The sequence below is a fragment of the Moraxella sp. CTOTU47579 genome, from assembly GCF_032004885.1.
Classification (GTDB): Bacteria; Pseudomonadota; Gammaproteobacteria; order Pseudomonadales; family Moraxellaceae; genus Faucicola; species Faucicola tetraodonis.
This window is the reverse complement of the sequence record NZ_DALZOJ010000014.1, coordinates 1-43862: the sequence shown is the minus strand read 5'-3', so window position 1 is coordinate 43862 and position 43862 is coordinate 1. Positions and strand designations below refer to the sequence as shown.

Genomic DNA, 43862 nt, shown 5'->3' with positions numbered 1-43862 from the left:
GAGGGACTCGAACCCCCAACATTCGGTTTTGGAGACCGACGCTCTACCAATTGAACTAATCGCCTATGTTGAGTTTGAGTATTATAGCGAGTTTTTTTTTGAATGCAACACTTTCTACAGTTTTTTGCGATTTTAATCTTAACCTAGTATCGCTAAGATTTTGCGGCGTAAATGTGCAGCATCCGGCATGGCTTCCCCATCGATTCGTAATATCGAAATGCCTGCGCTCAACAGCGCTTTGTCTTTTTTTTCATCTTGCTGCTGACGGCGGCGAGTGTTGTGCGTCCAGTCGTCTAATTCAATTGCCAATAGTACGGTTTGCTTGTCTTGATCGACCAGCACATAGTCAACACTCATACGACAAATACGATTAAACCAAAAGCCTTGCTCAGTATCGTCATCGTCATTTGGCATAATAATACGCGATAGCTGTACTTGCCCAAAAATAATCAGCTCAGGTACCGCCTGCTGCAAGCGATTAAAAAATATTACTTCAGTCGGCGTCATGATTGGCATCGGCTCAAACGGCCATACTGCTAATTCATCTCCCCGAACGGGCTTAATAACCTCTTCATGGCTACTGCCACTACTGCGAAATGCAAACACTAACAGGATAAACAACACAAACGCTAACACTAAAAAAATTGTCACAATAACCACACACTTTTATCAACAGGATAACTACCTCAAGGCAACATTATTCCTCTATTGGGTGATTTTCACAAGCGCGTAAATAAATAATACGACACAAAATGTCGCATTATTTGGATAGTTTTGCATTGTTTGAATAATTTGGCTTTAAAACGTCAAATAGACTTACCAGTAAAGCACCCAGCCGCTATTGACATCCACACGGCTATCGTTATTAAGCTTGTCTTTGAGCGCCAAGGCAGCAACTTTGCCTTTTTCTGGACCTACGACGATACGTACCCCTTTACTCGTTTGGGTGGTTTTGACTTTATAGCCTGCCGCTTGTAATTTTTGGGTGATTTCATTGGCTTTTTTCTCGTCGGTTGCCAATGCAACTTGTACCCCAAACGTACCTTTAACATCCGTTTGTTTCACCGTCTGACGCGCCTGCCTTAAATTATCTTGTGCCGCTTGGAATGCTTGTTTTTTCTGGGCTTGTTGCTGAGCTTCTAATTTTTTCTGGGCGATTTCTTGTTGACGTTTTTGCTCTTTTAACTGCTCTTTTAACTGCGCTTCTTGCTTTTTGCGAGCGATTTCTTGCTGTTTTTGCTGCTCTTTTTGCGCGGCTTCTTGTTTTTTACGGGCGACTTCTTGCTGCTGCTGCAGTAGCGCCTGTTGCTTTTTTTGTTCAGCTTCTTGTTTTTTGCGGGCAATGTCATTTTGACGTTGTTGCTCTCGCGCTTGGGCTTGCTGGGTGATACGGTTGACTTGTGCCGCAGTCGGGATGGTGATAGTTTGCCCGACACGTAAGCTGCTGGTGGTGTTGAGATTATTGACGCTTGCCAATACGTCGACTGGCACATTGTAGCGACGTGATAACCCTATCAACCCATCGCCTGCCTTGACTTGATAGGTGCCAGGATTGCTAGGGGTGGCTTTTGCCGCGGGCTGCGGCTGTGCGACGGCGGGTGCTGTCACTGTGGGCGTTGGCGTAGCTGCTTGTACTTTAGTTTGCGCAGCGCTTTGGCTCTGTGCAGTATTTTGTGCGCTATTGGGTACTGCAGCTTGCGTTTGTGGTGGCGCGGCGACCGTGTCAACGGGTCGGGGCTTTACCACAGGTTGGGTAATCGCGGTCACTGAGCTGGCAACCACCGAATTGGTATTGGCGGCATTTTTGTTGGCATACAGTTGATTTTCAGCACGGCTACGCGCTAAAGCTTTGGCTTCAATCCGCTGTTGCTCGGTCATGTATTGCTGGGCTTGTTGTTCTTGCGCAGCGACTCGTTGCTCCCGTTCTTTTTGTTTTTGTGCCAGCAAATTTTTTTCGGTTGCGACATCCGCAGTGAGTGGCTCGTTGCTGATTGCCGATTGTTTATCTGTCGTGGGTTTAGCGATAACTTGTTGGCTATTGGCTGCAGGTTTGGCAGGCGCGTTTAAGACTTGGTGCATAGTGGCATATAACAACACGCTACCGCCTAACAATACCGTTGTACCCAATAATGCTTGCTTAGAAAATTTCATGCCAATTACCCTAGTTTATGTGTCTTGATAAATGATTTTTTCAACCTATAAAAATCAATGAATTTTGACTAATCATAGCAAAATTCGCGTGAGCAGTTTTTACCATTGTTGAGATATTAACTGAAAATTTTGAAAAGTAAAATCATTTGACGCACAAATTCGTTATTCACTCAGTGATTGGCTGGTCAGTACACCGCTGATGGTATAAAAAGAACCACACACCAAAATCAGGTCATTATCTTGGCTTCGGTCAATCACCGATTGGGTCGCTAAACTCAAATCCTCAAAAACACATACAGAATTAAAATAGCGCGGTAACAGCTCAGTTAAGCGCTCTTGGCTACTCGCTCTAGGGTGAGATATAACGCCGCTGTGAACACTGTCAATCGGCATCACCGTCTGGGAGAATTGCTGTAGCTGCGTGAGCACGGGCTCGATGTCTTTATCAGCGAGCATGGATATCACCAAATGCAATTTGGCGGTTGGATGCTGGCGTTGGTAAGCATGTACATACGGCGTGAACTGCTTGAGCAAAAACTGCATCCCATGGTCATTGTGGGCAACATCAAATACCCATTGGCGAGCTGACATGCGTCTGCTGTCAAAACGCCCTGCCAATTTTACCTTCGGTAACGCAGCTTGAATGTGGTCTTGGGTTATGGTCAATGGGCTGGCTAGGAGGGCGGTGATAGCCGTTGCGGTATTGTGCAAAGACAAATTGGGGATAGGCAACGATAAAGTCACCGCGCTATTGCTATATTGCCATGTCGCTCCACCCTTAGTATGGCGGTAGCCGTAATCTTTGCCATACTGTAGCAAATGGGCATGGTGCTGTGCAATCAAGGGCGCGATGGTTGATGGCATATCAGTTTCGCCGTACACTAATGTCAGGTTATCACGCAAAATACCGGCTTTTTCTACGGCTATTTTTTCACGGGTGTCGCCGAGCCATTCGACATGGTCGATACCCACATTGGTAATGACCGCAAGGTTTGGATCGATGACATTGACGACATCGAGGCGACCGCCTAACCCCACTTCCAATACCCAGACATCACAGTGGTTTTGGGCAAAAATCAAAAAAGCGGCAAGCGTCGTCATTTCAAAAAATGACAGCGTCAAGCCACAATCAAACCTCGCCTGCTCGATTTTGGTAAACGCATCAATCAAAGTTTGGTCATCGACCATTTTTCCATTGATTCTGACACGCTCGTTAAACACCAGTAAATGCGGCGATTGATACAAAGCGGTTTTATAGCCTGCTTGTTGACAAATCTCGGCAATAGTGGCGGTGGTTGAACCTTTGCCATTGGTGCCTGCCACGGTAAACACAAAGGCATCGGTTTGCTTTATACCCAATGCTTGAAATACGGGTATCACCCGCTCAAGCCCCATATCAATCGCAGACACATGGATGCCTTGCATGTAGTTTAGCCACTCGGTTAACGAGCTTGAAACGCTAGGCGGCAATGGGGATGATGAGAGTGCGGGTGGTAAGCTTGACTGTTGCATGGATAAAACCGTGATAATAATGAATTAGTGAGCCTGACGAAAATAGGTCATTTTTTTGAGTAAGCGATGAATCGTTTCTTTCATTTGCAGACGATGGACGACTTGATCGACCACACCATGCTCTACCAAAAACTCAGCGCGCTGGAAAGGCTCACCCAGCACTTCGCGAACGGTTTGTTCAATCACCCGTTTGCCCGCAAAACCAATCATGGCTTTGGGCTCCGCCAAATGGATATCGCCTAACATCGCAAGTGACGCCGTTACACCGCCATACACAGGATTGGTCAGTACCACAATATAAGGAATATTGGCGTGTTTGAGTTTTTCAATCGCTGCGGCAGTACGCGCCATCTGCATGAGTGATAACAAGCCCTCTTGCATACGGGCGCCACCCGATGCGGCAAAACACACCAGCGGGATTTGTTCTTTGAGCGCCGTCTCGGCAGCGAGCACGAATCGATCGCCTACCACAGAGCCCATTGAGCCACCCATAAAAGCAAAATCAAACGCACAGGCAACTACGGGTAGCCGCTGGAGTTTGCCTTTCATGACGATAAGTGCTTCGGTTTCGCCCGTCTTGGCTTGCGCTTCGCTCATCCGTGTTGGGTAAGGTTTGCTATCGACAAAGTCTAAGGGATTGCCTGCTTGGTACTGCTGACCCAGCTCGTCATCCACTTGGTCAAAAAACCAGTTCAGACGCGTGCGGGCGGTCATGCTAAGATGTTCGTCACACGATGGGCATACGTAATTATTAAAAATCAGCACTGTATTGGTGATGATTGAATTACAGTTGGGACATTGAGTCGATGGTTCGGTCTCAACCGCCGTCAGTATTTGCTTGGCACGCGGCTTGATGGTGGGTAATGGGCGTTTTAACCAAGTTTCTTCCAATGTCTGTCCCATCGGTTGAGGCTTCATATCAGTGCTCATAATAAGTCCCTATTAACAGTGCAATTTAAGAGTGCTATTGAATAGTAGTTGTTTGAGTGTACAAGTACAAACTCATTTTATAATGCGTATGCTAACTGATTTTAGCAATAAATGAAATGATTAACCTCAAGTACCTCAAACCATTCTATCACTCAAGACTATCAATCGCTTCTCTTAGCTCATCCATTTTATCTAAGATGGCTTTTTTGGCATGGGCAATTTTCTGTTCATCATTGCCCACATCCGCAAAGTTTTTCACTAGCTCACTACCGACAATCACACCATCCGCATATTGTCCGACTGCTTTTGCCGATGCACCATCACGAATACCAAAACCAACACACACAGGTAAAGCAGTTTGTGCTTTAATCGCTTGGACGTGCTCGCCCACATCTTGGGCATCCAATGCTTTTGAGCCTGTTACGCCTTTGACCGATACATAATAGATAAAACCTCCGCCATGTTTTAACACTTGCTCGCGGCGTTCTGGCAAGGTGGTTGGCGCAAGTAAAAAGATTTCGTTCATTGCGGAATTGGCGAGTTTTTGGGTAAAATCGCCCGCTTCTTGTGGCGGTAAATCGACCATCAAAACACCGTCAATCCCTGCATCTTGACAAAGGCTGATAAACTTGTCATAACCGATGATTTCAATCGGATTCAGATAGCCCATGACTAGCACTGGCGTGGTGGTGTTGGTTTTACGAAACGCTTTTACCATCTCAATCGCTTGGCGGGTACTGGTGCCACCTGCCATTGCGCGCTCGCCTGCGAGTGCGATAGTTTCACCGTCTGCCATCGGGTCGGAAAATGGCAAGCCAACTTCGATGACGTCTGCGCCGTGGTCAACGAGTTCATGCAGTAAGCTGACGGTAACACTTGGGTTTGGGTCGCCTGCCATCACATAAGGAATTAAAGCTTTTTTGTTTTGCTCTCGTAACGTGTTAAATGTGGTTTCAATTCGGGTTGTCATAAATATACTCTCAACAAATTTTATTTAGTGATGGCTAATTATTTTTGTACCAAGATATAGTTTGCATGCGGTCATCACACTGGCATATACAGCCACGCACGTCAAAACCAGTCCAGATAATTTATTGATAACATTTGCCAATTTATTACTTTTGATTTTGGAAAACATTACGGCATATATACTTAAAATCCCATAGTCAAGCAGCATCCAAATCCCAACCAGTAACGCTATACTTAAGACTTTATCATTGCTAATCGCAAAAAATAGCGGAAAAAATGCGATAAAAAACAAAATATCTTTGGGGTTTGAAATGCCAACAATAAACCCATCTTTAAAATGGTGTTTACTCTCCTGCCTTGGCAAGGCAGCCACTTGTTCTAAATTAACGCGGTCTTTTAAAATATTGATAGCAAAATATAGCACATACAAAGAACCAAACAACGTCAGCCACAGTAGCGCTTGTTCGCTGATGGCAAATATGCCTTGAATCACCGCAAACGATGCGCCAATCAAAATGAGTGATGCGCTATTGGTACCAGCAATGGTGGCAATACCTGCTTTGATACCATGTTTGACGCTGGTGTTAGCGACCATCACCGTGACAGGTCCAGGCGTTCCTAAAAATAAAATGATGGCTGAAACATAGGCAATAACTATCGTAAAATTAATCTGCATCAATCAAATCTCAATCCCATCATGTTTCATGACCGTGTGCAAATCCTTATCCCCACGCCCCGACAGATTGACAATAATCGACTGATCTTTTGACATGGTTTTGGCAAGTTTCAACGCATACGCAATGGCGTGCGAGCTTTCTAGTGCAGGAATAATCCCTTCTTTTTGGGTACATTCACGAAAGCCAACCATCGCTTCTTCATCGGTACAAGGTACATACTGCACACGGTCGATATCTTTTAAGAAACTATGCTCAGGACCCACACCAGGATAATCCAGCCCTGCTGAAATCGAATGGGTACCCAAAATCTGCCCATCATCATCCGCCATCAAATACGTACGGTTGCCGTGTAATACGCCCACTCGACCGACGGTAAGTGGTGCAGCATGGTTGCCTGTCTCGACCCCATCGCCGCCGGCTTCGATACCATACATTTTAACGTCTTTATCATTTAAAAAGTCATAAAACAGTCCGATGGCATTACTACCACCACCGACACAAGCGACCAGCGCATCGGGCAGTTTGCCTGTTTTTTGGTAGTGTTGTAGTTTGGCTTCTTTGCCGATAATGGCTTGAAAATCACGTACCAGCATGGGGTATGGGTGCGGACCTGCGACAGTGCCAATGACATAATAAGTGCTATCGACATTGGTGACCCAGTCACGCATGGCTTCGTTCATGGCGTCTTTGAGCGTGCGAGTACCCGAGGTGACAGGTACGACTGTCGCCCCAAGCAAGCGCATACGATACACGTTCATGGCTTGGCGTTCGACATCATCTGCGCCCATATACACCACGCACTCTAAGCCCAGACGCGCCGCGATGGTGGCAGTTGCTACGCCATGTTGCCCTGCGCCTGTCTCGGCAATGATGCGTTTTTTGCCGACCATTTTGGCAAGCAAGGCTTGACCGATGGTGTTGTTGACTTTGTGAGCGCCTGTGTGGTTTAAGTCTTCACGTTTAAGATAAATTTGCGCGCCGCCAATGTCGTCACTTAGGCGCTTGGCATGATAAAGTGGCGTTGGTCTGCCAACGTAATTGACCAAGTCGTCTTGAAAGGCTTTCCAAAATTCGGGGTCAGCTTTGGCAGTGTTATAGATATGCTCAAGTTGTTCCAGTGCTGCCATCAGGGTTTCAGAGACAAAGCGTCCCCCATGAATGCCAAAATGTCCGCTGGCATCTGGGTATTGATTGAAGTCTTTTACTTCAGTTGGGTTTTGAATGTTCATTATTTTCTCTCTAATTTTATAAATCTTTAACGACTTTTAAGCCTGCAAAGGTCTGTGCGGTAGGCATGACTTCAATACGGTTGATATTGACGTGTTTGGGCTGTTCAATCAGCCATGCCACCATATTGGCGATATCCTGTGGGGTGACATATTGCACGCTGTCATAAACTTGGGCGGCTTTGGCGTCATCGCCGTGAAAACGAATATTGCTAAACTCCGTGCCACCGCATAGTCCTGGCTCGATATTACTGACACGGATATTTTTACCGACCAAATCGGCACGCAAGTTTAGGCTAAACTGGGTCACAAAAGCTTTGGTCGCGCCATACACATTACCACCAAAATACGGATAACTGCCTGCAGTTGAGCTTAAATTAATAATGTAGCCGTCATTGTTGGCGACCATGAGAGGTAAAATTTCATGGGTTAAATGAATCAAGCCTAGAATATTAGTATTGACCATTTGTTGCCAATCGGCAAAGTCTGTTTTATCCGCGGGTTCAAGTCCCAGTGCCAATCCTGCGTTATTGACCAGTACGTCGATGTTGGTAAGCAAATCATTTGGCAAAGTTTGTAGCGCGGTTTTGGTGGCAGGCAAGTCCGATACGTCAAAGTTTAGCGGGATAAAGTTGTCGCCCAATTGTGTCTGTAGTTCGTCCAGTTTTTCTTGGCGTCTACCAGTGCCGATGACGGTATGACCTTTTGAGATGAGTAATTCGGCAATCGCTTTGCCAAATCCTGCGGTTACGCCTGTGACCAAGATATTCATAGTAATTCGTCCATCATAAATTCTTACGTTCTATTATACTAGTACGTTAGTATATACCAATTTATTTGAAAAGCAATCTTTATCCTTACAGGATTTATTTGCGAGTTTGTTCAATAAATTTTTGCATTTTCGCCAAACTTTTAACGCCTTTTGCTGACTCAATCCCGCCACTGACATCCACGCCATAGACATTGGTTTTGGCAATCGCCTCGCCGACATTATCTGCAGTGAGTCCCCCCGCCAAAATAATCGGTAAAGGTGAGTTTTTAGGGATTTTATCCCAATCAAAACTATCGCCCGTTCCGCCAAATTTATCGGGATGATAGGCGTCAAGTAGCACGCTACACGCGCCAAAGTCTTTAAGTTCTTGGATTTGGGTGACAATCGTCTCCGTGGTGTCATCATGGCTGATACGTAATGCCTTTATCCAGCGTTTATTGATTCTATCCGCCATCAGCTTGCATTCTTGCGGCGATTCATCACCATGAAACTGCACGATATCAAACGGCACGTGATGCGATAGATAAACCAATTCTTGCTCGGGCATATTGACCACCAATGCCACCACCGTGGTAAACGCAGGCACCGCTTTAGCAAGCTCACAGGCTTGCTCGGCGGTCACTGCTCGCGGGCTTGGCTCATAAAATACCAAACCCACCGCATCCACGCCAAGATTGACCGCATTTGTAATATCTTCAAGTTGGGTAAAGCCACAAAATTTGACCGCTGTATTTTTCATTGAGTTGTGTTTGTCTTGAAAATGATAAAAGCTAGTATAACGAAAAAAGGCACCCAAACGGATGCCTTTTCTCAGTCTTTTATTAGGCTATAACGAATGTCACATTCGCTTAAATTAAAGCCGCCTAGATTAAGCCTCTTTTTTTTCTGATTGTTCTGACTTTTCCGCCTTGTCTGCATGGTCAGCTTTCTTGGCGTCTACAAGTTCTTCTATTTTTTCCTGAGCAGTCTCTTTAAGCGTGGCTGCTTTTTCTTGAACTGTTTCTTTTAAGGTTTCAGCTGTTTGCATGACACTGTCAATCACGGTGCTTTTGTCATCAGCGCTAGCTTTCGCATGGTCTTTGGATCGCGCTTTAGCGTGCTTTTTGCTATCTGCTGCTGATTTGGCGGTGTTGATGCCAAGCTTGCTATAACAAGGACAATGACCTGTCGCACCCGATACTAAGGGTATTAAGCCAAGCATTTTCATCTTTTTGCTTTTCGCTGATTTTAGTAAAGCTAGACCTGCCACAACACGCACGACTCGTTCTTTGTTTCCCACGTTGGTTTTCATTTATTATTTTCCTTATTTTATGATAATTGATTTAAGGGAATTTTAAGGTAGTGAACGCCATTGTCTTCTGGTTTTGGCAATTCACCTGCATTGATGTTAACTTGTACCGATGGCAAAATCAAACGTGGCATTGCAAGTGTTTTGTCACGTTGGTTACGCATTCGTACAAATTCTGCTTTAGGTGTGCCTTGTTTGACATGAATGTTGCGTAATTTTTGCTCACCGACATAAACCGTTGCGATATGCTCACGCCCGCCCTTGGGTGGGTAATCATGGCAAAGATACAGCAGGGTATCATCGGGCAAGGCTAATAAACGCTGAATCGAATCATACAAATCCTCGGCACTACCATGAGGAAAGTCACAGCGTGCAGAGCCGACATCAGGGGCAAAAATAGTATCACCGACGAATACCGCGATTTTTTCAGTGCCTGCGCTTTTATCCGTCACTTTATATGCCATATCGGCTGGGGTATGACCCGGTACATGCATGGCTATAATGCTCAAATCACCCAGTGTTAGCTCGCTGCCTTCCTCAGTCAAAATATCAAATTGACTGGCATCGGTGGCTAGGTCGTCAAAGTTAAAAATGGTTTTAAAGGTTTTTTGCACCTTATCGATATATTTACCCATCACTATTTTACCGCCTAATTGCGCTTTGATATAAGGCGCCGACGATAAATGATCGGCATGGGCGTGGGTTTCGATGATATAGTCCAAGGTCAACCCTTGTGATTTGACAAACCCAATAACGTTATTGGCATTGTCATAGCTAATTTTGCCGGCTGCAGGGTCAAAATCCAATACTGGGTCGATGATGGCACAGTGTTTGCTAGCTTCATCAACTAGAACGTGGGTAAAAGTTTCAGTGTCGTTGTCTAAAAAAGAATGAATGTTCATAAGTTTTCCTGTTATCTAAAAACGCTTTTGGCATATCTTTATGGCAATTTCAACTGAAAAAACACTTTATACTTTTGTATAATAGCCGCATTGCAAGGCGTTGCTCAATTCATTATATTATTTTATAATATGTTTTTCAATATATTGTATTGGCACAAACGTTTATTTATTTTAAAATTATGTGATAAGTTTGATGGTAGCAGCACTTAGTATCAGGCATTGCGTATCAGCCATCAAAACACCTTGGGGGAAAAGTCATGTCTGAAATTGCCGAACCGCAGCCCGATGCGCCTGTATCGATGGATGCAACCATGCTCCATCAAATGCACGCTGCTGCAGGAAAAGCCAGCCATTTGTTAAAGTCGTTATCTCATCCTGACCGCTTGATGCTGCTGTGTCAATTAACACAAGGTGAGCATTGTGTGAGCCAGCTTGAAGAGAAAGTGGGACTGGGTCAACCAAGTCTGTCGCAGCAATTGGGGATTTTGCGTAAAGATGGTTTGGTCAACACCCGCCGCGAGGGCAAACAAATCTATTATTCAGTCGCCAGTGAGGATGCCTTAGCAATCCTCAATGTACTGTATGATCGCTTTTGTCAGACAAAATAATTAAGTCTAAAGCTATAACCAGCCTGCCAATTTATCGGACGCTAATTTATTGGAATAACCACTGTATCGGGATAACCACCTTGCCATTACATGCAGCCAACTTGCGATGTTTACCCCACTGGGTAACGCACTATAACAAGGCAAATCTCAGTCAAGATTTGTTGGCGGGTATTATCGTGGGTATTTTGGTGATTCCGCAAAGTTTGGGTTATGCCATGCTGTCAGGGTTGCCCCCTGTATATGGCTTATACTCAGCGATTGTGCCGGTACTGGTGTATGCGTGGATTGGCGCAAGCTCGGTCAATGCCGTCGGTCCTGTGGCGATTACGGCGATTATGACCGCACAAGCGCTGCAGCCCTATAACGAGTTGCCGCCCATGCATTACGCTATTATGGCGTCGTTTTTGGCGCTGATAACAGGGGCACTATTGTGGCTAGCAAGCGTGTTTCGGCTCGGCTGGATTACCCAGTTTATTAGCCGTGGCGTGACGGCAGGGTTTATTAGTGGCGCGGCAATTTTGATTTTGGTCGGGCAAATCAAATATGTGACGGGTATCGCGATCAGTGGCAATTCACTGCTAGAGAATGTTGAAACTTTTCTGTTTCATCGCCGTGAGTTGCACGTGCCCACCTTGATGGTTGGCATTGCGGCATTCACCGTACTAATTATCAACCGCTATTATCTTAAAACTTGGCTCAAGCCTTTATTATCTGCCAAAGTCATTGAGGTCATCACGCGTATGTTACCCCTTGGGGTACTGGCAATCGGCATTATCGCCAGTCAAGTTGGCAACTTTGCCGCTATCGGTATTCGCACGGTGGCGGATGTACCCAGTGGTTTGCCGCATTTTGTGCTGCCGTTTTATCAGATTTCGCCCGTTGAACTCATCAATTTATTACCTGCAGCAGGATTGATGGCGCTGATTGCGTTTGTCTCTAGCAACTCGGTTGCCAGCTCATTTGCCCGACAACGCCATGAAGCTTACGATGCCAATTTGGAACTCAAAGGGTTGGGTTTTGCCAATATCGCAGGGGCGTTTTTTCAGTCGTTTACCATTGTCGGTGGCTTCTCACGCACCGCGGTAAATGTCGATGCGGGCGCGCAAAGTCCCCTTGCCAGTATGTTATCGGTACTGGTGATGGCATTGGCGCTGCTGTTTTTTAGCCAGACTTTAGAGCCACTCCCCTATGCTATATTGGGCGCTACGATCATGTCAGTGATTATCAGCCTGATTGATGTACAAACGCTCAAGCAAGCGCTGCGCTATGACAAACTCGATGCGCTAGCATTTGGCGTGGCACTCACCGGTGTGTTATTGTTTGGGCTAAATATTGGCTTGGTGCTGGGGCTGTTTGCCTCATTTGCAGGCTTGATTTGGCAAACCAGCCACCCGCATATGGCGATTGTGGGTCAAATTGGTGATACCGGGCATTTTCGTAATGTTGCACGCCATCCAGTGACCCAGTTTGATGATTTGTTGATCATTCGTATTGATGAAAGCCTGTTTTATGGTAATGCCCAGTCCGTACTACAGTTTATTGAGCAAGCGATTGCCAGTCATTCACAGGCTAAAAATCTGGTACTGATGTTGTCGGCAGTCAATCATATCGATTTGACGGCACAAGATATGCTCATCAATTTGAACCAAAATTTGGCGGCTCAAGCTATCGCCCTACATTTTTCGGAAGTCAAAGGGCCTGTGATGGATGTGATTGAAAAAACCGATGTGATTCAAAAATTAACCGGCAAGGTATTTTTAAGTACGCAACAAGCCGTTAAACAATTAACCCAATAAATATACTTGTCGTAGTCAGTAAAAACATGAATAATCAACGCTAACTTTATAAGGAAACACAACATGCCAAAAAATACTGTTTTTTATGGTCAAATTGAGCCACAGCAAGTTGACAAAATCGGCGCGCAGGGCTTTAAAACCATTATCAATAACCGCCCCGATGGCGAAGAACCCAACCAACCGCTGCAAACAGATATCGCTACTAAAGCACAGCAAGCAGGGCTCGCCTATCATTATCTACCGGTCGTTGGTGGTCAATTAACCCGTGAGCAAGTTGAGCAGTTTGCCGAGATTTTTAATCAAGCAGAAAAACCCGTGTTTATGTTCTGCCGTTCGGGCAACCGCTCAAACGTGTTATTCCAGTCTGCCAAACAGCTTGATTTGCTAGATGACTAATCCTTTTTAGTGAAAGCCATGACAGCAAAAATTACTCTGTGGATAGACGCTGACGCAATTCCCAATATTGCCAAGCAAATCATCATCAAAGCCGCGGAGCGCACGCAGACGACCACGATTTTTGTCGCCAATCGCGGCATTGCTTTGCCGCGTTTGCCAGTTTTGCAAATGACAGTGGTCGAAGGCGGTTTTGATAAAGCGGATGACTATATCGCAGCGCACTGTGTGGCGGGTGATGTGGTCATCACCAGCGATATCCCACTTGCCAATGACTGCATTGAAAAAGGCGCCAAGGTAGTCACGTCTCGCGGTTTTGTGTATGACAAAGACAACATCAAGCAAAAGCTTAATATGCGCGATTTTATGGATACCATGCGTAGTACAGGCGTACTTGAGCCTAGTCAACAAGGTGGACAAGCGCCCTATAGCAACAAAGACAAACAAGCCTTTGCCAATATTTTGAATGCTTGGATTCGCTAGTTGATTATGCTAAACCCTATTAGTGCTATTAAGTTATTGTATCAACTGGAAAATCACTCCGAACCGCTGGGTGTCAGTCAGGCGATGATTGAACAAAATGAGCAGGCCTTGGGCGTTCAATTACCTGCAGGTTTGTATCATTATTTATTGGCTTTAGGCAATATTGCTAGTCTCAATAGTGGCTTTAATCACCTTGGCTTATTGCCGTTAGAACGCTTGGGCGACCATCTCGTCATTGGCAAAACCTGCGATGATGATGCCGTTTGGGGCATTCATATAGATGCCCTAAGCCCAAAAAAGCAGCATAACCCGATGGTGCAAATGAGCCGCAATTTTGATGCGATTGAACAAAGCGAAATTCATTGGTTTGATGAATTACCGTTAGCGGAGTTCTTACTGGCACAAGCGATTATTAATGGCGTCAATGGGGGATTAAAACACCATGCCCAAATTTATGATTTTGATGGGATCACAATCCCACAGAATTTGGCACAAAAACTACAAAGTTTAGCCAGCGAAATCACCGAACTGCGGCAGCCGCATGAGCGCTATTTTCAAGCAGAGGATTTCGGTGTGGTGATGTTATTGAGTATAGATGAGTCTATTCCCAATGCCTTTATGATTGCTTCGCAAGATGAACACAAATTCAATGACTACATCCATCAATTAGCAATTGGATTTGAACATTGACCTAAAAATAGCCTTATGACGACTTAGCAAACCATTTTTGTCCAAACATAAAAAATGATACGCCCACCAGCATCAATACAATCCCCAAAAATTTACTCCAATGTAGGGTTTTCACAGGCATACCAAATAAACCCAAACTATCCACCACCATGCCCATGACCAGCTGACCTAAAATAAACAAAAACACCGTATTGGTAACACCGATTTTTGGCGCTAAAAAAATCGACGCAAAGACAAAAAACGCGCCCAGCGCACCGCCAAGCCATTTCCACCAGTCACTGATTTGCATGTCTGATAGACCCGATTGCACCGCTTGCCAATCGACAAATAGCAAAGACACCAATAATAATAGTGCGCCAACCGTAAACGATACGAATGCGGCCATTAGCGGTTGACCACCAAACATTGCGCCCAATCTAGTATTAATCGCTGCTTGAATCGGGATGCCCAAGCCTGCCACCAGCCCCAAAAATAAATGCCAAAGTTTCATATCAATTCCTATTTTTTGAGTTCACTGCTGTTAGGCGTGAGGGGTGGGTAAAGCGATGACATCGCGGATATGGGTTTTGCCCGTTTTAATCATCAGCAGTCGATCGATGCCAAGCGCAATGCCACTACAAGCTGGCAGGGCATCACAAGCTGCCAGCAGGTTCTCATCAATTGGCATCACAGGTAGCCCGCGTTTTTTACGCGCCACATTATCTTCATCAAAGCGCAGACGCAGCGCCTGTCCGTCAGCCAGCTCATCATACGCGTTGGCGATTTCAAGACCATTGATATACAGCTCAAAGCGTCTCGCCACCCGATTGCCATCTTTGTCTGTGACTGTCTTGGCGAGGGCGGCAGTGGCGACAGGATAATCGTAGATGAGTGTCGGTAGCGCTTTTCCCAAATTAGGTTCCACCAAATGACTAAATAATAAATCTAACCAGCCTTGGTGATCCTCCCCCAAATCAATGTTAAGATCATTATCTTTGGCGATGGCTTTGAGGGTATCGCAACTGGCATTGAAGGGATGAATTTTGACAAAATCCATAAAGGCATCCACATAGCGATAATGGTCAAAAATCACCGGATAGCCGAGTACCGCGGACACCAAATCATTGGTTTCTTTTGCCAGTTCATCCAAACTAAAATTGGGACGGTACCATTCGAGCATGGTAAATTCAATGTTGTGGCGGCTGCCAATTTCGTTGTCGCGAAACACGGGGCAAATTTGGTACATCGGTACTTGCCAAGCTGCCAATAGACGCTTCATGGCAAATTCGGGTGAGGTGTGCAGATAATAGGTTGTTGGATGGTCGGCCACAGTGACATTGCTAGAGACGGATTGCAAAAATATATCGGTATTGCCCGCCTGTGACATCACTGGGGTTTGCACTTCTAGCACCTGTCGCTCGGCAAAAAATTGGCGAATGGTGGCGTACATCGCAGCACGGGCTTGGGCGGTTTGTAGGGTGCAAGTAGGTTGATAAGTGGTTGACATAGCAGTTTGGATAGGTGGATTTGCGACAATATTAGCAGACCCAAAAAAAATAGCTAGTATTTTCCCATACTTGCTATTTTTGCTTTATCTCACGGTGAATATTTTTATCAAATTTTAAACACGTATGATTGCCATTCACGGCGCAGCGGGTAATTTTTACGCAGGTTATCAAAGTCTTTGCCTTCAATATCACCGTTTGCATTTGCCACACTACGTAAACGCTTGTCATCGGCTTTGATATCATACATCACAGGAATTTTATTGAGCAGTTGGTGGCGCTCGTGGTCTTTGAGTGGGTTATGCACTTTTTGAAACAGCGGCACTTCAGCTGGCATCAAGGTATGAAAATCAACGGTTGGGGCAACCTGTAAATATTTGCATAAGGCATTGTAGACAAACTGTGTGCCCCTAAGTTTGCCTTCTAGGGTATAACCTGCGATATGCGGGGTGACGATACTACAGGCTTTGAGCAGCTCTGCATCGATATTGGGCTCGTGTTCAAACACATCGAGCACACACACATTCGGGCTTGCAACAATATCATCACGACCGAGCACTTCACCGCGCGAGGTATTGATGATAATGGCAGTGTCGGATACGGTTTGCCAGCGTGCTTGGGTCATCAGATAGTCGTGATGGGTGGGATATGAGCTGTTGTGCGCATGCGTCAGCGGTACGTGAAAGCTAATCACATTGCTTTCTTGCAGCACAGTTTCAAGTTTGGCGTTGTTCACCACCGACGGTGGTTTGAGTGGGTCATAGCCCAGCACATTCCAGCCATAGGAAATCGCATATTGCGCTAGCGTATTACCGATATTGCCCACCCCAATAATGCCAAGGTTGATGGGTTTGAATAAATAATCAGGGCGCAAATTGGCAATCGCTGCCACCACATATTGTGCAACCGAATGCTTACTACAGCCAGCGGCATGGGCAAAAATGATACCGCGCTTGGCGAGGTACTCCACATCGACATGGTCGATGCCGATGGTGGCACTACCGACAAATTTGACGCTTTTATTGTTGTCTAATAACAGCTTGTTGACAGGCGTGACGGAACGTACCAGCAAAATATCAGGCTGATACTCATCTATCACAGCCGCGTCAATCTCACGCCCTGCCATCGCAATCAATTCGATGGGTCGCCCTAAAGTGTGTTCATTAAAAAAATCGCTTAAATGAGCAATATTGCCATCAGCAATAATTTTCATATTGTATCCCTATCTTTCTTTTTGTTGTCATAATCCAACTTACAGACCGTTAGCATAACAAATTTTTATGACCTTTTGATGTGTATGCTGACTTTTTTCAAATAAAAATTGGGCAAATTTATCGCATTATTTTGACCAGTATCACCAAGATGATCAAAACAAGCATCCCACCGAGAGCAATCACCAGGAGTTTTTTATCTTTTGCTGTATCTTTGGTGGATAATTGGGTTTGTAAGCGCAGCTTGTCATTCATGAGTTGCTGCGTCAATTCATTGGATAGTGAGGCTGGTGGCGGCGCTTTTGGTGTCTGGGCTACCTGTGATGTTGACTCTATCGATGGCTGTAAAGTTGGCTTCACATCAGCAAGTTTTTGCCCAGTCGTTTGTTGAATAGTGGCTTGTTGAATAGTCGCTTGTTGCATACTGCCCTGTTGCTTAGCAGTAGCTGACATGGGGTTTTCTAGCTTGTCTGACAACACGATAGCTGAACTTTGTTGTCGGCTAGGTGCTCGATTGGATGCTCGATTGGGTTTAAATTTTGGCCATAGCCGCTTTTGGGTTGCGGCATCGGTGCTATCCTGTGCGTATTTTTGCTGCCAGTGGATATAGGGAAGTAAATCATAATCTTGCCCAAATTGCTCATAAGCCAAGCTTAGCCAGTAATGATAATAGGCTTTATCCCATAATTGGCTAGGCAATACCATAATTTCGCCCTGCTCGGCTTTATTTTGGTAAGCAGTAGTATGAATGATAATGGGCACTATGCTGTTTGATAACATGCCATTGGGCAAATGACGCCGCCAAATCCAACTGGTAGTTATCCGATAGTTTGTCGCTGCGATACTGGCTGGATAAGCCAAATTAAACACCCTAGATGTGTCGTCTTGGTAATGTAATTGATAAAACGCCACGTCCGGTGCAGCATTTGTCGGCTGATTGACTGTGCCAATCGCATCCATTAATTGACTTGCCTTGGCTTGCAAGTCTTCTACCCTTGCTTGCCCGCTTGGATCAAACAAAATGTCGGCACAACTAATCCGATGGTTGGTAAAAGGCGTGTCGCGTTCTTCTTCTGACATAGGCTGGGTTAACGCCACATCAGATTTTATCACAACACCCCACACCACTTTGCCATAGCGATATAAATTCTCAGTCGCTTCTACTTGCCGATACAGTTCATCTTTAATCAATTTATCACTGACGTATACCTGCAAATAGCTTTGTTCGTGGTGGCTGGCTTGCAAAATATGTTTGGCCAAATCAAACCTGAGCCAATCAATGCTGCTATAGTCAAAATCTGCAATATTCACATTGGTTTGATTATCAAGTACCGGCAATAGCGCAAAATCAAAATGCGTCACTAGCTGCGCGTTTTGTTGCTGGATACGCTGGTCTTTGGGCGGTAATACCCAGCTATCAAGTTGATTGACATAGGCATCTTGCCACAGCGTTTTAACCGCGGTATTTTGTGTTGAAGGTGTGCTTAGCAGTGCTTGGTAAAAGTGCGTGGTTAACGCGGTTATCTGTTCCGAGGTAAGCGCTGTTTGTGCGCCGTTTTGATGACTGACTAACGGATAAATTTTTAGACTGTGCCAATCATTCGCGGACTGATACGGCAACACAAGCTGCAACTGTAAGCGAGGGTTTTCATACACCCATATCTCAATCACGATCCCTTCAGTGCGCCCCATCGGCAAATTGGTATAGCTATCAAAACAGCCAACGATTATGGTGGCTAATTGTGGATTTTGATGCAGCGTTTGGTAGAGGCTATCAATCAGCGTGTCTGTATCTGTTTCTATGTTTGTGTTTTTGTCTATGTCTGTATCTAAATCCGTATCACTAAGTGATAACAGCGCAATATTTGATGGATTAAATGCGGTTAATTCACCCCCTGTATTGTCGCTGCTATGGGCTTGATACACACAAGGTAAAATCGGCTCACCTTGTGATAGCCTTGATAGCACAGACGCCACCAACGCACCCGCCGCCTGCATGGCTGACGTCCAAGGCGCTGGCAAGTCAGCGGTAGCGCTCACAGCGTCTTGATAAGGATAAACCGCTAGGTGACCTGCATTTTGCCGCTGCACAATATCCGCAAACTCAGCAGCGGTGGTCGGAAAATTGCTAGCAAGTCCAAATAAGCGATTGGTCACTACCAGCATCGGCGTGCGATAGCAGTCCTCAAACAGCAGCACAAAACTATGCTCAATGCATTCAGCAAACGCCTCGCCCAAGCTGTCATACATCTGCGCAAAAGATACCCAGCGCACGGGCGCATTTGCCAAGCGACTGCTGGTCACGCCAATATAAAACCCCAGCAAATAGCAAAATGCTTGACGTGAGGCATCTTGCAAAAAGTCCAGATAATCCGCTTGCGTAAACCCAAACGCCTGCTGGATAGCCGATAATGCCTCATCAATTTGCACCAAACTATCACGGCTATAATCAAAATTCACTGCTGCCAAATAGGTAGAAAATGCGATAGCGTCGTCTTGTAGTTTGCCTGTTTTCACTTTTGCCAAGTAGCCCTGACACACTGCCTCAGGCGATTGCAATAAGTTGACTTGCGATTGCTGATAGAGGGTCTGCGTCATCTGGGCAATAAACTGTGGCAACACATCTTTACCCTGCAGCAAATCTGGTAATAGCTTAAGCGGTTGGCAATAGACTTTGTGCCCGATACGCGCCGTGAGTGACGCGTAAAAATTGGCAGGTAACTGTGACTGGGCGGGGTACTTATTTTGCCGTGCCAGTTGTGCTGACATCCTGTCATAGTCATACCAAGCAATCGCTTGCCCGGTGGTTTTGGCTAAATAGTCTGCAATATAAGCGGCGAGCGCTACTATAAGTGCTTGCCCGCTTTGGTGTGCCAATAATTGTGGCAATTGAATGTGGCGTTTTGCCATTGCTGCAAAAAACCGACTGAGTTGTTGTAGGCTGTTGGCTGAATAATCAAAGTCAATCTTTTGCAAGTTTTCCCAAAACAGTATCTCAAACGGCGGTGTCTGCTTGGTCTGCAAATAATATAATAAGGTGTTGACTTGTTGGGCGGTGGTCGGCTTCATCGGGGATTTTTGGCAACAATTTTTTATCATTTTGGGGTAAATTGTTGGCTTTGGCAAGTGCTAGCCGTGGGTGCTGCCGCAATAAAAAAACCAAGCCCATGTTAGGTCAATAGGCTTTTGTCATCTACTGACTTTTAAATACTGACTTTTAAACTTTTTTGAGGTTTATTTTAAAAAATCAGGGTCTTTATAAGCCGGGTTTGGATAATCATAAAAACCCTTCCCCACTTCAAACCCTGTGCGACCTTTATCGATCAGTTCGGTTTGCAGTTTTTGGATAAACCGCTCGGCAGTTTTTGAGCCTGTTTTGGCTTTTTGCTGGCTGATATTAACAATGGTATTAACCCCTACGATATCCATCATGGCAAACGGTCCCATCGGTGCGCCTGTGCCAATCATCCAGGTTTTATCGACGGTCTGGGGATCGGCAATGTCATTGGCATACAAGTGCATACCGGCATTTAAAAAAGGCACTAATAGGGTATTTAAGATATAGCCAGGCTGTTCTTTATTGAGGGGTAACACCACCATGCCGATGGCTTTGGCATAAGCAACAATGCTGTCAAATACTGCCGGGTCAGTATGCGCTGAGCCCATGACTTCTGCGGTGTTGTTCACCCAGATACGGTTGGCAAAGTGTAACGCCAAAAATTTATCAGGACGACCTGTGGCTTCGACCATTTGGCTAGGAATCAACGTTGAGCTGTTACTGGCAAAAATCGTGTCACTTGGGGCTACACTTGCCAGGGCCTTATAAAATTCATTTTTGATATCAAGGATTTCTGGTAAGGCTTCAATCACCAAATCAGCCTGTGCCACCGCTTCGCCTAAGTCAGTCACATAGCGAATCGCATCGGTGATTACTTGGGCTTGTGCTGGGCTTTTGTCATAGAATTTGGCATAGATGGGCATGAGTTTTACGATGCGCCCTTTCACCTTTTCGGGTTCTTTATCAAAGATTGTGACGTTAAAGCCAAAAAAGGCATTTTGCATGGCGATTTGAGAACCCAGTACGCCGCCGCCCGCTACCGTCACCTGCTTGATGGATGACGTATTTGCTGTTGTCATGATTTATTCCTTTAAATCGCTATGATAGTTTGCAAGTTATTGTAGCGGATTTTGGCTGGTATGCCTACCTCACCAATATAGACTGACAAGGCAACACCATATTGCCCGCCAAAAAAAGTTACTCGCCAAAAAAAATTAGCCGCCAAAAAAAAAGCCAAACTATGACGTTTGGCTTTTTTTGAAAAATAATTAAAAAATTATTGCAACATGAGGTATTCAAACGCACTGAGTGCCGCTTTACTACCTTCGCCCATCGCAATATTAATTTGCTTAAATGGCACGGTAGTGACATCACCACAGGCAAAAATTCCGGGTTTGTTGGTTTGGCATTTCTCATTGATTTCAATTTCACCAAATTTGGTCACCTGTACCAAATCTTTGACCACTTCCGAGTTTGGCACCAGTCCGATTTGCACAAAGATAGCAGATAATGGCAATTCTTTGTTTTCACCGGTGGTACGGTCTTGATAAATCAGCGAACTGACTTTACCATCAGTTGCTTTAACCTCTTGGCTCGCTACACTTGTCATGATATCGATATTATCGCGCTCTTTGGCTTTATTAATCAATACTTGGTCTGCTTTGAGCGTGTCAGCAAATTCTAACACCGTCACGTGTTTGACAATGCCTGCTAGGTCAATTGCCGCTTCAATCCCTGAGTTACCGCCGCCCACAACTGCCACGTCCTTACCTTTAAAGAACGGACCATCACAGTGCGGACAGTATGCGACGCCGCTACCGATATTTTCATCTTCACCTTTGATGTTAAGCTTACGCCATTTTGCCCCCGTCGCTACGATAATCGCACGAGTGCTAAAACTTTCACCGGTATTGAGCGTAATTTGGTAGGTTAGCTTATCCTCGCCTTGCTCATTTATTTGTGCAGAATTTTCGGTGATGGATGTCACGCTTACCATTTCTTTGACCGTGATACTATAAGCGGTAATATGTTTGACAAAATTGGCAGATAATTCATTACCATTGGTCAATGGGATTGAAATCAAGTTTTCGATATCTTGGGTATCTTTCACTTGCCCACCGATACGATCAGCCACCATGGTCACTTTTAAGCCTTTACGTGCCACATAAATGGCTGCCGCCACACCCGCAGGTCCGCCACCGATGATGGTCACATCTTGCTGCTCAAGCTGTTCGGCTGCTGCGGCACCACTCATCAAATCTGGATATTGCTGTTGCAGTTTCTCAATGAGTTTGGCAGTGTCAATTTTACCATTGGCAAAAGGTTTGCCATTTAAATATACCGCAGGTACGCCTTGGATATTGCGCTCGTTAATCATGTCTTGGAACACACCACCATCAATCATTTCATTGCTGATGTTGTCATTGAGTAACGCAAATTGGTTTAGCGCTTGCACCACGTCTGGACAGTTGTGGCAAGACAACGAGACGAAAGTTTCAAATTTTAGCGGTTGTTTAATCGCCTTAATGATATTTTGAATACCTGGGTCAAGTTTGAGCTCACTGCCACCTGATTGTAAAATAGCCAAAATCAATGAGGTAAACTCGTGACCACCTGGAATACCACTAAAAATGATACCCGTATCTTTGTCTTGGCTACGGATTTTAAAACTCATCGGTGATAGATTGGCATCGAATTGTTGACTCAAACTAATCTTATCAGTAGTGCCTGCAATTTGGGTCAAAAAATCCACCAGTTCAGCGCGCTGTTCATGTTCACCCTCACCCAACACAAACTCAATCGGGCGAGTCATACGTTCGCTATAACTTTTTACTGCATCTAATAAACCTTGATCTAACATAGTATTTTCCTTCTAGTCATTGGGTAAGTCATTGTGTTAACCTTATTATTGTGATTTTTGTGGGCTTTGACAATCTAAGAAAGCTGATAGCTATGTTTTAAAAAACAAAACGTTTATTATTTTATATAACAAAATATTAATACATAAATTACTTAAGTGCATTGATAGTGTGGCTTTTTCCCCTCACCAATTGTTACCGATTAGCGTATAGTCAACCCTACAATTTTTCGTTACAATGCTAATAAGACAAATGCAATAAACAAACTCAATCAAATTTGTCTTATGTATTGACCCCTTTGCATTATTTTTCACATACAACCAAAAAAAGGAAAGGACTATGTTTCCAGAACATCGCGAACTTATTAGCAAACTAAAAACTTCTGATAAACACTTTGAAAAATTATTTGATAAACACAACGAATTAGATGCTCAAATCATTAACCTAGAAAAAGATCCTGTTGCAGCAGGCAGCCGTGACGACGAAATTGAAGCATTAAAAAAACAAAAACTGCAATTAAAAGATGAAATCTACAAAATCTTAGAAGACAATAAAAATAAATAAGTTCTAAGCTAAATTCGATTTTTTGATTAAAGCCCTGTTCGTTGTGACAGGGCTTTTGCTATTGATAGCGAGTGTAAGGCTTAAATCAACTAATCAACCCTACTTTAAGAAAATTGGACTGTAAAAAAATTGGTTTAAGCGTGGCTGACGGCATTATTTTTTTGTGAATACATTAACCAAGAAGCATAATAGCATCGTCACCATAATCACCGGCAAGGTATTCCCGATATCGAGTGGATGGGCAAGCCAATAACGGTACAAGCAAAAACCAATCGCCCAGACAATCAAATTTTTGACATTAAAACGCTGTTTAATATCGGTATTTTTTAAAATAAAAAAGTCCACAATTTGAATGGCTGCCATTGGCGCAAACACCGAGCCTAAAAAGTATAAAAATTCAGTGATATCATCCATGGGAAACAACATCGCTGCGATAGTACAGATGAGGGTAACGCCAATTGCCAAGCCTTTTTCTGGAAGTTTTTGCCACAGCGAGACACCCGACACACCTGCCGAGTACGCATCCAAAAACGTGGTTGTCACTGTCGCGAGCACAATCAACAATAACCCTGCCACGCCCAATCCAAGCTGTAACAGCATTTGGGCAAAATCCGACGTTTGGGTATACAAGGCCATGCCCAGTCCAATCGCATACATCCACGCACTCATCACCCCATAACTCACGGTGCTCACGAGTGTCGCTTGCAAAGGTTTTTGCGCATGGCGAGTATAATCACTCACCAGTGGCAACCATGATAATGGCATAATGACCGCGAGCTCCACCGCTGCCCCAAAGCTCATCGCTGCTGCCATGTCTTTTGTCGCTGTCGTATGTCCCGTGCTCAATTCAAATATTTTATACGACAAAATAAGCGTTAACATAAACAACCCAGCTACGGCCAACGCATTGATTTTGCCAAAGAAGCGGTTGCCCATCCATAGCCACAGCACAATCAGCGCACCAATCACGCCACACCAGGCCGCTTGTCCGATACCCCAAATCCCATTGACCGCCAATGCCCCATCATAAATCATGATGGCTGTCCAACCGACCAATTGCACAAGATTTAGCAAAGCAAAAAGCATCCCCCCTTGAAAACCAAAACTACCCTTCACTGTTTCCATGGCACTTTTGCGTTGGGTTGCCCCAATATAGCCGACTAAAAAAAATAGCACGCCGCCTATCATATGCCCAATGACGATGGCTAACAAGCCACGCTCCCACCCCAATGGCGCAAGGTAGGTGCCCGTCAAAATCTCAGCGATTGACACAGCTGCCCCTGCCCACAGCAAGGCATAATGGCTACTTGTGGTCTGACTGCCAGTTTGGTGAGTGGTTTGTGCGCTATCCATGGTTATTTTCTCAAGCTTCAAAGAAGCTGATTTTATCATTGTTAACAACAGTAGTTGAATAAAAAAACCCCAAATCTTTCAATTTGAGGTTTTTAATTTTATCTAATTGTCAGTCAATGAAACATTAGACCATCAAGATTAGATTTTACCTACTAAATCTAGGCTTGGTTTTAAGGTTTCTTTACCTTTTTCCCATGCCGCTGGACATACTTCACCGTCGTTGTCACGCACGTATTGAGCGGCTTGGATTTTACGGATTAAGTCTTTGGCAGAACGACCGATACCTAAGTCATGAATTTCTGCCACTTTGATTTTACCGTCTGGGTCTACCAAGAAAGTACCACGAAGGGCAGCGTTGTCTTCTTCAATCATCACGTTGAAGCCGCGAGTGATTTTACCAGTACCATCGCCAAGCATTGGGTATTTTACTTTAGCGATTGCAGGTGACGCATCTGCCCATGCTTTGTGTACAAAATGGGTGTCTGTCGATACCGCATAAACTTCCGCGCCTAATGCTTTGATTTCTTCGTAATGGTCTGCCATGTCTTCAAGTTCAGTTGGGCAAACAAAAGTAAAGTCATGTGGGTAGAAGAAAAACACTGCCCATTTGCCTTTAACGTCATCTGATGATATTTCTTTGAATTCACCATTCACATATGCTTGAGTTTTGAATTCTGGAATGGTTTGGTTGATAATTGCAGCCATGGATTTTTCCTTATATAAGCTATTGTTGTGATTAAAATTTAGCAACATCACCACTTGGCAAAACCAAATCAGTGAGTGCTATATTGATAACACAAATTTGATGTCATTGGCAACCTAGCTTTTTAGGCTTCTAGCTTGTTAGGCTATAGTCGGTTGCTGTTTTTTACCCATCAAACGTTGTTATCGATGGGTTTATCTTAGTACAATTTAAGATTGAGTCTAGTTTAAAGTTTTTAATTTATTGATTAATTTTTTAAATTAACCTTGATAGTTTTGCCTTATAGTTTCAATCTTTAGGCTATCTTGTAATTATTTTGAAAGACTCGATAATGAATTCAATACCAAAACCAAATTAATGATAGATTAAAAAATATTCCACTCGTAAAAGCACACAAAAATGGTAAACTAAATTTGAAATGATTCGGTTCATTGAAGTTTTTAGCATGCATCTTTTGCGTGTTGTTTGCTAGGGTAGCCGTCAGTTTTTTTACCTTTTTATCTTTTTATTTATCTTTAACTAAAACGCGTTAGCGAAAATTTTACGCTATTTTAAAGGTTAAAATTCAAACCATGATTACATTACGACAATTAGAATTTGCATTGGCAGTTGCCAAATACAAGCATTTTAAACGGGCAGCAGAAGAGTGTAATATCTCACAATCTGCGTTAAGCTTAGGGATTGCAGAGCTGGAAAAGCAGCTTGATACCCAAATTTTTGAGCGTAACAACAAACAAGTGCTAATCACCCCGATTGGGGAGGAAATTCTTGAGCGAGCCACGCGGATATTTGCCGAAGTCAATGATTTGGTGACCCGCGCCCAGACGCACCAAACCCCGCTCGCCTATCCGATGACGATTGGTATTATCCCAACCATTGCGCCGTTTTTGCTGCCCAAGGTATTGCCGCTACTGCGCCAACAATTCCCACAGTTTCAGCTCAATGTGGTAGAAGAACAAACTGAGCGACTGCTTGAAAAAGTCCGTTATGGCGCGATTGATACCGCCATTATTGCGCTGCCTTACAATACTGACGGCATGCTATCATTTGAGTTTTGGTCAGAGACGTTTTTGGCGGTATTTGCTAAAGACAGTAAACATGCCAACTTACCCAGCATCAATGCTGATGAGTTAGCCAACAGTAACTTGATGCTGCTAGGCGAAGGACATTGTTTGACCGATCATGCGCTATCGGTGTGTCACCTCGATAAAAGCCGCGTCAAACACGCCTTTAGTGAAGCGAGCCTGCATACGTTAATTCAAATGGCTATCAGCGGTATGGGCACCACGCTAGTCCCGCAAATGGCAGCTGGGCAAGTGCGCCAGCAAACTGCCAATGTGTCGTTAGTGCCGCTCAATGAAGCCGGTCCGCATCGCCGCTTGGCGTTTGTCACCCGTCTCAACTATGCGCGGGTCGATGATGTTAATCTATTGGGTCGCTTGTTTGCCCAAGGATTACACGATAGCGAATTGGCGTCTGCCTCGCTAGCCACCGCAGATTCTGAGTCCATGACTTCAGCGAAGCCCGCCACAGAGGCATAATTTTTTATGCTCACTTTATTACATACATCAGATTGGCATTTGGGTCGTAGGCTTTATGGTAAGCCACGCTACGATGAATTTAAGCAGTTTTTAGACTGGCAGTTACAGACGCTGCGTGAGCAAAAAGTCGATGTGCTACTGATTGCAGGGGATATTTTTGATACCACCGCCCCCAGTAACCAAGCGCAAAATTTATATTATGATTTTTTAAGTCAAGTTTGCCATACCGATTGCCGCCATGTGATTATCGTAGCGGGCAACCATGATTCAGCCAGTTTTTTGGAGGCGCCCAAACAGCTACTCAAAGCCTTTAACATCCATATCATCGGTAGTATGACAGATACGCCGACTGATGAAGTGATTACGTTATCAGATAAATCAGGGCAACCTGAGCTCATTGTCATGGCAGTTCCCTACTTGCGTGACCGTGATGTACGAACCGTCGGGCATGGCGAACGATTGGATGATAAAGAACGCAAACTTGCCCAAGGCATCAAAGCCCATTATGCACAGATTGCCGATATTGCGATTGCGCAACAAGCGCAGCTCAAAGCCAAATATAAGCGTAGCATTCCGATTGTGGCAACGGGGCATTTATTTACTGTGGGCGGGCAAACGATGGAAGGCGATGGGGTGCGTGATTTGTATGTCGGCTCACTCGGTAGTATCGGTGCAGAGATTTTTCACCCACAGATTGACTATGTGGCGCTTGGGCATTTACATATTCCGCAAGTGGTTGGCGGACAACCACACATCCGTTACGCTGGCTCACCCATTGCCATGGGTTTTGGTGAAAGTCGCCAGCAAAAACAAGTGCATTTGCTGCGATTTGATGCCAAGCCTGACTTACTGTCTCAGCCATTACAGACTTTAACCATTCAAAAAAAACCGCTTGTCTCTGCGCCAACCCCTGTCAAAAAACGCAAAAGTGTGAGCCATGCGTCGATGGATTTATTTGCGGATGAAGAATTGCCTGAATCATCCATGCTTGGCGCGATAAATGCAGAAACTGGGATTAACGCAGAGGTTGATGCTCAAGCGAGCCATAAAGCAGGATATGATACACCCAGTTATCATCTAAGTGGGCAACTTAGTGGACAGCCTTACAATATAGCCAAGCTTAGCGATACTACCCTCCTGCAATCACTGCCTGTTCCTGTGTTCCAACCCATCCAAACGCTCAAAGGTGATTGGCAAACCATCAAAACTAGCTTACACAGCCTAAAAAATTCCCAACAATCAGTTTGGCTTGAAGTGGTGTATGATGGGCAAGAAGTCGTGGGTGATTTATCAGAAAAAATTGCAGAACTGGTTAAAGACTCTAGGCTTGAAGTACTACGCATCAAAAATCAGCAAAAACGCGATCAGGTGATGCAAAGCCAGCGCATGGATGAGTCACTTGAAGAGTTAAACCCAACACAAGTGTTTGAACGCTGTCTAATTGCCCATCAAGTGCTAGAAGAGCAAAAACCCATGTTATGGTCAAGATATACTGAAGTGCTTGAAAGTTTGCAAGGGGGGCAGCAATGAGAATCTTAAAGCTTCGCTTTCAAAACCTTAATTCATTGCAAGGCGAATGGGAAATTGACTTTCGCCATGCCGCGTATGCCGATGAAGGTATTTTTGCCATCACAGGCTCGACAGGTGCGGGCAAAAGCACCATTTTAGATGCCATTTGTCTTGCCTTATATGGTGCGACGCCACGCTTGGGCGAGATTACCCAAAGCAAAAATGACCTCATGTCACGCCATACCGGCGAATGTTTGAGTGAAGTGATTTTTGCCACCAAAAATGGCATTTATCGCTGTACTTGGCTACAAAAGCGCGCCAGAAAAAACCCCGAAGGCAATTTGCAATCGCCGACGCATGAAATCGCCCCTTTTACCGATGACGCTACAAATTTACCACCGCTTGAAACCCAAACCAGAAAAACTAGAAAACTGGTCGCTGAATTCACCGGCATGGATTTTGACCGTTTTACCCGTGCCATGCTACTAGCGCAAGGCAGTTTTGCCGCTTTTTTGCAAGCCAATAGCGATGAGCGCTCCAATCTGCTCGAAGAAATCACCGGCACTGAAATCTATGGCGATATCTCAAAAAAAGTACACGAGTTTAAAACCCAATCAGACGCTGAACTTAAGACGCTTACCGATCGCTTATCAGGCATGACGGTGTTATCTGATGAAGAAGTACACAGCCTAACCTCACAAAAAAACGCCCTGGTGGACATCGTTAATGAAACCAAAACCGCCATGACTAAAATCGAGTCTGATAAGCTATGGCGACAAAACCTTGACGCATACACGCACCAAATCCATAAGCTTAAGCATGAAGCACGCGACCTTGCCGAGCAAGAAAGCCAATTTGCCCCACAAAAAATCCAACTACAGCGCGCACTAAAAGCCCTTGAAGTGTCGGGTGATATTAAAAAACTTGATTATCAGCGCGATTTGTTGAGCACACAGCTCAGTGATCTTGCTAGTTATCAACACCGGCTACCCACCGCCGAACACCATTGCCAACTTGCTCAAAAAAACCAAGATGAGCGTCAAGCAAAAGCCCAGCAAACCGAAAACGACTGGCAACAAGCCCAACCGTTATTAAACCAAGTGCGCAAGCTTGACACTACCCTTGGGCAAAAAAATCAGTACGCCCAAGAGATTGCGCAGCAGTTGTCACAGCTTGGTGAGCAATTGGCGCATAATGCCCAAAGCATTGATAGTCAGCAGCAGCAGCTTGTTAGCCAGCAAACACAGCGTGAGCAGTTCATCCAAGCGCAGCAGCAAATCCCTGAGGCAACAACCTTGCCTCAAACATTGGCCTCCCTCACCCAACTACAGGAATCTAGCCAAGCACTCAGTGAACAAGCGCAGGCTTTAGTCAACGAACAGCAGCAGCTACAGGGTGATTTTCAGCACAATGAGCAGCAAGCCAGCGCTCTGCAATCACAGCTCACGCAATTGCAATCACAAATTTCTGAGCATCGACAAAACTTAGAGAGCCAAACCAGTCACTTACATCATCTGACACAAGGGCAGTCGGCAGCAGCATTGCGACAGCAGGTTGAAATTTATTGGCAAACCGACCAGCAGCTTGCCGCCATGCAAAGCGATGTGCAGACTTGGCAAACCAACCTACAACACTATCAACAATTTGTGCAGCAATTAGCCGATGGTCAAACTCAATTGGCTCAGATTGCTAGCCAACGACTAACTAGCGAGCAGCAGCAACAAGCCGCCGAGCAGACTGTCGAATTGTTAAACCGCAACTTGATTTTATTGGCAAAAATTCAAAATTTAACCGAGGAGCGCGATAGATTACGCCATGGCGAACCTTGCCCGCTGTGTGGCTCAACCGCACATCCTTTCGCCACCCATAAGCCCTACACGCCCGATGATACAGAGCAACAATTAGCGATTGCCAAACAACGGCTTGATGACATCAATTGCCGATTACAGCAGTTATTGCTTGAAGAGCATGCACTCACAAATAACCAGCAACAGCGCAATGAGCATTTACAGCACTTAGAGGCACACAACCAACGTTTATTAAATCAATTACAGCTTGCCAGCCAACACCTTATACATGCTCAACCTGTACAACAGGCAATTGAAGCATTACCGCCCGTTGCAGCCCCCAGCACCGATGACGATATAGACCACCAAGCCCTTCAAAGATTGGTGACGATAATTCAGGCTCAACAAACCAACAATCAGCAGTCTTTGGCAGCACTGCAAGATTCACTGACGCAAATCGAAGCCGTACAATCCGAGCAGCAGCAAACTCAGCAGCGATTAGCCTCATTGAGCGAGCAATACAATGACGTTTTGCAGCAACAAACCCTGCTACACAATCAGCAGCAACATCGCCAAGACAGAATCCGCGGTATTGATGCCCAGCAATTGGTTATCGCCGATAAGCAACATCAAGTAATACAGCGCATTGACAAGTTACTGATGCCTTTTGCAACGCGCGAACGCACTTTTAGCTTTGCTACCACACAGGATGTGAATGCCCAATTAAATCAGCATATCGATACCCTTGCGCAACTTTTACAGCACTATCAAGGATTAGAAACTAAGCTTAGCCATATCAATGACACCATCACAGGAATTGAGCAAGCGCTCACCCGATTGGTGGCAGATCAGCACCATTTAACCCAAAATCAACACCAAGCCCGTCAGCGACAGCAAGCGTTGGCGCAAGAGATTAGCGAGCTACAGGCGCAGCGATACGCCTTGTTTGGCGAACAAGCGGTAGACATCGTCTCTCACGCATTAGTCCAAGCAAAAAATCAGGCTTTGCAGGACTATCAAATCAGCCAAACCGCCTTTCATGAGCAGCTAAGTCAGCTGCAAATTTTGCAACAACAAATCGCATCTTTGACCACTAGCACTAACCATCTAAAAACTGCCCAGCAAACGCTACAAGACGACATCCAGCAGCGTTTTGCGACATTGGGTTTTGTGGATGAGGCGGATTATCGCGCTGCGGTGTTGGTCGATACCGAGCGGGAACGCTTACAACAGCTTGCCAATCAACTCCATGACAGCCAGCAGCGCAATCATAACCTACTGTCTGAAGCCAAACGCATACAGCAGCAGTTACTTGATCATCCCCAAACTGCGCTGTCAGTTGAGCAATTGCTCGATGCGCTTGGGCAATTGCAACAGCAATTTAGCGAGCAGCAAAAACAATTGGGCGCCGTTGAACAGCAGCTAGCAGCCAATGAAGCCCTTAAGCAAAACCAGCAGCAGCTATTAGATGCCATCAACCAACAGCGCAACCATACTGAAGAATGGAAGGTATTGCATCAGTTGATTGGTTCAAGGGATGGCAAACTATTCCGTAACTTTGCCCAAGGCTTGACCTTTAATATCATGGTTGCCCATGCCAATGAACAGCTCAAAAAAATGAGCGACCGTTATTTGTTGATAGCTGATAGCGAGCAGCCCTTGATGCTCAACGTGATGGACAATTACCAAGGCGGGCAAATCCGCACCAGCAAAAATCTATCAGGTGGTGAGAGTTTTATTATCAGCTTGTCGCTTGCATTGGGACTGTCAAATATGGCCAGTCACCGCATGCAAGTAGATTCGCTGTTTTTGGATGAAGGTTTTGGTACACTCGATGAAGAAGCACTCGATGTAGCGCTCGACACCCTAACCAACCTACAGCAATCGGGCAAGCTAATTGGCGTGATTTCCCATATTCAGGCGCTCAAAGATAGAATCAGCAGTCAAATCCAAGTAGTGCCGCAAACAGGGGGCATCAGTAAAATTATCGGTGCCGGTATTACCAAGATTAGTTGACTCAGGCTAGCTTTGGTTAAGCCAAATTAAGTTAAGATAAGCTAAGCTAATAAGTTAAGCGGCGCGGCAAACACACCGTAACAACCGATTCATCTTGCTGTCATGTCATTGGTTCATACTGTTTTATGTCAATCTATACCGCTCGCTTAATCAAAACCTAAGTGCTTAATGTTATTTATGTCAACTCATAAGGGCAACACGATGTTAACCAAACTTTCGCAGCTTTTAGCACAAGGGCGCTTTGTCTCCCCTGTCCCTGCCGTGGTGGTGCACCCTACTACCGATATCATCTTGCAATCTTGTATCCAAGCACATCAGCACCACATCATCACCCCGATTTTGGTCGGTCCAAAATACAAAATCGAAAAAGCCGCTACTGACGCCAATTTAGATATTTCAGGCTTTACGTTAGTGGATGCTGAGCATAGCCACGACGCGGTTGAAATCGCCGCAAAAATGGTTCGTGAACAGCAAGCCGACTTTATCATCAAAGGTTCAGTGCATACCGATGAGTTAATGGGTGTGCTGATCGATAAAACCCAAAACCTACGCACCGAGCGCCGTATGAGCCACGTGTGGTTAATGGAAAGTCCCACGTATCACAAGCTTTTGACCTTGACCGATTGTGCACTCAACGTGGTGCCAGATTTGCTGACCAAAAAAGACATTTTGCAAAATGCGATTGATTTTGCGCACGCGCTAGATATTGAGCAGCCTAAAGTAGCCATCTTGGCAGCGGTTGAAGAAGTCAAACCGCAAATGCAATCGACCATTGATGCCGCCGCGTTATGCAAAATGGCAGACCGGGGGCAAATCACCGGCGCCTTGCTTGATGGACCACTAGCATTTGACAATGCGATTAGCCAACATTCTGCGGATATCAAACATATCCACTCACCTGTCACGGGCGATGTCGATATTTTACTGGTACCTGACTTAGAAGCGGGCAATATGCTAGGTAAACAGTTAATTTATTTGGGCGAAGCCAAAGCCGCTGGTATTGTCATGGGTTCAAAAGTGCCGATTGTGTTGACCAGCCGTTCGGATGACGAACTCGACCGCCTGTATTCTATTGCCCTTGGCGCCTACGTTGCGCAAAAGCGTAAACAAGCTTGATGTTAATTCAGGTTACTTGAGATTAATTGAGATTACTAGCATGAACGATTCTGTCATGAGGCATATTGACTTAACTCACCCGATCGCGGTGACTTTCAACGTGGGTTCAGCGACTATCAAAATGGCGGCGTACGACACGGCTAAGGCAGTCGACTCATCCCCCCTTGCGTGGTCCCCCTTGTTTGATGTCAATATCAACCTAAAAACCAAAAACAAAGTCTGGCACTCCATGCCACAATCTTTGTCTGACTGGGAACCCCAAGATAGCCTGACAGACACCGCGGTAAGCCTGTTTACTCGTGTTAGACAGGCCTTTCCCGCGCGTGAGATTGTCTGTATCCACCGAGTGGTTCATGGTGGCAAACGCTATCATGTTCCTGTGGTGATCAACGAGACAGTGATGGCGCATTTGGTGGAGCTGTCACCGATTTGCCCGCTACATCAGCCTCCTGCCCTATCTGTGGTCAACGCGCTGCAAGCCATGGATAAAAAACTGGTGCACATCGCTGCCTTTGATACCGCCTTTCACTACCATCGCCCAGAGATTTGGTCTAGCTATGCGCTGCCAAAATCGCTGCGTGATCAAGGCGTGCGCTGTTATGGCTTTCATGGTTTATCGTATCAGGCGATTATGCGTAAACTTGAAACTTATCTCCCAAAGATTGCCAAAAAACGCTTAATCATCGCGCATTTGGGTAGTGGCTGTAGTATCACCGCGGTCGACAATGGCGAGTCGAAAGACAGTACCTTTGGCTTTAGTGGATTAGATGGCGTACCAATGGGTACCCGTCCGGGTCATTTGGATTCTGGGGTGATTTTATATATGGTCGAGCAAGGTTGGACGCTCGAGCAAATGAACCAATGCCTATATAAAGAGTCGGGTTTGCTTGGTTTATCTGAAATTAGCAATGACGTGCGTGATTTGCTCGCTAGCGATGACCCACGCGCCAAATTTGCATTGGCGTATTTTGCCACGCATGCCGCCAAAGAAATCGCAAGCCTGATGGTTAGTATGAAAGGCTGTGATGCGCTTATCTTTACCGCAGGTATAGGTGAACAGTCGGCAATTATCCGTCAGATGATTGTCGAACAACTCGATTTTTTAGGTTTTAGTTTGGATGCGGATAAAAATATCGATGGCCGTATTGACGTTCCGATTTTACGAATCAACTCAGACGATGACAAACAAATTTATGTCATCTTGACCGATGAACAGCTCGAATTAGCTTTATCACTTGAGCATACAATCACGATAGAAACCAATAATTAAGAGTGACAAACCTGTCAACTATTTTTAGGATGAATGGTAAGATATAACCGATTTTTATCGGTTACCGACTCTTACTGTCTAGTTGATTATATTATTACAAATATTAACATAAATGGCGATTGTTTTTTACTTTTAAGCTCCTCGCAAGGTTTAATTTAGCCATCTTTCATGATATTGTAATATCAAGCAAATAGACTATGCTTAAAGCTTATCACATTCATTTTAGTCATATTTTTGATTAGAAAATGTATCGCAACTTGGTATTCTTCAATACCCTTCTTGTTTTTTCTGGTAGCCTAATGAGGTCAATTATGAACAACGATTTTATGGATAAAATGAAAGATGGTTCACGTCAAATGTACGCACCATGGTCTCGCTTCAACCAAGCGATGTTACGAAATGCGGAAAAAATGACTGACTTTTCTTTAGAAACAATGCGCCATTACTCAGAAATGGGTCTTGAGCAACTTCGCAATGTTTCTTCTGTTGACTCTCCAGAAGCGGCTTCAAGCTTCAACCAAAAACAAACTGAGCTGCTCAACCAATTGGGTCAAAAAATGTTGTCAGATGCACAGCGTTTGACTGAGCTTGGCAATGAAATCCGTAATGAAGTCATGTCAGCGATGAATGAAATCTATAGCCAAAATGCATCCAGTATGCAAGATGCGATGCAAAGCGCTGCTAGCAACGCATCAAAAACGGCAGAAGACTTTAACCGCAAAGTGAACGAAAACATGCATAAAGCGGCAAACCAAATGTCAGAAGCGGTTAAACAAACCACCCAAAACATGAACAAAGCTGCGACTAACGTGACTGCTGCGGCAACCCGCACCACTAATGATGCAGCACAAACACAAAATAGCGAAGCGGCAAAACCTGCAGCAAAAACAACCCCTGCGGCAAAATAATTGGTTTGGTGCATCGTAGTCATTCTTAAGACTGTATCATTTATAAACCGCTATTTATGTTTTACCTGATAGATGAATAGCGGCTTATGAATCTATAAAAGTGGTGGATTAGACAGATGCCTAATCCACCATATTTTTAAGTAGACGTGCATATTCACAGCGAATTTTTATCAAGCACATTATAATAACGGGACTTATCATGGCAGACAATAAAGACACCCAATATCAAGGAACGAACGCTAACTCAGCCAATGACAACAGCCAAAGTTCAGACAACACCAATAACAACCCTTTTGGTTATAACCCATTCGCCAATTTTCCCTTTGGCAATAATGCTTTTGGTAACAATGCTTTTGGCATACCTCAAAATCCGCTGGATTTTTTGAGTAAAACCAATCCATTTGCTCACATGGCCTCTAGTATTCCACCTTACAATGCTGCGGTCGGTGAATTCTATAGCGAATTTTTTGGCAATATGACCAAACTGAGCCAACAGATTGCACAGCAATCGATGCGTGCCAACCAAGCGCCGCAGTATACCAATACTTCCATCATGATGGATTTAATGGATGGTTGGCGTAAAATGGGTCAGATGGTGACCAATCACCCAGGCACGATGGTTGAAGACCAATTGCAGTTGTTTAAAGACCAAATGCACTTGTGGCAAAACACACTGCAACAATTTGCCGGTAAGAAAATCGACCCAGTGGCAAGCCCGGAAAAAGGCGACAAACGGTTTAGTGATGAAGAATGGGAGGACAATCCTATTTTTAACTTCCTAAAACAGTATTATTTATTAACTACCCAAGCGATGATGGATGCGATTGATGGCGTTGAAGGTATTGATGAAAAAACCCGTCAACGTTTGGCTTTTTTTACCCGCCAATGGATCAATGCGGTGGCCCCAACCAACTTCTTATTGACCAACCCTGAAGTACTACGTTTGACCATCGAAAGTCGTGGTCAAAACCTGGTTCAAGGTATGAAGCAGTTGGCTGAGGACATGGGCAACAGCGCCGATACACTCAATATCCGTATGACTGACCAAAGCGCGTTCCGGGTGGGTGACAACATCGCCACCTCAAAAGGAAAAGTGGTATTTGAAAACCATATGATGCAGCTCATTCAGTACGAGCCTTCAACCGAAAAAGTAAAACAACGTCCGTTGTTGATGGTGCCACCATGGATCAACAAATTCTACATCATGGACTTACGTGAGAACAACTCGTTTGTGCGTTGGGCAGTCAATGAAGGTCATACGGTTTATGTCATCTCTTGGGCCAACCCAACGCCTGAGTACAAAAATGTTGGCATGAGCACTTACATGAAAGACGGTGTGCTTGCAGCGATGGACCAAATTGAAGCCATCACGGGTGAAAAAACCATCAATATCACAGGTTACTGTATTGGGGGTATGTTGACAGCATTGACGCTAGGCTATCTTGCCGCGACCAAGCAAGAAAGCCGCATTGCTAGTGCGACACTTTGGGCCACCATTATTGATTTCTCAGATCCAGGTGATATCGGCGTCTTTATCGATGACAAAATCGTTACTGCGATTGACAAGCAAAACGCCGACAAAGGTGTATTTGATGGGCGAATGATGGGCGTGTCATTTAGCCTACTCCGTGAGAACAGCCTATACTGGAACTACTATGTCCAAAACTACCTAAAAGGCGAGCGCCCTGTACCTTTTGACTTGTTATATTGGAACTCAGACTGTACCAACGTGACTGCTGCCCTGCACCATTTTTTACTGCGTGAGTTCTATATCAACAACTTGCTGCGTAAACCGGGTGGGGTTGAAATTGACGGCGTGAAAATTGACTTATCAAAAGTTAAAACTCCTGTGTTTATGGTGGCAACCTTGCAAGACCATATCGCAAAATGGAAAAGCTGTTACCCAGGTACGCAAGTATTTGGCGGTGAAAAAGTATTCGTGTTGGGTGAATCAGGCCATATTGCGGGTATCATGAACCCCCCAGGTAGTAAATATGGTTACTACACCAACGACAACTACACTGCAGACGCTGACCAATGGTACAAAGACGCCACCTATGTTAAAGATACCTGGTGGACAAGATGGCATGACTGGATCAAACCGTTTGAGGGCAACGAAATCAAGGCCCGTGTTGTCGGTCAAAATAGCCAAGGTAAAGAAATCCCAACCTATGGCGATGCCCCTGGAAGCTATGTCACGGTCAAAGCGACTGAAGCCTTAACCGGTCATAACTTTGCAGAAGCTTACCGTTTACAATTACCACCCGTATAATATATCGTTATCACACAACATCCCGTGATTACCTAGCCCATCACGGGATTTTTATAAAATAGCCAAATCGCCCATCAGCTACATAGATTTACTAGTCAAAAGTTGTGATATTGAGTAGAATTAACGCCATATTCTGCGCATAATAGCGATTAGAAACACTTTGAATAGAGCGCCTATGTCGATTGAACCAGCACAAAACAACCTATCACTCAGTAAGCTAGACCGCAATATTGTCTTCTTTGATCGGGCGATTCGCTCGTTTATTCCAAACAGTAATCTTAGCACCCGCCCATTGCCTGTCTCTAGCCCCGATGTGCCAAAACTGTCCGTGGAAGAAGCGCGTCATGTCGCAGGTCTCATGCGTATCAATCACACGGGCGAAGTATGCGCGCAAGGACTGTATCACGGTCAAGCATTTACCGCCAAACAAGCAACAGTCAAAAAAGCCATGCACCAATCTGCGCTAGAGGAGATTGACCATTTGGTATGGTGTGAGACGCGGTTAAATGAATTGGGTAGTCATCCTAGTATTTTTAGTCCGCTTTGGTATGGGCTATCGTTTGGCATGGGTGCGGTAGCAGGATTGATTTCTGATGAGTTTAGTTTGGGGTTTGTCGCAGAGACAGAAACCCAAGTCAGCGAGCATTTGCACAGCCATCTTGGTAAGCTACCTGCACACGATAAACGCAGTGCTGAGATTTTAAGCCAAATGGATAAAGAAGAATTACATCACCGTGATAAAGCAGTCGAATCAGGCGCCAGCCCATTGCCACTACCCATCAAAACTACGATGCGTTTTTTGGCTAACTGCATGAAAACGGTGGCGTATCATATTTAACTGAGAATCTTTAACTAAGCGTGCTTAACCGAGCGTGTTTAAATGAGCGCGACTGACAGCCTCAATCGTTGGCTGGCGTGTTTATTGCTATAACCTTGCTTAATCGCGCTGTTTTCGCGTAAAAATATAACAATAACTTTATTTTTTTTTGATAGTATTTTTACATTATTGCTTTACATTGTTGCTATGGGATAAGCTGACTGATTTTTGCAATCCATCCCACCCAATTTTTTAAGGAAATTTCAATGACTCACATGGTAAAACCCCTAACATATACCTTAGCTATTTTGATGGCAACCAATGCCACTGTAGCGATGGCTGCAACGGCAACCGCAAAAACAACAACCAAGACGACCACCACCAAAACCACCACGGCAAAACCCGCTACCCAGACAACAGCCATTAAAAAAACCACGGTGACCAAAGCCAAAACTACCAACAAATCAACCGAAAAATCGGCTGATACGGTCAGTAATAGCGTGAAGAATACTACCCCGCAAACGACACCCCCGTCAGCCACCTCAAATACAGGTTCAGTGATAGTGCCTGTTTTGACCGCCCCAACGGTTGCCAACGTTATTTATCCATCTACCAACAGTGTACAATTGGTAGGCACGGATATTTCAGCGCAAAACTTTGCCAATATCCCGCTACCGACTTTAACGCTTAGTAATATCTCAACAATAAAAACCGTTTTGATTCCACGAACCGCGGATAATAGTACACAGTTAGATGTCAGCGTGTTAGACGATTTTATTACTTATGTTACCCCAATGGCGCGTCATTACCCACCTGTTTTTTCGAGCCGTACTGAGCGCTACAATACCACTGAGCGACTCAAATCATTGACCGCATGGATTGAGACCTACGCACAAAATCCAAATGCCTCTTATGAGGTGCTACTGCGTGCAGCAAAACTCAATGCCATGGGTCGCAATCTGGATTTAGGTTCTGATTATGCCGTGCGTGCAGGCAATTATATAGCCCGTGCCGTGAGGCTCAATGACACAGCAGAAGCCAACTTCTTATATGGCGCAATGCTCGCTGAGGGTGGCGGTTTTAAAGAAGGTGCCAAATACTTAGAAAAAGCCGAAAAAATGGGCTATCTAGAAGCTACGCAAAGTTTGGCGCAAGCGGATTTATTGGATGACAAAAAAGACCGCGCCATTCAACGGTTAACGGAATTTAAAGCCAAAAACCCAGACAATCCGTATATCGATGAGCAATTACGCATCGTCAATAGCGGTAAATACTATATTTGGGATATCCCTGCAAAAGTCGTTCAATAATTTTTTGCGTTCATACCCTAGCCGTGGTTTAATATCACTGCTAAGTCACCATGCTAATTCACCATCATAGTTGAATTTTAGCATGGTGATTTTTTTCACCCTATCATTCAGTGATAGGTACATTTTTTGCGCTGCATTTTTTTTGTGCTATCTATTATTGCTCTATCCTTTTTTGCTCTATTTTAGCCGAGTAAATCACCATGCCGCTAACAAACCAATCTACTAGATTTTGTCAAACGTCTCTCATCACAGCGACGACATTGGTTACTATCATCACCCTTACTGGCTGCGCCACCACCAAAATCGGTAGCCGCGATACTGCAAGAGCCATCATCGATCAGCGCGTCAGCGTGTTATCGGGCAGCCGATTGAGTTCTGACACCAAAAGCCGTTTAGTGCAGGCAGGTTTAGATGAAGAAAAATGCTTGGTAAACATGCCTGCCTGTGTAGTGATGCTCAAGCAAGCGGATCTTAATACCGATAAAGGGATTTATGGCGCAATTAGTGAGCTGTTTTACGCCTCTGCCCAGCAGCGCCAGCAAGCCAAAACTTGTACCAATCCGCCAAAAGATTTGGCTACAGACTATGCCAAAGATTTGGTTGGCAAGACCGACGTTGTAGCGCCCAAACCCGATGAAATCTCTTGTACCACTGCCTTTCAAGACGATATGCTGCAATCGATTCGGTTTTCTTACATTTATTTGATGTACGATATCCTCAATCCAACCGTCGTCAATCAACAACCGTCACAATTATATTATCTGCCAAAAGAACGCGATACCCAAATTCAGGATTTGTATTACGCTGCCATCGATGCGTTAGGTGATCGCCTGTATCATCAAAAAATGGCAGAAAATTATCAAATCACTCGCAACAAACTGCGTGTCAGTATCAATGGACAACCGTTTACTGATAAATCGGCATCGATGAAGTTGATCTCAAGCTACCAGATTGATTTATCAAAATTTAACACCATCAGTCGCCGCGATGGCTTTGGCATCAATTATGTGGCACTGCTCAATAGGCGCATCAATACGGCGGTGATTATTGACTTGTTGCAACACTATGCCAATGATACACCGCTAGAAGAACGTATCCACCAAACAGGGCATTTGCCTATGACTGCGGTGTTGGTGCCCAAAGGCAATACCATTGATGAGTTGCAAAAAACCACCGATTTTTCGCTCAATATTTATGATCCCTATCACTTTAAAAGTGTCTCTATACTCAACAAAGATTTTGCACTATCGGCGAATTTTTCGGCAGCCTATGGCTTATGGTCACAGGACAACCGCCTAGGCAATATCAGCTATCTAAGTTTGTTCGCCTCGCCCTATCAGCAGACCCAGCCGCATTTATTTATGCTTGAGCCTTACAATCCTAATAAGCGCGTGATTATCATGATGCATGGGTTGGCATCAAGTCCTGAAACTTGGATTGGACTGACGAATGACATTTTTAATGACCCAAAACTTCGCGAAAATTTCCAAGTTTGGCAGATTTTTTATCCAACCAATATCCCGATTCTGGAAAACCGCCACCAAATTTATGACTTGATTGAACGCGCTTTTAAAACCGTCGACCCTGAGCAGCAGGACGTTGCCAGTCAACATTCGGTGCTGATTGGTCATAGTATGGGTGGGGTGATTGGGCGGTTGTTGGTATCGAATGATGACTTGACGCCCAAAGTCGAATCGCTGGTTGCCAATTACTCACAGCTGAATAATTTTTCAGCAGGCTATGCCGCATTTGTCCGTCATGCACAAAACAAAACGCTCAGTGACCGCTTTAAACTTCAAGCGCTGCCGCAAGTCGATCGCGCGATTTTTATCTCTTCACCATTTCGCGGTACCGATTATGCCGATCGCTGGTTTACTCGCAGTTTGCGCCGTATCATCTCGCTACCGGCAGGGTTTATCCGCACCGTGTATAGCAATTTAAATTCGTTATTTACTGAAGGGGTGGTTTCAAGCAATCCGCTGGCACAGCTATTTTTGGAAAATGGCGCCAGCCAGTTGAGCAGCCACTCTTACTTTAACCAATTAACGGCAGATGTCAAAATCGCGCCCAATGTTGCGGTCAATAACATCATCGCCACTGATGATAAGGATTTGTCCAATGCGCTCAATCAGTTTACCGCTAAGGCAGCCAATAGCACTACTGATGATGTATCGGCATCCATAACATCTTTGAAAAATGACAATACAACCGCGACCGTGAAACCCGCCACAGAGACCAATCTGTATAACACCACGAGTCTGGCGCAAGCCAAACAAAGTCTGGATGAGAAAAAGCAACTCTTAGAATCGGTGAAATATGGGGCAACCGACCGTGTCTCCGATGGTATTGTGCCGTACAACAGCTCGCATTTAGAAGGCGTGGAATCTGAAAAAGTGCTTACCGGTCGTCACAATGTCCATACCAGCCCGCAGGCGATTTTGGAGTTACGTCGCATCCTACATCAACAACTTACTCGCTATGGTGTCACCCAAGCGCCACCTGACAGACAGCCTTGATAGCCACTATCAGCATCAATAAAAAAGCGAATAGCCTTCACTATTCGCTTTTTTATTAAATTGTTTTTTGCTACTAATTATTGTTACTACTGACAATCCAACCGCTAAACTTTAGCAAAATACTTGGTCAACACTTCAAGACAGCGCGTCACCTTCGCAGGTTGTTGTTCATGTCTGGGTGTTACCGCATACAGCATATAACTTGGTAATTGGTAACCTGGCAATACTTCCACCAAATCGCCATTTGCCAATTCTTTTTGGATATCTAGTGACATGATACGGGCAACGCCATGCCCTTCTTTAGCAAGGGTCGTGGCAAGCATAATGTTGTTGGTTTGAATACGCGTTGGCATACGCACGCGTGATTTTTTACCTGTTTCCACATTGATCATATCAACTTGATTGGGATCTTTGATAAGACTAATGCCAATCATATTGAGTTTGGCCAAATCTTTTGGCTCGGTCAATTTTTCATTTTGACGTAAAAAATGCGGTGAAGCCACCAGCAGCTGACGTACCTCGGTCAAAGGAAACGCCGATAAACTACTGTCATTAAGGTTTGGTGACATCCGAAGGGCGATATCGATACGCTCTTCAATTAAGTCAACATACTGATTGTCCGCTTCAAAATGGATGGTTAAATCATCATGCGCCGAAATCCAAGTCGACAGCGCCGGTAAAATATGATTCACACCCAATTCTGGCGTGGTCGCAATGCGTAAGTTCCCTGCTAACTCATCGCGTAATTGATTGACACGGATACGACCTTGTTCGGCTGCCGCAACCACATCTTTGGCACTCTCATAAAAACTAGTACCTGCTTCCGTTAAGCTTAACTTACGAGTTGAGCGATGCAATAACACCACACCCATATCGTTTTCTAACGAGCGGATTTGTTGACTAACCGCACTTGTTGTTATGCCCAGTTCTTTTGCAGCACCACTAAATGAACCATGACGTACAACACTTGCAAAAACCGCCATGCCTCTTAAATTATCAAGCATATTTCACCCAATTTTATCACTTAATCAAAGTCACTTTTAAAAGCTGATGTATTATACGTTATTAGCAAGATAAATTAAACGACATCGGGATTTATTAACTAAAATTATTAATAGAAACCTTTGCACGAATAAACACACAAAAGTTCATTAAATTGGTATAATACAATA

General features: G+C 44.7%; 36 protein-coding genes. 16 read left to right on the top strand and 20 right to left on the bottom strand.

The window, feature by feature from the left end; genetic code table 11:
• Window positions 1-138: 138 nt before the first annotated feature.
• From RTP55_RS09245 to RTP55_RS09195, 11 genes are all read right to left on the bottom strand, one after another.
• Window positions 139-651, bottom strand: coding sequence for a DUF2726 domain-containing protein (locus tag RTP55_RS09245; RefSeq protein WP_309591632.1), 513 nt, complete (start codon window positions 649-651; stop codon window positions 139-141).
• A 165-nt stretch (window positions 652-816) separates the two neighbouring features.
• Window positions 817-2151: an SPOR and LysM peptidoglycan-binding domain-containing protein gene (locus RTP55_RS09240; RefSeq protein ID WP_312385715.1), complete on the bottom strand. Its 1335-nt coding sequence runs from the start codon at window positions 2149-2151 to the stop codon at window positions 817-819.
• A gap of 162 nt (window positions 2152-2313) precedes the next feature.
• The gene (folC, locus tag RTP55_RS09235) at window positions 2314-3663 is read right to left on the bottom strand and encodes a bifunctional tetrahydrofolate synthase/dihydrofolate synthase (RefSeq protein WP_312385713.1); all 1350 of its coding nucleotides are present in this window, start codon (window positions 3661-3663) and stop codon (window positions 2314-2316) included.
• Between the two features lie 24 nt (window positions 3664-3687).
• The gene (gene accD, locus RTP55_RS09230) at window positions 3688-4593 is read right to left on the bottom strand and encodes an acetyl-CoA carboxylase, carboxyltransferase subunit beta (protein ID WP_007116404.1); all 906 of its coding nucleotides are present in this window, start codon (window positions 4591-4593) and stop codon (window positions 3688-3690) included.
• 148 nt (window positions 4594-4741) lie between these two features.
• Window positions 4742-5563, bottom strand: a complete 822-nt coding sequence (trpA, locus tag RTP55_RS09225; protein WP_312385712.1) for a tryptophan synthase subunit alpha — start codon at window positions 5561-5563, stop codon at window positions 4742-4744.
• A 24-nt stretch (window positions 5564-5587) separates the two neighbouring features.
• A complete protein-coding gene (locus RTP55_RS09220; RefSeq protein WP_050323989.1) occupies window positions 5588-6238 on the bottom strand; it encodes a LysE family translocator in 651 nt (216 codons plus the stop codon).
• 3 nt (window positions 6239-6241) lie between these two features.
• Complete coding sequence (trpB, locus tag RTP55_RS09215) at window positions 6242-7468, bottom strand: tryptophan synthase subunit beta (RefSeq protein ID WP_062334071.1); 1227 nt, start codon at window positions 7466-7468, stop codon at window positions 6242-6244.
• A 16-nt stretch (window positions 7469-7484) separates the two neighbouring features.
• Window positions 7485-8237, bottom strand: a complete 753-nt coding sequence (locus tag RTP55_RS09210) for an SDR family NAD(P)-dependent oxidoreductase (RefSeq protein WP_284034318.1) — start codon at window positions 8235-8237, stop codon at window positions 7485-7487.
• Between the two features lie 94 nt (window positions 8238-8331).
• Window positions 8332-8976 (bottom strand): phosphoribosylanthranilate isomerase, encoded by a 645-nt coding sequence (locus RTP55_RS09205; RefSeq protein WP_312385708.1) that lies wholly within the window; start codon window positions 8974-8976, stop codon window positions 8332-8334.
• Window positions 8977-9105: 129 nt separating this feature from the next.
• The gene (locus RTP55_RS09200; RefSeq protein ID WP_312385706.1) at window positions 9106-9528 is read right to left on the bottom strand and encodes a YgaP family membrane protein; all 423 of its coding nucleotides are present in this window, start codon (window positions 9526-9528) and stop codon (window positions 9106-9108) included.
• Window positions 9529-9545: 17 nt separating this feature from the next.
• Window positions 9546-10427 (bottom strand): MBL fold metallo-hydrolase, encoded by an 882-nt coding sequence (locus RTP55_RS09195; protein ID WP_312385704.1) that lies wholly within the window; start codon window positions 10425-10427, stop codon window positions 9546-9548.
• A gap of 257 nt (window positions 10428-10684) precedes the next feature.
• Between RTP55_RS09195 and RTP55_RS09190 the strand changes: the two genes are divergently transcribed.
• The 5 genes from RTP55_RS09190 to RTP55_RS09170 all read left to right on the top strand — a co-directional run bounded on the left by RTP55_RS09190 (window position 10685) and on the right by RTP55_RS09170 (window position 14397).
• Complete coding sequence (locus tag RTP55_RS09190; protein ID WP_409418434.1) at window positions 10685-11035, top strand: metalloregulator ArsR/SmtB family transcription factor; 351 nt, start codon at window positions 10685-10687, stop codon at window positions 11033-11035.
• An 80-nt stretch (window positions 11036-11115) separates the two neighbouring features.
• Complete coding sequence (locus tag RTP55_RS09185) at window positions 11116-12831, top strand: SulP family inorganic anion transporter (protein WP_312385702.1); 1716 nt, start codon at window positions 11116-11118, stop codon at window positions 12829-12831.
• A gap of 63 nt (window positions 12832-12894) precedes the next feature.
• Window positions 12895-13227 carry a protein tyrosine phosphatase family protein gene (locus RTP55_RS09180; RefSeq protein ID WP_159374305.1) on the top strand — a complete coding sequence of 111 codons (333 nt, stop codon included), beginning with the start codon at window positions 12895-12897 and terminating at the stop codon, window positions 13225-13227.
• A 30-nt stretch (window positions 13228-13257) separates the two neighbouring features.
• Window positions 13258-13707 carry a YaiI/YqxD family protein gene (locus tag RTP55_RS09175; protein ID WP_312385717.1) on the top strand — a complete coding sequence of 150 codons (450 nt, stop codon included), beginning with the start codon at window positions 13258-13260 and terminating at the stop codon, window positions 13705-13707.
• A gap of 6 nt (window positions 13708-13713) precedes the next feature.
• Window positions 13714-14397, top strand: a complete 684-nt coding sequence (locus tag RTP55_RS09170; protein WP_312385700.1) for a hypothetical protein — start codon at window positions 13714-13716, stop codon at window positions 14395-14397.
• A 13-nt stretch (window positions 14398-14410) separates the two neighbouring features.
• Here RTP55_RS09170 and RTP55_RS09165 read toward each other — a convergent pair whose 3' ends face one another.
• From RTP55_RS09165 to ahpF, 6 genes are all read right to left on the bottom strand, one after another.
• The gene (locus tag RTP55_RS09165; protein WP_312385699.1) at window positions 14411-14887 is read right to left on the bottom strand and encodes a DMT family transporter; all 477 of its coding nucleotides are present in this window, start codon (window positions 14885-14887) and stop codon (window positions 14411-14413) included.
• 30 nt (window positions 14888-14917) lie between these two features.
• Window positions 14918-15883, bottom strand: coding sequence for an EF-P lysine aminoacylase EpmA (epmA, locus tag RTP55_RS09160; RefSeq protein WP_203171530.1), 966 nt, complete (start codon window positions 15881-15883; stop codon window positions 14918-14920).
• A 107-nt stretch (window positions 15884-15990) separates the two neighbouring features.
• Entirely contained in the window at window positions 15991-17094 is a 1104-nt protein-coding gene (locus tag RTP55_RS09155) for a 4-phosphoerythronate dehydrogenase (protein ID WP_312385698.1), read from the bottom strand.
• A 118-nt stretch (window positions 17095-17212) separates the two neighbouring features.
• Window positions 17213-20161, bottom strand: coding sequence for a hypothetical protein (locus RTP55_RS09150; RefSeq protein ID WP_312385697.1), 2949 nt, complete (start codon window positions 20159-20161; stop codon window positions 17213-17215).
• Window positions 20162-20326: 165 nt separating this feature from the next.
• Window positions 20327-21229 (bottom strand): 3-hydroxyacyl-CoA dehydrogenase, encoded by a 903-nt coding sequence (locus tag RTP55_RS09145; RefSeq protein ID WP_312385696.1) that lies wholly within the window; start codon window positions 21227-21229, stop codon window positions 20327-20329.
• A gap of 197 nt (window positions 21230-21426) precedes the next feature.
• A complete protein-coding gene (ahpF, locus tag RTP55_RS09140) occupies window positions 21427-23010 on the bottom strand; it encodes an alkyl hydroperoxide reductase subunit F (RefSeq protein WP_159675962.1) in 1584 nt (527 codons plus the stop codon).
• Window positions 23011-23347: 337 nt separating this feature from the next.
• On the opposite strand from ahpF, the gene RTP55_RS09135 reads away from it, so the two are divergent.
• Window positions 23348-23572, top strand: a complete 225-nt coding sequence (locus tag RTP55_RS09135) for an HP1242/YdcH family protein (protein ID WP_007116424.1) — start codon at window positions 23348-23350, stop codon at window positions 23570-23572.
• A gap of 153 nt (window positions 23573-23725) precedes the next feature.
• Here the strand turns inward: RTP55_RS09135 and cytX are convergent, their stop codons facing one another.
• Entirely contained in the window at window positions 23726-24925 is a 1200-nt protein-coding gene (gene cytX / locus RTP55_RS09130; RefSeq protein ID WP_312385694.1) for a putative hydroxymethylpyrimidine transporter CytX, read from the bottom strand.
• 138 nt (window positions 24926-25063) lie between these two features.
• Window positions 25064-25630, bottom strand: a complete 567-nt coding sequence (ahpC, locus tag RTP55_RS09125; protein ID WP_076774574.1) for an alkyl hydroperoxide reductase subunit C — start codon at window positions 25628-25630, stop codon at window positions 25064-25066.
• Between the two features lie 570 nt (window positions 25631-26200).
• On the opposite strand from ahpC, the gene RTP55_RS09120 reads away from it, so the two are divergent.
• The 10 genes from RTP55_RS09120 (at window position 26201) to RTP55_RS09075 (ending at window position 42690) form a co-directional block, all read left to right on the top strand.
• Entirely contained in the window at window positions 26201-27169 is a 969-nt protein-coding gene (locus tag RTP55_RS09120; protein WP_203171522.1) for a hydrogen peroxide-inducible genes activator, read from the top strand.
• A gap of 6 nt (window positions 27170-27175) precedes the next feature.
• Entirely contained in the window at window positions 27176-28699 is a 1524-nt protein-coding gene (locus RTP55_RS09115) for an exonuclease SbcCD subunit D C-terminal domain-containing protein (protein WP_312385692.1), read from the top strand.
• Window positions 28696-32481, top strand: coding sequence for an AAA family ATPase (locus RTP55_RS09110; RefSeq protein ID WP_312385690.1), 3786 nt, complete (start codon window positions 28696-28698; stop codon window positions 32479-32481). Before RTP55_RS09115 ends, RTP55_RS09110 begins: the two co-directional genes overlap by 4 nt.
• Window positions 32482-32682: 201 nt before the next feature.
• Window positions 32683-33597, top strand: coding sequence for a bifunctional enoyl-CoA hydratase/phosphate acetyltransferase (locus RTP55_RS09105; protein ID WP_312385689.1), 915 nt, complete (start codon window positions 32683-32685; stop codon window positions 33595-33597).
• Between the two features lie 40 nt (window positions 33598-33637).
• Window positions 33638-34867, top strand: coding sequence for an acetate/propionate family kinase (locus RTP55_RS09100; RefSeq protein ID WP_312385687.1), 1230 nt, complete (start codon window positions 33638-33640; stop codon window positions 34865-34867).
• 311 nt (window positions 34868-35178) lie between these two features.
• Window positions 35179-35775: a phasin family protein gene (locus tag RTP55_RS09095; RefSeq protein WP_007116432.1), complete on the top strand. Its 597-nt coding sequence runs from the start codon at window positions 35179-35181 to the stop codon at window positions 35773-35775.
• Between the two features lie 199 nt (window positions 35776-35974).
• On the top strand, window positions 35975-38047 hold the full coding sequence (phaC, locus tag RTP55_RS09090) for a class I poly(R)-hydroxyalkanoic acid synthase (protein ID WP_312385686.1): 2073 nt from the start codon (window positions 35975-35977) through the stop codon (window positions 38045-38047).
• 175 nt (window positions 38048-38222) lie between these two features.
• Window positions 38223-38885, top strand: coding sequence for a 2-polyprenyl-3-methyl-6-methoxy-1,4-benzoquinone monooxygenase (gene coq7 / locus RTP55_RS09085; protein WP_312385685.1), 663 nt, complete (start codon window positions 38223-38225; stop codon window positions 38883-38885).
• Window positions 38886-39130: 245 nt separating this feature from the next.
• The gene (locus RTP55_RS09080; protein WP_312385684.1) at window positions 39131-40174 is read left to right on the top strand and encodes a tetratricopeptide repeat protein; all 1044 of its coding nucleotides are present in this window, start codon (window positions 39131-39133) and stop codon (window positions 40172-40174) included.
• Window positions 40175-40374: 200 nt separating this feature from the next.
• Window positions 40375-42690: an esterase/lipase family protein gene (locus RTP55_RS09075; protein WP_312385682.1), complete on the top strand. Its 2316-nt coding sequence runs from the start codon at window positions 40375-40377 to the stop codon at window positions 42688-42690.
• Between the two features lie 104 nt (window positions 42691-42794).
• Here the strand turns inward: RTP55_RS09075 and RTP55_RS09070 are convergent, their stop codons facing one another.
• Window positions 42795-43694, bottom strand: coding sequence for a LysR family transcriptional regulator (locus RTP55_RS09070; protein ID WP_096488551.1), 900 nt, complete (start codon window positions 43692-43694; stop codon window positions 42795-42797).
• Between the last annotated feature and the right edge of the window lie 168 nt (window positions 43695-43862).

What these genes read in the sequence shown, in the direction of transcription:
- RTP55_RS09240 (WP_312385715.1), bottom strand. Translation starts at nt 2,151, where the DNA reads ATGAAATTTTCTAAGCAAGCATTATTGGGTACAACGGTATTGTTAGGC.
- folC (WP_312385713.1), bottom strand. Translation starts at nt 3,663, where the DNA reads ATGCAACAGTCAAGCTTACCACCCGCACTCTCATCATCCCCATTGCCG.
- accD (WP_007116404.1), bottom strand. Translation starts at nt 4,593, where the DNA reads ATGAGCACTGATATGAAGCCTCAACCGATGGGACAGACATTGGAAGAA.
- trpA (WP_312385712.1), bottom strand. Translation starts at nt 5,563, where the DNA reads ATGACAACCCGAATTGAAACCACATTTAACACGTTACGAGAGCAAAAC.
- RTP55_RS09220 (WP_050323989.1), bottom strand. Translation starts at nt 6,238, where the DNA reads ATGCAGATTAATTTTACGATAGTTATTGCCTATGTTTCAGCCATCATT.
- trpB (WP_062334071.1), bottom strand. Translation starts at nt 7,468, where the DNA reads ATGAACATTCAAAACCCAACTGAAGTAAAAGACTTCAATCAATACCCA.
- RTP55_RS09210 (WP_284034318.1), bottom strand. Translation starts at nt 8,237, where the DNA reads ATGAATATCTTGGTCACAGGCGTAACCGCAGGATTTGGCAAAGCGATT.
- RTP55_RS09205 (WP_312385708.1), bottom strand. Translation starts at nt 8,976, where the DNA reads ATGAAAAATACAGCGGTCAAATTTTGTGGCTTTACCCAACTTGAAGAT.
- RTP55_RS09200 (WP_312385706.1), bottom strand. Translation starts at nt 9,528, where the DNA reads ATGAAAACCAACGTGGGAAACAAAGAACGAGTCGTGCGTGTTGTGGCA.
- RTP55_RS09195 (WP_312385704.1), bottom strand. Translation starts at nt 10,427, where the DNA reads ATGAACATTCATTCTTTTTTAGACAACGACACTGAAACTTTTACCCAC.
- RTP55_RS09190 (WP_409418434.1), top strand. Translation starts at nt 10,685, where the DNA reads ATGTCTGAAATTGCCGAACCGCAGCCCGATGCGCCTGTATCGATGGAT.
- RTP55_RS09180 (WP_159374305.1), top strand. Translation starts at nt 12,895, where the DNA reads ATGCCAAAAAATACTGTTTTTTATGGTCAAATTGAGCCACAGCAAGTT.
- RTP55_RS09170 (WP_312385700.1), top strand. Translation starts at nt 13,714, where the DNA reads ATGCTAAACCCTATTAGTGCTATTAAGTTATTGTATCAACTGGAAAAT.
- RTP55_RS09165 (WP_312385699.1), bottom strand. Translation starts at nt 14,887, where the DNA reads ATGAAACTTTGGCATTTATTTTTGGGGCTGGTGGCAGGCTTGGGCATC.
- epmA (WP_203171530.1), bottom strand. Translation starts at nt 15,883, where the DNA reads ATGTCAACCACTTATCAACCTACTTGCACCCTACAAACCGCCCAAGCC.
- RTP55_RS09155 (WP_312385698.1), bottom strand. Translation starts at nt 17,094, where the DNA reads ATGAAAATTATTGCTGATGGCAATATTGCTCATTTAAGCGATTTTTTT.
- RTP55_RS09150 (WP_312385697.1), bottom strand. Translation starts at nt 20,161, where the DNA reads ATGAAGCCGACCACCGCCCAACAAGTCAACACCTTATTATATTATTTG.
- RTP55_RS09145 (WP_312385696.1), bottom strand. Translation starts at nt 21,229, where the DNA reads ATGACAACAGCAAATACGTCATCCATCAAGCAGGTGACGGTAGCGGGC.
- ahpF (WP_159675962.1), bottom strand. Translation starts at nt 23,010, where the DNA reads ATGTTAGATCAAGGTTTATTAGATGCAGTAAAAAGTTATAGCGAACGT.
- RTP55_RS09135 (WP_007116424.1), top strand. Translation starts at nt 23,348, where the DNA reads ATGTTTCCAGAACATCGCGAACTTATTAGCAAACTAAAAACTTCTGAT.
- cytX (WP_312385694.1), bottom strand. Translation starts at nt 24,925, where the DNA reads ATGGATAGCGCACAAACCACTCACCAAACTGGCAGTCAGACCACAAGT.
- ahpC (WP_076774574.1), bottom strand. Translation starts at nt 25,630, where the DNA reads ATGGCTGCAATTATCAACCAAACCATTCCAGAATTCAAAACTCAAGCA.
- RTP55_RS09120 (WP_203171522.1), top strand. Translation starts at nt 26,201, where the DNA reads ATGATTACATTACGACAATTAGAATTTGCATTGGCAGTTGCCAAATAC.
- RTP55_RS09115 (WP_312385692.1), top strand. Translation starts at nt 27,176, where the DNA reads ATGCTCACTTTATTACATACATCAGATTGGCATTTGGGTCGTAGGCTT.
- RTP55_RS09110 (WP_312385690.1), top strand. Translation starts at nt 28,696, where the DNA reads ATGAGAATCTTAAAGCTTCGCTTTCAAAACCTTAATTCATTGCAAGGC.
- RTP55_RS09105 (WP_312385689.1), top strand. Translation starts at nt 32,683, where the DNA reads ATGTTAACCAAACTTTCGCAGCTTTTAGCACAAGGGCGCTTTGTCTCC.
- RTP55_RS09100 (WP_312385687.1), top strand. Translation starts at nt 33,638, where the DNA reads ATGAACGATTCTGTCATGAGGCATATTGACTTAACTCACCCGATCGCG.
- RTP55_RS09095 (WP_007116432.1), top strand. Translation starts at nt 35,179, where the DNA reads ATGAACAACGATTTTATGGATAAAATGAAAGATGGTTCACGTCAAATG.
- phaC (WP_312385686.1), top strand. Translation starts at nt 35,975, where the DNA reads ATGGCAGACAATAAAGACACCCAATATCAAGGAACGAACGCTAACTCA.
- coq7 (WP_312385685.1), top strand. Translation starts at nt 38,223, where the DNA reads ATGTCGATTGAACCAGCACAAAACAACCTATCACTCAGTAAGCTAGAC.
- RTP55_RS09080 (WP_312385684.1), top strand. Translation starts at nt 39,131, where the DNA reads ATGACTCACATGGTAAAACCCCTAACATATACCTTAGCTATTTTGATG.
- RTP55_RS09075 (WP_312385682.1), top strand. Translation starts at nt 40,375, where the DNA reads ATGCCGCTAACAAACCAATCTACTAGATTTTGTCAAACGTCTCTCATC.
- RTP55_RS09070 (WP_096488551.1), bottom strand. Translation starts at nt 43,694, where the DNA reads ATGCTTGATAATTTAAGAGGCATGGCGGTTTTTGCAAGTGTTGTACGT.